The organism is Paenibacillus sp. JT31N11 (genome assembly GCF_056269285.1).
This window is the reverse complement of sequence record NZ_JBWDNQ010000001.1, coordinates 1-57671: the sequence shown is the minus strand read 5'-3', so window position 1 is coordinate 57671 and position 57671 is coordinate 1. Positions and strand designations below refer to the sequence as shown.

At 49.9% G+C, this 57671-nt stretch carries 53 protein-coding genes and 5 pseudogenes; 18 read left to right on the top strand and 40 right to left on the bottom strand.

The window, feature by feature from the left end:
* Positions 1 to 14 precede the first annotated feature (14 nt).
* A complete protein-coding gene (locus AC0YNV_RS00290) occupies positions 15 to 437 on the top strand; it encodes a VOC family protein (RefSeq protein ID WP_475764901.1) in 423 nt (140 codons plus the stop codon).
* 452 nt (positions 438 to 889) lie between these two features.
* Here AC0YNV_RS00290 and AC0YNV_RS00285 read toward each other — a convergent pair whose 3' ends face one another.
* The 4 genes from AC0YNV_RS00285 to AC0YNV_RS00270 all read right to left on the bottom strand — a co-directional run bounded on the left by AC0YNV_RS00285 (position 890) and on the right by AC0YNV_RS00270 (position 4649).
* Positions 890 to 1306: a VOC family protein gene (locus AC0YNV_RS00285; protein WP_475764899.1), complete on the bottom strand. Its 417-nt coding sequence runs from the start codon at positions 1304 to 1306 to the stop codon at positions 890 to 892.
* 167 nt (positions 1307 to 1473) lie between these two features.
* A complete protein-coding gene (locus AC0YNV_RS00280; RefSeq protein ID WP_475764898.1) occupies positions 1474 to 2640 on the bottom strand; it encodes an MFS transporter in 1167 nt (388 codons plus the stop codon).
* A 233-nt stretch (positions 2641 to 2873) separates the two neighbouring features.
* On the bottom strand, positions 2874 to 3317 hold the full coding sequence (locus tag AC0YNV_RS00275) for an Rrf2 family transcriptional regulator (RefSeq protein ID WP_475764896.1): 444 nt from the start codon (positions 3315 to 3317) through the stop codon (positions 2874 to 2876).
* Positions 3318 to 3779: 462 nt separating this feature from the next.
* On the bottom strand, positions 3780 to 4649 hold the full coding sequence (locus tag AC0YNV_RS00270) for an alpha/beta fold hydrolase (RefSeq protein ID WP_475764895.1): 870 nt from the start codon (positions 4647 to 4649) through the stop codon (positions 3780 to 3782).
* A 598-nt stretch (positions 4650 to 5247) separates the two neighbouring features.
* Here AC0YNV_RS00270 and AC0YNV_RS00265 point away from each other — a divergent pair.
* From AC0YNV_RS00265 to AC0YNV_RS00255, 3 genes and pseudogenes are all read left to right on the top strand, one after another.
* A pseudogene (locus AC0YNV_RS00265) lies at positions 5248 to 5493 on the top strand (peptide-methionine (R)-S-oxide reductase); the annotation flags it as partial.
* A gap of 1 nt (position 5494) precedes the next feature.
* Positions 5495 to 6022 carry a peptide-methionine (S)-S-oxide reductase MsrA gene (msrA, locus tag AC0YNV_RS00260; protein ID WP_475764893.1) on the top strand — a complete coding sequence of 176 codons (528 nt, stop codon included), beginning with the start codon at positions 5495 to 5497 and terminating at the stop codon, positions 6020 to 6022.
* Between the two features lie 1058 nt (positions 6023 to 7080).
* A complete protein-coding gene (locus AC0YNV_RS00255; RefSeq protein ID WP_475764891.1) occupies positions 7081 to 10365 on the top strand; it encodes an endo-1,4-beta-xylanase in 3285 nt (1094 codons plus the stop codon).
* Between the two features lie 116 nt (positions 10366 to 10481).
* Here AC0YNV_RS00255 and AC0YNV_RS00250 read toward each other — a convergent pair whose 3' ends face one another.
* The 11 genes from AC0YNV_RS00250 to AC0YNV_RS00200 form a co-directional block, all read right to left on the bottom strand.
* Entirely contained in the window at positions 10482 to 10985 is a 504-nt protein-coding gene (locus tag AC0YNV_RS00250; protein WP_475764890.1) for a transposase, read from the bottom strand.
* 51 nt (positions 10986 to 11036) lie between these two features.
* Positions 11037 to 11432 (bottom strand): SDR family oxidoreductase, encoded by a 396-nt coding sequence (locus AC0YNV_RS00245; protein WP_475764889.1) that lies wholly within the window; start codon positions 11430 to 11432, stop codon positions 11037 to 11039.
* Entirely contained in the window at positions 11363 to 11662 is a 300-nt protein-coding gene (locus tag AC0YNV_RS00240; RefSeq protein WP_475764887.1) for an NAD-dependent epimerase/dehydratase family protein, read from the bottom strand. The genes AC0YNV_RS00245 and AC0YNV_RS00240 overlap by 70 nt, the downstream gene beginning before the upstream one ends.
* 13 nt (positions 11663 to 11675) lie before the next feature.
* The gene (locus tag AC0YNV_RS00235; protein WP_475764885.1) at positions 11676 to 12305 is read right to left on the bottom strand and encodes an NAD(P)-dependent oxidoreductase; all 630 of its coding nucleotides are present in this window, start codon (positions 12303 to 12305) and stop codon (positions 11676 to 11678) included.
* 101 nt (positions 12306 to 12406) lie between these two features.
* Entirely contained in the window at positions 12407 to 13000 is a 594-nt protein-coding gene (locus AC0YNV_RS00230) for a TetR/AcrR family transcriptional regulator (RefSeq protein ID WP_475764883.1), read from the bottom strand.
* A gap of 74 nt (positions 13001 to 13074) precedes the next feature.
* Complete coding sequence (locus AC0YNV_RS00225; RefSeq protein ID WP_475764881.1) at positions 13075 to 13524, bottom strand: VOC family protein; 450 nt, start codon at positions 13522 to 13524, stop codon at positions 13075 to 13077.
* Between the two features lie 273 nt (positions 13525 to 13797).
* Positions 13798 to 14796, bottom strand: a complete 999-nt coding sequence (locus tag AC0YNV_RS00220; protein WP_475764879.1) for an oxidoreductase — start codon at positions 14794 to 14796, stop codon at positions 13798 to 13800.
* Positions 14797 to 14930: 134 nt separating this feature from the next.
* Complete coding sequence (locus AC0YNV_RS00215; protein ID WP_475764877.1) at positions 14931 to 15401, bottom strand: CcdC protein domain-containing protein; 471 nt, start codon at positions 15399 to 15401, stop codon at positions 14931 to 14933.
* A gap of 149 nt (positions 15402 to 15550) precedes the next feature.
* On the bottom strand, positions 15551 to 16291 hold the full coding sequence (locus AC0YNV_RS00210; RefSeq protein WP_475764876.1) for an SDR family oxidoreductase: 741 nt from the start codon (positions 16289 to 16291) through the stop codon (positions 15551 to 15553).
* Positions 16284 to 16544, bottom strand: a complete 261-nt coding sequence (locus AC0YNV_RS00205) for an Atu4866 domain-containing protein (protein ID WP_475764874.1) — start codon at positions 16542 to 16544, stop codon at positions 16284 to 16286. The genes AC0YNV_RS00210 and AC0YNV_RS00205 overlap by 8 nt, the downstream gene beginning before the upstream one ends.
* Positions 16545 to 16776: 232 nt before the next feature.
* Positions 16777 to 17115: a hypothetical protein gene (locus AC0YNV_RS00200; protein WP_475764872.1), complete on the bottom strand. Its 339-nt coding sequence runs from the start codon at positions 17113 to 17115 to the stop codon at positions 16777 to 16779.
* Between the two features lie 217 nt (positions 17116 to 17332).
* Between AC0YNV_RS00200 and AC0YNV_RS00195 the strand changes: the two genes are divergently transcribed.
* Both AC0YNV_RS00195 and AC0YNV_RS00190 read left to right on the top strand, forming a co-directional pair.
* Positions 17333 to 18010: a response regulator transcription factor gene (locus AC0YNV_RS00195; RefSeq protein ID WP_475764870.1), complete on the top strand. Its 678-nt coding sequence runs from the start codon at positions 17333 to 17335 to the stop codon at positions 18008 to 18010.
* Positions 17991 to 19490, top strand: coding sequence for a HAMP domain-containing sensor histidine kinase (locus AC0YNV_RS00190; protein WP_475764868.1), 1500 nt, complete (start codon positions 17991 to 17993; stop codon positions 19488 to 19490). The genes AC0YNV_RS00195 and AC0YNV_RS00190 overlap by 20 nt, the downstream gene beginning before the upstream one ends.
* Before the next feature lie 103 nt (positions 19491 to 19593).
* Here the strand turns inward: AC0YNV_RS00190 and AC0YNV_RS00185 are convergent, their stop codons facing one another.
* From AC0YNV_RS00185 to AC0YNV_RS00150, 8 genes are all read right to left on the bottom strand, one after another.
* Complete coding sequence (locus tag AC0YNV_RS00185) at positions 19594 to 19965, bottom strand: MerR family transcriptional regulator (RefSeq protein ID WP_475764866.1); 372 nt, start codon at positions 19963 to 19965, stop codon at positions 19594 to 19596.
* Between the two features lie 45 nt (positions 19966 to 20010).
* Positions 20011 to 20343 (bottom strand): hypothetical protein, encoded by a 333-nt coding sequence (locus AC0YNV_RS00180; protein ID WP_475764864.1) that lies wholly within the window; start codon positions 20341 to 20343, stop codon positions 20011 to 20013.
* 36 nt (positions 20344 to 20379) lie between these two features.
* Positions 20380 to 20586: an SDR family NAD(P)-dependent oxidoreductase gene (locus tag AC0YNV_RS00175; RefSeq protein ID WP_475764862.1), complete on the bottom strand. Its 207-nt coding sequence runs from the start codon at positions 20584 to 20586 to the stop codon at positions 20380 to 20382.
* A gap of 185 nt (positions 20587 to 20771) precedes the next feature.
* Entirely contained in the window at positions 20772 to 21710 is a 939-nt protein-coding gene (locus AC0YNV_RS00170) for an SDR family oxidoreductase (protein ID WP_475764861.1), read from the bottom strand.
* Positions 21711 to 21833: 123 nt separating this feature from the next.
* Positions 21834 to 23723, bottom strand: a complete 1890-nt coding sequence (locus AC0YNV_RS00165) for a hypothetical protein (RefSeq protein ID WP_475764859.1) — start codon at positions 23721 to 23723, stop codon at positions 21834 to 21836.
* Entirely contained in the window at positions 23708 to 24493 is a 786-nt protein-coding gene (locus AC0YNV_RS00160) for an ABC transporter ATP-binding protein (protein WP_475764857.1), read from the bottom strand. The genes AC0YNV_RS00165 and AC0YNV_RS00160 overlap by 16 nt, the downstream gene beginning before the upstream one ends.
* Before the next feature lie 341 nt (positions 24494 to 24834).
* Complete coding sequence (locus tag AC0YNV_RS00155) at positions 24835 to 25689, bottom strand: NAD-dependent epimerase/dehydratase family protein (RefSeq protein WP_475764855.1); 855 nt, start codon at positions 25687 to 25689, stop codon at positions 24835 to 24837.
* 189 nt (positions 25690 to 25878) lie between these two features.
* Positions 25879 to 26607 (bottom strand): MerR family transcriptional regulator, encoded by a 729-nt coding sequence (locus tag AC0YNV_RS00150; RefSeq protein WP_475764853.1) that lies wholly within the window; start codon positions 26605 to 26607, stop codon positions 25879 to 25881.
* 128 nt (positions 26608 to 26735) lie between these two features.
* Between AC0YNV_RS00150 and AC0YNV_RS00145 the strand changes: the two genes are divergently transcribed.
* The 3 genes and pseudogenes from AC0YNV_RS00145 (at position 26736) to AC0YNV_RS00135 (ending at position 30725) form a co-directional block, all read left to right on the top strand.
* Positions 26736 to 27605 (top strand): Hsp33 family molecular chaperone HslO, encoded by an 870-nt coding sequence (locus AC0YNV_RS00145; RefSeq protein WP_475764851.1) that lies wholly within the window; start codon positions 26736 to 26738, stop codon positions 27603 to 27605.
* An 18-nt stretch (positions 27606 to 27623) separates the two neighbouring features.
* Positions 27624 to 29612, top strand: a pseudogene (locus AC0YNV_RS00140) (sensor histidine kinase); the annotation flags it as partial.
* A 15-nt stretch (positions 29613 to 29627) separates the two neighbouring features.
* The gene (locus AC0YNV_RS00135) at positions 29628 to 30725 is read left to right on the top strand and encodes a response regulator (protein WP_475767235.1); all 1098 of its coding nucleotides are present in this window, start codon (positions 29628 to 29630) and stop codon (positions 30723 to 30725) included.
* Between the two features lie 105 nt (positions 30726 to 30830).
* Here the strand turns inward: AC0YNV_RS00135 and AC0YNV_RS00130 are convergent, their stop codons facing one another.
* On the bottom strand, positions 30831 to 31253 hold the full coding sequence (locus tag AC0YNV_RS00130; protein WP_210037438.1) for a MarR family winged helix-turn-helix transcriptional regulator: 423 nt from the start codon (positions 31251 to 31253) through the stop codon (positions 30831 to 30833).
* Positions 31254 to 31546: 293 nt separating this feature from the next.
* Between AC0YNV_RS00130 and AC0YNV_RS00125 the strand changes: the two genes are divergently transcribed.
* A complete protein-coding gene (locus AC0YNV_RS00125; RefSeq protein ID WP_475764849.1) occupies positions 31547 to 35800 on the top strand; it encodes a sulfite reductase subunit alpha in 4254 nt (1417 codons plus the stop codon).
* A gap of 166 nt (positions 35801 to 35966) precedes the next feature.
* Here the strand turns inward: AC0YNV_RS00125 and AC0YNV_RS00120 are convergent, their stop codons facing one another.
* The 6 genes from AC0YNV_RS00120 to AC0YNV_RS00095 all read right to left on the bottom strand — a co-directional run bounded on the left by AC0YNV_RS00120 (position 35967) and on the right by AC0YNV_RS00095 (position 39553).
* Positions 35967 to 36557 carry a TetR/AcrR family transcriptional regulator gene (locus tag AC0YNV_RS00120; RefSeq protein WP_475764847.1) on the bottom strand — a complete coding sequence of 197 codons (591 nt, stop codon included), beginning with the start codon at positions 36555 to 36557 and terminating at the stop codon, positions 35967 to 35969.
* A complete protein-coding gene (locus tag AC0YNV_RS00115; protein ID WP_475764845.1) occupies positions 36554 to 36682 on the bottom strand; it encodes a hypothetical protein in 129 nt (42 codons plus the stop codon). The genes AC0YNV_RS00120 and AC0YNV_RS00115 overlap by 4 nt, the downstream gene beginning before the upstream one ends.
* A 267-nt stretch (positions 36683 to 36949) precedes the next feature.
* Positions 36950 to 37204 carry a VOC family protein gene (locus AC0YNV_RS00110; RefSeq protein ID WP_475764843.1) on the bottom strand — a complete coding sequence of 85 codons (255 nt, stop codon included), beginning with the start codon at positions 37202 to 37204 and terminating at the stop codon, positions 36950 to 36952.
* Positions 37201 to 37419: a hypothetical protein gene (locus AC0YNV_RS00105; RefSeq protein ID WP_475764841.1), complete on the bottom strand. Its 219-nt coding sequence runs from the start codon at positions 37417 to 37419 to the stop codon at positions 37201 to 37203. The genes AC0YNV_RS00110 and AC0YNV_RS00105 overlap by 4 nt, the downstream gene beginning before the upstream one ends.
* A gap of 290 nt (positions 37420 to 37709) precedes the next feature.
* Positions 37710 to 38525, bottom strand: a complete 816-nt coding sequence (locus AC0YNV_RS00100; RefSeq protein ID WP_475764839.1) for an ABC transporter permease — start codon at positions 38523 to 38525, stop codon at positions 37710 to 37712.
* Between the two features lie 2 nt (positions 38526 to 38527).
* Positions 38528 to 39553: an ATP-binding cassette domain-containing protein gene (locus tag AC0YNV_RS00095; RefSeq protein ID WP_475764837.1), complete on the bottom strand. Its 1026-nt coding sequence runs from the start codon at positions 39551 to 39553 to the stop codon at positions 38528 to 38530.
* A gap of 672 nt (positions 39554 to 40225) precedes the next feature.
* On the opposite strand from AC0YNV_RS00095, the gene AC0YNV_RS00090 reads away from it, so the two are divergent.
* On the top strand, positions 40226 to 41383 hold the full coding sequence (locus tag AC0YNV_RS00090; protein WP_475764835.1) for a beta-propeller fold lactonase family protein: 1158 nt from the start codon (positions 40226 to 40228) through the stop codon (positions 41381 to 41383).
* A 604-nt stretch (positions 41384 to 41987) separates the two neighbouring features.
* A pseudogene (locus tag AC0YNV_RS00085) lies at positions 41988 to 42383 on the top strand (transposase); the annotation flags it as partial.
* A gap of 483 nt (positions 42384 to 42866) precedes the next feature.
* On the opposite strand, the gene AC0YNV_RS00080 reads toward AC0YNV_RS00085, so the two are convergent.
* From AC0YNV_RS00080 to AC0YNV_RS00065, 4 genes are all read right to left on the bottom strand, one after another.
* Positions 42867 to 43406 (bottom strand): hypothetical protein, encoded by a 540-nt coding sequence (locus AC0YNV_RS00080; protein WP_475764833.1) that lies wholly within the window; start codon positions 43404 to 43406, stop codon positions 42867 to 42869.
* A gap of 949 nt (positions 43407 to 44355) precedes the next feature.
* Positions 44356 to 45678, bottom strand: a complete 1323-nt coding sequence (locus tag AC0YNV_RS00075; RefSeq protein WP_475764831.1) for a D-alanyl-D-alanine carboxypeptidase family protein — start codon at positions 45676 to 45678, stop codon at positions 44356 to 44358.
* A gap of 65 nt (positions 45679 to 45743) precedes the next feature.
* On the bottom strand, positions 45744 to 46769 hold the full coding sequence (locus AC0YNV_RS00070) for an acyltransferase family protein (protein ID WP_475764829.1): 1026 nt from the start codon (positions 46767 to 46769) through the stop codon (positions 45744 to 45746).
* A 7-nt stretch (positions 46770 to 46776) separates the two neighbouring features.
* Positions 46777 to 47616, bottom strand: a complete 840-nt coding sequence (locus AC0YNV_RS00065) for a D-alanyl-D-alanine carboxypeptidase family protein (RefSeq protein ID WP_475764827.1) — start codon at positions 47614 to 47616, stop codon at positions 46777 to 46779.
* A gap of 467 nt (positions 47617 to 48083) precedes the next feature.
* Here AC0YNV_RS00065 and AC0YNV_RS00060 point away from each other — a divergent pair.
* Positions 48084 to 48192, top strand: a pseudogene (locus tag AC0YNV_RS00060) (winged helix-turn-helix transcriptional regulator); the annotation flags it as partial.
* A 345-nt stretch (positions 48193 to 48537) separates the two neighbouring features.
* A complete protein-coding gene (locus AC0YNV_RS00055; RefSeq protein ID WP_475764825.1) occupies positions 48538 to 48774 on the top strand; it encodes a hypothetical protein in 237 nt (78 codons plus the stop codon).
* Here the strand turns inward: AC0YNV_RS00055 and AC0YNV_RS00050 are convergent.
* The 5 genes from AC0YNV_RS00050 to AC0YNV_RS00030 form a co-directional block, all read right to left on the bottom strand.
* On the bottom strand, positions 48771 to 49334 hold the full coding sequence (locus tag AC0YNV_RS00050; protein WP_475764824.1) for an NAD(P)H-dependent oxidoreductase: 564 nt from the start codon (positions 49332 to 49334) through the stop codon (positions 48771 to 48773). The genes AC0YNV_RS00055 and AC0YNV_RS00050 overlap by 4 nt on opposite strands.
* A gap of 42 nt (positions 49335 to 49376) precedes the next feature.
* Positions 49377 to 50882, bottom strand: a complete 1506-nt coding sequence (locus AC0YNV_RS00045) for a YhgE/Pip domain-containing protein (RefSeq protein ID WP_475764822.1) — start codon at positions 50880 to 50882, stop codon at positions 49377 to 49379.
* A 64-nt stretch (positions 50883 to 50946) separates the two neighbouring features.
* Positions 50947 to 51570: a TetR/AcrR family transcriptional regulator gene (locus AC0YNV_RS00040; protein ID WP_475764821.1), complete on the bottom strand. Its 624-nt coding sequence runs from the start codon at positions 51568 to 51570 to the stop codon at positions 50947 to 50949.
* Between the two features lie 93 nt (positions 51571 to 51663).
* Entirely contained in the window at positions 51664 to 51987 is a 324-nt protein-coding gene (locus AC0YNV_RS00035) for a hypothetical protein (protein ID WP_475764819.1), read from the bottom strand.
* A gap of 330 nt (positions 51988 to 52317) precedes the next feature.
* On the bottom strand, positions 52318 to 52785 hold the full coding sequence (locus tag AC0YNV_RS00030; RefSeq protein ID WP_475764817.1) for a hypothetical protein: 468 nt from the start codon (positions 52783 to 52785) through the stop codon (positions 52318 to 52320).
* Between the two features lie 405 nt (positions 52786 to 53190).
* On the opposite strand from AC0YNV_RS00030, the gene AC0YNV_RS00025 reads away from it, so the two are divergent.
* The 4 genes from AC0YNV_RS00025 (at position 53191) to AC0YNV_RS00010 (ending at position 57067) form a co-directional block, all read left to right on the top strand.
* Positions 53191 to 53784 (top strand): hypothetical protein, encoded by a 594-nt coding sequence (locus AC0YNV_RS00025; protein WP_475764815.1) that lies wholly within the window; start codon positions 53191 to 53193, stop codon positions 53782 to 53784.
* Positions 53785 to 54113: 329 nt separating this feature from the next.
* Positions 54114 to 55205, top strand: coding sequence for a DUF4097 family beta strand repeat-containing protein (locus tag AC0YNV_RS00020; RefSeq protein WP_475764813.1), 1092 nt, complete (start codon positions 54114 to 54116; stop codon positions 55203 to 55205).
* A gap of 36 nt (positions 55206 to 55241) precedes the next feature.
* Positions 55242 to 55460 (top strand): hypothetical protein, encoded by a 219-nt coding sequence (locus AC0YNV_RS00015; RefSeq protein ID WP_475764811.1) that lies wholly within the window; start codon positions 55242 to 55244, stop codon positions 55458 to 55460.
* Positions 55461 to 56182: 722 nt separating this feature from the next.
* Positions 56183 to 57067: a CPBP family intramembrane glutamic endopeptidase gene (locus AC0YNV_RS00010; RefSeq protein ID WP_475764809.1), complete on the top strand. Its 885-nt coding sequence runs from the start codon at positions 56183 to 56185 to the stop codon at positions 57065 to 57067.
* 93 nt (positions 57068 to 57160) lie between these two features.
* On the opposite strand, the pseudogene AC0YNV_RS00005 reads toward AC0YNV_RS00010, so the two are convergent.
* Positions 57161 to 57330: pseudogene (locus AC0YNV_RS00005) on the bottom strand (PEP-utilizing enzyme); the annotation flags it as partial.
* Positions 57331 to 57671 lie beyond the last annotated feature (341 nt).

Here is a 57671-nt window from a genome sequence, read left to right as displayed (position 1 = left end):
GAGGTGTTTTGAAAATGGCATTAACGTCCGCATTCACGAGCTTCAACCTGCCTGTAAAAAACGTAGAACAATCGAAAGCGTTCTTCACCGGACTCGGATTCGAGCTCAACCCGCAATTCCCCGAGAACGAGATTTCGGTAGCCATCGTGATCGGCGACAACCTGCAGGTCATGCTGATCAATCAAGCATTCTTTAATACGCTCACGGAGAAAGAATCCGTCGATACGAGCAAGTATGCGCAGATGACGATCGCATTGGCCTTCGAGAGCCGGGAAAAGGTCGATGAAATCGTGAATACCGCGGTCTCCTTGGGCGGGAAATTGCACGCTGAACCTGAATATCATGGGTTCATGTATCATTGGGGCTTCGTGGACTTGGACGGCCATCTGTGGGCGATCAACTTCATGAACAATACTGCGTCGGAAGGCCAGGGATAACGAAGAGCATCAACATTAAAATATAAATCCAAAGACGCTGAGCGCATATGCCCTGCGATTTCATCGTTCTCGCACAACAATGAGAAAAATGGTAAGTATTATGGCCACATCGTTAAGGAACGGACTGATATGGCACCGGCGCGGATTTTGTTTGAAACCGATAAGTACGATACTGTTGAAGCGTTGAAGGTAGACTATCCGGCTGTAGAATGACATAAATGCACGTCCGGAACTGATGTTAGAGGCATGGCCAGCGTAACTGCAGGTCAAGCAGTTGCTTATCTGACCCTTGCATGATCCTCGAGCAGCCGGTCAGGGGACACTGGCGTGTAATGTACCTTATGATCTCGAGAATTTCCGATACCATTGACAACTTTCCTCTAAGTGAAAAAGAGATGATGCCACAAAGACACCATCCCTACATATGATGAATCAAGCAATCCCAAAATTGCTTACTCCTGCGGGATCGCACTTTCATCCATAAAGCCGATTTCCCATTGATGACCGTCTAGGTCTAGGAAGCTTCTCTGATACATGAAGCCGAGATCTTGTGTGTCTTTTGCAATATTGCCACCTGCTGCAATCGCGCTGTTAACTAACTTGTCCACTTTTTCGCGGCTCTCGACCATTAATGCAATTAAGACTTCGGTCGTTTTGGATGCATCAGAAATCTCTTTCTTGGTGAAGGTCTTGAAATACTCTTCAACCAACAACATGGAGTAAATGTTTTCCCCGATGACCATACAAGTTGCATTGTCGTCAGTGAAGTTTGGGTTGAATTCAAAGCCTACTTCGGTGAAAAACTCCATAGATTTCTTCAGGTCTTTTACTGGTAGATTAACAAACATACTTTTGGCTGTTTCTGCCATTCCGATCACCTCAAGTATACAGTAGCATTATGATAAATTGGATGTCAAACCAAGAAAAACCGGCAGGTTGTTATGGATATATGCTCTTGTCCTCCGACAGAAAGCCTCCTCTGCTATGCCGGCTCAGGTTTGCAGAGGAGGCGACTGTCCGGTCGCGGACATTTTTCTTATTCGATCAGGGAGAGGTCCTTCTTCCGGCTTAACTCGTCATGCCGCCGGGTAAACTGAAAAACGACAAGACCGATGAGGTTGGCAATCCCTCCGACGATTCCAAGCCAGGTGACGGATCCATAATGGATAAAAAGGCCGCCGATGATGGAGCCGAGAGCCGATCCCACATAGAGTGTGGAACTATGCAAAGAAAGCACAACCCCCGAATTTTTTCCGGATAATCCAATCAGTCTGTGCATCTGCGCCGGATTGAATGTAAAACCGGCGAAACCCCATAAAGCCATTGCCGCTATGCCGAGAGCGACGGAATTGAAGAAGGATAAGGTAACGACCGCAATCATCAGCAGGACAAGCGCCAAAACGATGGTTCGGGCAGGACCGTACCGGTCTGCAGCGAAGCCTCCGAAGTTGACGCCAAGAAAGCTGGCGATTCCCATAATGAGCAGCATAACCGTAATCGTATTTTCTCCGGCACCGACTCTGCCGAATATATCGGCAACATAGGTGTATACGACATAAATGCCGAAAGCCCAGGCCAGCGTTATCGTTAATGCGGCCAGAATGGTCGGGTTTTTTAGAAAAGACAGCCTTTCCGACAGAGTGACGGATGCGGGTGCCGAAATGGCGAAAAAAAACAAACGAATGCTGACGGTGGCGACCAAGGCGATAATGCCGACAAACCAAAAGGTCGTTTTCCAATCAAAAACCGAGGCAATCCAATTGCCAAGCGGGACGCCTAAGATTAAAGCGACGGTATTCCCGCCAATGACGATGGACAGCGCCTGTCCCCGCTTTTCCGGAGCCGCAAGGGTAGAAGCGCTGTGAGTGGCTGCCGGTGCAAAGAGTCCGGCGCCCGCGGCAGCGACGATTCGTCCGACGAGAATGAGACCATAGCTGGAAGCCAGACCGCAGAGAATATTGCCCAGGGCAAAAATAAATAAGGCATACGTCAATACTTTGCGCCGTTCGGCAACTCCGGTAAGTGTCGTTAAAACAGGAGAACCAAGAGCATATGCAATAGAAAATGCGGTTACCAGCTGCCCGGCCGCAGATACGGAGGTATGCAAATCCCGGGCAAGAGCGGGCAGCAGGCCGGCAATCATAAAACCATCCGTTCCGATGACAAAGGTGCCGATTGCGAGGATAAAGATACGATAATTCATGAGGGATCTCCTTTCAAGTTCAAGAGTGGGGTTCAAAGCAATCGATACAGTTCCATTGGATTGCACAAGGAGGAGGCGACAAATCAAAAGCACTGATTCAGTTACATTGGTTGACAAAAAAAATGCCCGCAGAAATCAAGGATACCAACTCGTTTTCATTGATCGCCAAACACAAAGGTTAGCCGGGAGACCTTTCAAAAACCTTTTTTCTCCGGCTAACCTGCAGTTTCTCATCACGATCGTTGACTCTCAGCTAGCGTATCATGCAGCAGACTGGAGACGGTCACTTGTTCGAGCTCATGCTTCAAGGCCAATTCCGATCTCGTAAGGATCGGATTCAGGGCAGGTTGTATCCCTTTGCCAATCAGACATTTCGGATTCGGCGAACTGTGATGAAGCTCGAAGAGCGGCTTTTCCACAACGGCCTCATAGACATCCCGCAAAGTAATGGAATCCGGATGCCTGGCAAGCTTACATCCCGGGGTGTTCCCTCCGTGCTGAACGATGACTAAGTTGGCGTCATGAAGCGATTTTATAATGCGGCGAATAAAAACCGGACTGGTGTTCACGCTCTGTGCAATACGATCGGAGGTAACAAAGGTGTCGTTATCTTCGGTCATTTGCGCGATCCACGATAATATGTGCAGAGCGACTGCGTACCTGCTGACTACGGCCATCTTAACGTCCCCCTTTCAACAATACCAGTATAGTTACAATGAAGTTTCAGGTCAAGGAGAATCGTCGGTATACAGTTATAATCACAAAATTTAGCATTTTATACATATGTAAAGAAGCCGTATTTTTACGTACTATCTCATAAAAGATTCAATGTTGTACCTCTTCTATGAATCCTCATCTTAAGGGGAGAATCAAGACACAAAAAAGACTCCAGTTGCTTGCGCACAAGGAGTCCGTTTATAAGAGAACCTATTCGGTTCACGATACCGTATAAACAATTCCGCTAGGCTAGGAAACACGGGATGTGATCGATAAGTTACTCGTCAAAGAAGGCGATAAAGCTCGTAACGAAATTGAGTTGGAAAATGAGCAAATCAATCAGTTTGATAGACACCGATGACTTTCCTTCGGTGTCTATTCTTTTCAAAAAATTAGGGACAAATAAACACCATTATATTATGTTATTTATTTTTATTCAGAAATTCCCTGATATAGTCTATCAATTCTGGACCATGGGACTCCAACGCGAAATGCCCCGCATCTTCAAAGATGTGCATCTCTGCATTGGGCAAATCGTTTAGGTAAGGATGTGCACCGCTTTCCGGGAAAATTTCATCCCCTTTACCCCAAAGTATAAGGGTCGGCGGTTGAGACTCACGGAAGTATTGCTGCCAAGCAGGGTAAAGTGGAGGGTTTGTGCCATAATCCAAAAACATATCAAGCTGAATCTCCTGATTTTTAGGTCTGTCGAGGAGAGACTGATCCAATGTATAGGTGTCTGGGCTGATCAGCGTGCTATCTTTGACACCATTGGTATATTGCCATTTTGTTGCCTGGAAGCTGGTCAACCAGCGAAGGGCTTCACGTTTATCCGCATTGGATGGATCATGCCAGTAAGCTTTAATCGGATCCCAGAAATCTTTCAGCCCTTCATTATAAGCATTACCGTTCTGTATAATCAGGCCCTGGATACGCTCGGGATGACGGGCTGCGATTCTGAATCCAACCGGAGCGCCATAATCCATAAGGTAAACAAAGAAATTAGTGATGTTTAGCTTTTCCAAGAGCTTTTCAATAATCTGACTGAAACGTTCAAAGCTATATTCAAACTTGTCGTGATCCGGTGCGCTGCTGTAACCATACCCTGGATAATCCGGTGCGATGACGTGATACCGGTCGGCTAATGCGGGGATCAATTGGCGATACATGTGACTTGATGTGGGGAAACCGTGTAGCAGCAAAACGACAGGAGAACCATATTCCCCGGCTTCACGATAAAAAATGTCTAAACCTTCAACCGTTGCAGTTTGATACTGGATATTTTGTTTCATAAAAAAAACTCCTCTCCCAAATACAAAATTATTAGCGATCAACGCGTTTCCTTGTGACTAACCACGCTGACAACTTCATCTTTATTAACCGCCAAAAACGGTATGAGCGTATTATATATGTTTTTAATTAACCTGTAAACATGTATTTTGGGTATTAAAAAATTGATTCAAGTTTTTGATTTGTTCTCACATATAATGCACGAAGGAAATTATACGCAAATAAGCTACTTTAAATACGAGGCATCAGTGTCAGCGTCTTACTGTTTTCTCGGTGAGATCGGTTTCATCTATCCACAACCTCGTATCTAGGCCTTGCGCGTTTTTTTGCAGTACGTTGGCTCCCGCAAAATCCGGACAAGGTATCTAGTTGCTCTCTGATCTGGTAAGTCAGGACGCGGCAAATGTACTGCTTAGTTCAACAGTAAAAAACAACAGGTTTGAGTCACGCATACCGCGGGTATAATGGTTGAGGATCTCACGAAGCTCTAAGTTAGTTGGAAAAACATTGCCTTTCCAATACGGATATGGGACATCCTAGACATGGAGCTTCGAGAGATCACCGATATGCAGCTTGGATCTAGTCCTCCTTTGGGTGGCAAGTTTCACGAAGCCGATCGTTTCCGCAAACATCAACGAGTTGCGGGACACCTCCCATGGGATGATTAGGACCGAGGTTAGATCCACTCACGGCGACAGCCATCTCGGTCACGTCTTCCCGGATGGCCCGGCTAATCGCGGTGGCCTACGCAACTGCATCAATTCCGCGTAGCTCCGATTCATCCATCGCGACGACATGGAGAGCGAGGGCTACGGTAAATATCTCGATCAGATTGAGGAGGTTTAACATGCATCAGCGCGCTGTACTCGCTGGGGGATGCTTCTGGGGAATGCAGGACTTGATCCGCAAGCTTCCCGGCGTCGTCTCGACTCGCGTCGGCTATACTGGCGGTGACACTCCGAACGCGACCTATCGCAACCATGACACTCATGCTGAGGGGATCGAAATCGTCTTCGATTCAGCGGAGACGAGCTACCGGCGCATCCTGGAGTATTTCTTTCAAATCCACGATCCTACGACGCGGAACCGTCAGGGCAACGATATCGGCACAAGCTACCGTTCGGCGATCTACTATGAGAGCGACGAGCAGAGAAAGGTGGCGGAGGAGACGATCGCCGACGTGAACGCGTCGGATCTGTGGCCGGGCAAGGTCGTCACCGAAGTGACGCCTGTCGGCGACTTCTGGGAAGCAGAGCCGGAGCACCAGGACTATCTGGAGCGTAATCCGAGCGGCTACACCTGCCACTTCCCGCGCCCCAACTGGGTCCTTCCCAGGCGGGAGGCCGGTGGCGCCCCGTCAAGTAGACAACAATGAAATAAGAGCACTAAGCAGCCTTAGTTCGGTACTCCACCGGACTAAGGTTGTTTAATTTCTTCTAAAACCGCTTGTGGTTGTAAAAGTGAATGTACCGGTGGACCTCATCGATGAGCTGCTTCTGTCCCTTCTTCATTCTGACTACAGGGTGAAATCCTGCGAATTCATGAGTCTGAGTGAGGAAACGGAATCATTTCGAGGGAGTTTAACAAAGTCTGCTTGGAGCTGCTCCGTCGGTAATGACATCAAGTTCTTATCAAAATCGTGAATGACATCAGGTTCTTGTCATTGGCTCGTGACAAGAACTTGATGTCATAAAATAAAAAAAGCTGCGATTTACGCGAGCTTAGTCATGACCAACGAGAAACATATTCGCAAAAGCCGCCTTTTGTACAAAATGGCGCCGCACGGGTATTATTCCTGGCGCCGCCACTTGTAATGACTCCATTTTCCCAAGCGTGCTATCCTCGAAGCGAGTTATAACTTACGTATAAGTCAGCCATTCTGTTACCTCAGCCCATCGTAATACCGATCGTAGCATTTTCGTCAGGCGTTCCGAGCCTATAGCCGTAAGAAATAGCTACTTCTACGATAATTACCGCTAGTGTTCGAGTACAGCTTGGAGTTCGCCTTACCCCCTCCAAATGACTTAGCGCCTGGTTCTCCATCCCCTTGCGGTCAAGACCTATTTTTCTTCAATTAATAGTTGCTAATGCGAATATTGTGTCTGTAAGGAAATATGTTTGTAGACTCTTTTGCAAAGTTTTCACTACAATGATGGAGTTACGTCTTGGAAATGAGGCAGCTATGTTTCGAAATTAGGAGGTGAACCTATTCGGTAGATTTTTAGGGGGAATTTTGTAAGCGCTGACGCGGCTATAATTTCGATCGATCGGGGCTCTTCTAGTATTTGATGGTTAATTCATCAAAAAACCGCAAAATCTTCAACCAATACAACATTTTTATCGGTAAAGTTGTAAAAAATTCCGAAATCTAAAAATTGGGCGACTCTAAAACGAGATTTTTAGAGATTGCCTAAGAAAAGGAGCAAAACTAAGATGAATGGTGAAAAACTCTTAATCAACGGCTCCCGCATCCTCGTAGTCATCATGCTGCTCTCCTTATTCGCGTTTGCCCCCGTCCCGGCCGCTGCGGCCGAAGGCGAACTGACACTTGAACTGAACGAGCTCATTGCACAAGCCGAAGCTTTAAAAGCCGGCAACGAGGAATTCCCGCTCCAGATTAGCCACACTGACGACGGATTCGATGTGAACAAAGCTTTCCCCTGGGTGTACGCCGACGAACTCGAAGATCTTGATAAGGCGCTTGAGTTCGCGCACAATGCGCTCACTCCCGCCGGCGAAGCCATAGCCAGCCTTGAAGACGCAATAGTGAAATTCACTGGAAAGATCAAAGCGGACGGTTCAGATCCCTATTTCCGTCTTGATCCGGGTCCTGGTAAAATACCTGTAGAAATTACCGAGCCCACCAATGTCTGGACCTCAAGAACACCGCTTGACAACCGTGTCCCCGCCGACTTTGCTGGTGGCACTTACAAAATGATTCCGTATCCTTTTACAGATTCCGAAGGCAAAGCTGATGTGCTCCAGATCAATTACGTCCATAACGGAGAAAGCACGTTCGGCGGAATAAGCATTGTATCTCCGTTGTCCCCGGCTGTAAATGTCCCCGCTGGCGCAACTATTGAGTTTGATGTGTACTATCCCAAGAGCGCGCAGGGCAAATTAATGAGGTGGAGAATCAGAAATACCAACTCTGACCTCGATAGCTACCTCAGGGATTACGAGTACAACAACCTTAACCCCGACTGGGTTGGCAGCTACAACGGTGAATCCTGGTTGATGGCTCACCACAGCATTAACGCCTCAACAGGCAATTCCTCGGACTTCATTCTTGAGCTCCATGGCGAGACCGGCCGTCCCGCAGAAACCGGCATGCTTCTTGTCGCCAACATCAAAATAACCGCACCCGATCCCAACGGCATTGCGCTTCCCAATGTAGTCAACAAGGAAAACCAGAGTGCTGTAGCGCCTCTAAAGAGTGTTTACAGCAAGGAAAATGACCTGTTCATGGTCGGCGCGATCGGAACCGGATCAGTAACCGGAACCAGAGCCGGGCACTATGAAATCTTTGTCGACGGCAACAATCTCAAGGCCGATGCAACGCATCCCCGCGGCCCGAACTGGCTGAAAAGCGTTACTGGCGCACCCCTGAGCGGCGCAACCACCACCCCTGGCGCAGCTGAATACAGTTTCCCGACCAGCTCCTATCAAGCGATCAGGGATTCCGGAACTCCCGGACAGTACAAGTCTCACGGCCATGTTTTGGCATGGTACAACCAGGCCCCTGCATGGATGAGACAGATTACTCCCTCGAACCTTACCTCCGGATATAACGGCACAGCCAATTTCTACGGATTGGGCAACGGCGTTACAACCACGGTTCCGGTAGACAAAGGAATGGCCAGAAGAGTGCAGTTTAACCACACAATGTATGTGATGCGGCACTTCCTGACCACAGATACGAAGTATGGCTCAAGCGTATCCCGCGGAGTAATCCCCTTCAATTCATGGGACGTACTCAACGAAGAGGTCCACGAAAGCCGCCACAGCGAAATCATCCCCACGAATGCGAACAGTTGGAGAACGAGCCTTAAACACACCAACTGGCTTGTTGCAATGTCGGATGATCAAATTGACGGCGACATCAGAGAGCATTACATTTACCTGCTCTTCAAATACGCGCACATCGCGGCCCCCAACGCCAAGATGGCGGCGGCTTACAAAGCCAACTACGCTGACTTTCCCGAGTACATGAAGCTCGACGGACACGACGCCGACGGCAGCATTGACTCCTATATCGTTGACAATCCTCCGAAACTGACCTATAACGATTACGACCTTTCTGTTCGCACCAAAGCGAGGACTGTATACAACATGGTTCTCGAACTGAACACCGCATGGCTCTCCGATCCGCTGTATGACGGAAGACCCCTTATCGAAGACATCGGTATCCAGGGACACGATTCGGTAAAAAAGACCCTTGCAAGCGATAACCAATATGCCATGGCCCTCTATGCCTCTCTCGTTGACCGGGGTCTTCTTTCCGGTATTTCCTACTCAGAATTTGACCTTAAGATGCCGACCAGCGCCCCCGGCGGCGGCGCGATCGCTCCCGCAGTGCTCAATGTCAGACAGTCTGACGCCCTTGGTTATGAGTACGCGCTGATGTACAAACTGTTCACCAAGTTCGCCCCGTACATCGATCACATCATCAGTTGGGGCGTATCCGGTTCAGGATGGCAGGGAAGCTATGTGCTGTTTGACAGTCAGAGCAATGCCAATGCCGGCTACTATGGCGCCATGAATCCGAACAGATTCGTTCTTGGACATTCATACCTAGATGATTTCTTTGAAGGCGAATACGAGAAACTCCAGGACGGCTATGAAATTGACCTTGGCGATCTTGGAGTCTATTCTATCGGTGACTCTACAGTACCTGTAACGTTAAGCGGCACAGATCATGTACCGGCCGGCAGTTCCTTCGACCTTGTCTACGGTTTGAGCCATGTGCAGGGCAACGTGCTGGCTCAAGATGTGACGATCACGTACGATGCCGATAAGCTGGAACTGGCCGCACCGCCAGTCTCGACAGACGGAGCGAAATTCGTCGTCGTCGATTACAAGACAGAACCTGCCGGAACACTCCGTATTCTGGGCGTTCATCTTGGCGCCGGACAAACCAATCCGAATGCGGATCTGATCAAATTGTCGTTCCGGGCTAAAGAAAATGCACCAGCCGGCCTGACTAACGTTGAGGTCACCCGATTGGTGACGGCAGATAGCACAGGCACGGAAACGGTCCAAGCCGGCACGGTACACACCGTTCAAATCGACGTCATCGACAAGGCGGCGCTGAACATGCTGATTGCCGAGGCGCAAAGCGCGCATGATCAAGCAGTGGAAGGCAAACTGCTCGGACAATATCCAGCAGGCTCCAAAGCAACGCTGCAGACTGCCATCGATGCGGCGGCGGTCGTAGCGAATAACTCGGAAGCCACCCAGGTTCAGATCGATGCGGCTGCCACGCAGTTGAACGCCGCTTTACTGGCCTTCCAGTCTTCCGTGATCGTGAAGATTCCGAACGATCACAACGGCGACGGCCAGATCAGCATCGGCGACTTGGCGATTGTGGCTAAGGCATATGGCACCACTTCAACAGATGCAGGATGGGATCAAGTGAAAGACTTCGACGTGAACGGCGACAACCAAATTGATATTCTCGATCTGGCTATGCTGGCCCGCATGATCTTTGATTGGTAATGTCCTAACGAGTTACCCGTGAACAGCTTTACGAAAAAGGAGAGAGGCGGATAGTGGTCAAGACCCCATTTAGTAGACATTGAAAAAAGACCTAGGAAACAAGCTGGTTCCTGTACTCAATAGGAGTCAGCTTGTTTAGTTTTTCGTTGTTCTCTGTCTTCGTTGTAAAAACGTATATATTCCTGAATTCTTCTTTGTGCCTCATCGATACTTCGTATATCATAAGGATAGGGTGCTTCAACTTTAAGATGAGAGAAGAAGCTCTCGATTGAGGCGTTGTCATAACAGTTGCCTCGGCGTGACATGCTGGTTTGGGCTCCAACCTGTGGCAGCATGTCGTGGTATGCATGGGGCGTGTACTGGTATCCCTGATCGCTGTGAACGATCAGTCCGGTCACGTCTTTATGTGTTTCAAAGGCCTTCCTAAATGTTTCTAACACAAGCGGATTGTCATTACACAAGAGATTACTGTTGGTGGTAATGCTTATGGAAAGGTCGAAATTCCGCCAAGCAAGCCGAATGCAACAGTTCTCCACTACACATTTAACAATAAAAATGAAAAGAAAAACGTATATGTATGTGGTCAATATTACAACGAGAGACCTACTCTTGGCCGACATTTATTTTTGCACGTTCGCCGTCTGTTTTAGAGATGAGACCCGCCGGTTGCTTCAAGTAGTTGGCCGGTTACCCAAGCGGCTGTCCGGCGAAGCGATGAAGGCGACGACGTCGGCGATATCGGAGACCTCTCCGACGCGGCCGAGAGCCGACATGTTCTCCGCATGCTTGCGCCCTTCTGACGTGTGCAGCCACTGCGCATTCACATCGGTATCGACGATGCCCGGCATCACTGCATTCACCGTGATACCCCGTGGGCCAAGCAGCTGTGACAAATGCAGCGTAAATGTATTGAGTGCGCCCTTGGTCAGGTTATAAGCCATAATGTGAGGGTAAGCGATCCTCGTCACGCCGGAGGAGATCTGAGGAATTCCGTGCCTTAGGTAGCCCCGCCGATTCGATCGGTCTCCGTCTTCACCGCCTGCGGGCTTGCAACGTGGAATACCCACTTCACCCCATCCATCGCTTGATCCCAACCGTTTTCCTTCCTCAGATCGGCTTCGACAAATTCAATGCCGGGCAGCAGCTCGCTCATCTTCTCCAATTGCTCACGATTATTAAGGCTTCGAACGGTTCCTCTGACCCGGTAGCCCTCCTCAAACAGATAATGCCCAATCCAGGATGCCAGATATCCGCTGATTCCCGTTACCAAACAAAGATCGCCTTTTTGCATATTCATGATTCATTTCCTCCTAATAGATGACTGTAGATTTGTTGTTAAATTCATGACTGTCCAGCTGATCAAGCATAAAATCCGCCACATCCGTGCGGGAGACTCTGCCAAGCATCGGAGCACACGCCGTATCCACCCGGTAACGTCCCGTCCTTGGCCCATCGGTAAGCGTCGGCGGCTCCACGATCGTCCAGCTGAGCCCGCTTTGCCGGATACGGCTGTCCTGCTTCCGTTTATCCATGGACTCCCGGCGGAAAAGCAGGACAGACAGCCACACAACGAGTTTGGTCCCAAACCTCATCTGCAGCCGGCTGTCGCGGCTGATGCCGAACCCCGTCACCGCAATGATGCGCGGAACGCCAGCCTTTCGCATCGCGAGGAGGATATGCCCGGTTCCTTCAGAACAGATATCAGAAGGACTGCCGCCGCTTGCTCCTATTGCGCACAACACCGCGTCCTGCCCGACAACCGCTTGCTCCACCTCATCCGCGTTCAGCACATCGCCTTCCACAATGCGAAGATTATTATGCGCATGCGGGATTCGGCCCGCCTTTCGCACAAATACGGTAACCTCATGTCCCTGCTTCAGCGCCTGTTCGGTGAGCTGCCGGCCTGTAAGTCCGCTTGCTCCAAAAATGATTACTTTCATTCCGCGCATCCTCCGAAAATATATTTTATTCATAAATGAACGTCTATTTATATATATTTAAATAAAAAAATGTTCATTTATTAATATGAAAAAAATTTTGTCTACGTCTTTATTGCATCCCAGCTCATTTGAATGGCTATTTGGAGGCTTTTCTCATCGAATAGAAATTCACCTTTGATCTGAGCCTTGGCGAGCTGCGCGATGGGCATCACAGAATATATGATAAGCAAATTAACATCCTCTTGTTTGAATAGCTTCTGGCTCTTCCCTGTTTCAAACATTCTGAATACCGGCTCGTACAGCGAACTGGTTTCTTCCAGACACCAATTCTGCAGCAGCGGCGAGTTGGTTACCTGCTCCATAAACATAAAATTATCGCCATGGTTCAGAATGAACTTTACAAAGTTCCGGGCAAAAAAATCAAACTGTTCTCTTACAGGAGCCGCTTCATCCATCCCATGAAACAATTTTTCGCTCATCATCTTTTTGGCCTTCAAATAGGTTTTCCCCAGCATATCCTCCTTATTCTCAAAATAAATGTAAATGGTTGCGGCCGATACATTGGCCTTCTTGGCAATCTTGGAAATGGATGTTTCGGCAAAGCCGATTTCATTCACAAGCTGAATGGTAGCATCGTAAATCGCTTCTATTTTGTTGTCATCTCTTTGTCTCATGAAGCAATAATAAACGATCATTTATCTAAAGTCAACCATAAAATTATACCTTGTTCCCGGGTATAATTTTATGGCAAACTGGCTCTTCAACATACCTAGCCGTTGTAGGCTTGTTTTAGAAGAGCAATATCAATCTTATCCATTTGAAGCATCGCCTTCATGGCTCTTCCCGATTTTTCAGCGTCCTCGCTGTGCAGCATTTCACCCAAGGCAGAAGGTATGATCTGCCAGGACAGCCCGTATTTGTCCCTCAGCCAGCCGCATCTTTCTTTGGATCCGCCTTCGGACAGCTTCTCCCACAACTCGTCGACTTCCTGCTGCGTCTCACAATTCACGAATAACGAAATGGCAGGCGTGAAGGTGAAATGAGGACCGCCGTTCAATGCCATAAATTCTTGTCCTTCCAGCTGGAAGGTTCCTGACATGACCGCGCCCTGGTTGCGGTGAACACTCAAAATTTTTGAATTTTGAAAGATAGACGTATAGAAGTTGATTGCCTCCTCCGCCTGATCGTTGAACCACAGGAAAGTAGTGATTTTTTGCATAAACCTTCAGCTCCTTTTTCATCCTATTGGAATAGTCAGGATCATTCTCTCAAAACGAATAGTAGCATAAAATCGGAACTGTAGTTTCTTCTGGATTGCTGTTTTTGCAGGATTTCTTCATGTGCGCTGCATATCCGGAAATATTCATGCCCGCTCTGACATGCTCATTACGCGCTGCCCCTGCCGCCTGGGTTGTTCGGGAACCTCACAAAAGCAGGCCCGGGATTGCCCCAGGCCTGCTCCAACCTATCCTATAGCTCAACCTCTAACCGCTCAGATGCTGAATTTCACGCCTGCAAGGTCTTCGCTTAGCGACCAGAGCCGTTTCGCATCATCGGGATCGACTGCCCATGGCCGAACCCCTGTGCCCTTTACACTATCGGCCGGGACAGCTTCAGCGATATCGCTGTCCTCACAGTAGACACCGCCCATTCCATCCAGCTGACCGCTCGTTGCGCACCAGACGCTCGTCGCCGCTCCCTGCTGAACGTTCTTCATTTGATCGGCTTTCCCGTCGCCAACCGGCTTCCCATTCTCGTCCTTCACCATCTGGGGAGCATTTTCCTCCGCCGTCAGGCTGCGCCCTATATCAGTCGGAATTAGACCGGGATGAACGGAAAAGGCGCGGACTCCATGAGATCTTCCACGCTTGTCCAGCTCCAGTGCGAACAATATATTGGCCGATTTGGACTGGGCATAAGCCTTCCATTTGTCATATTCCCTGCGTTCAAAATTCGGATCGTCAAAGTCGATCCCGCCCAGCCGGTGCGCCCGCGAGGAAAGCGCAACGACTCTGGCTCCTTCAGACTTGCTCAAGGCAGGCCAAAGCCTTGCCGTCAGCTGGAAATGCCCAAGATGATTCGTCGCGAATTGGGATTCATATCCGCGGGCATCTCTTGTAAGCGGGTTTGCCATGATGCCTGCGCTGTTCACCAGGATGTCGAGCGCTCTTCCCGAAGCGAGGAACCGTTCCGCGAAGCTGTCGATCGAAGCCGGATCCATAAGATCCATCGTTTCCATTTCCAGCCTCGGGATGCCTGCAAGTGCTTGCTGCGCTTTCTCCGGTGTCCGCACGGGCACGATAACCGTCGCTCCGGCCTCCGCCAGAACTCGCGAGGTTTCAAGTCCGATACCGGAATAACCGCCTGTCACTATGGCAACTTTGCCTGTCAGATCGTGTCTGCCGATGACTTCCCTGGCTGTTGATTGAGGACCGAAGCCCGAGGGAATCGGCTGTTGTGCTGTATCTTGAATTCCTGTAAATGACGTCATCCTGCTCCACCGGCCTTTGATTGTATATTCATTCCGAAACCCATTTGAATTAGAATATCCATCATTGTCGGAATGTAAAACAATCTTACACCTTAAAGTTGACTTTAAGGCAAGGGCCTTTTTTTAAATAAGGGTCAGACATGTGCCCGGCTGTTCACGACACGCTGGAGTTTAGCGAAGATAGCGATTCTCCAAACCGCGATATAGCTTAGTGTGGCTACATTAAGAATAAATTCAAGCGTTGTTGAATCAATACCCGTTATCATTCCCATCAGTGCAAAGCGGAGCGCAAAAACCACTATCAGGATAACAAATACAGCACTGCTGCGCTGAAAATAAATTCCATCTGACCGGATTTCAAAATTTGTCGCGATAACAAGCGGTACGGCAATAACGAGCCCGGCCACCAGCGCAAGAATGATTTGATCCTCCCGCGCATTCAGGTCCGGATCGAGCAATTGAAACAAGCAGGTGGCGATATAAATAATCGGCAGCAGCAGAGTGATTCCGGATTGCCGGATCGGGTTCTTCATGCCCCGGGACAGACCGGAAACGATCAGAATAAAAATCAATACAGAAATCACCATAGATGCGGGCGCACTCATGCTTTCATACACTCCCTTTAATCGGCTTCTAAATCAAAGTATCCCCGATTCGAGAGTGATTCAATAGTGAAAATAATCATGAGCCCTGGATGACTTACGTTACGTTTTTTTTAACGCCTGCTGTCAATAATCCCGTCAATAACCCGCAGCTAATTGGAGCTTGCGGTCGGCCTTACAATGATCTCGTTCACATCCACGTCCGCCGGCTGCTCCATCGCAAACAGTATTGTCCGGGCGACAGCAGCCGCTGAAATTGAAATACGCCGATACTCCTTCATCTGCTCGCGCGCTTCCTCATCGGAGATATAATCCGCAAGCTCTGATTCCGTTACTCCCGGCGAAACAAGCGTCACCCGGATACCGCTTCCGGCTTCCTGTCGCAGCCCCTCGGTGATCGCCCGGACCGCGTATTTCGTGGCACTATAAACGGCAGCGGTCGGAACTACCCCGTACGCCCCTATGGAAGCGACATTGATAAATTGGCCGAATCCCTGTTTCTGCATAATGGGAAGGCCTGCCGCTATGCCGTGAAGCACGCCGCGGATATTCACATCGATCATGCGGTCCCATTCGTCAACTTTCAGCGCTTCAAGCTTCGATAGCGGCATAACCCCGGCATTGTTCACAATAACATCCACTTGGCCGAATTTATCTTTGGCAAAGCCGATAAAAGCCTCCATTTGCTCCCTGCTTGTAACGTCCAATACCTGGTACTCGGCTGAGCCGCCTTCAGCACGAATAGCTTTTACGGCAGCCTCCAACCGATCGATACGCCTTGCTCCCAATACGACATGTGCGTTATTCGCAGCCAGAAGCCGTGCGGCTGCTTCTCCAATTCCGCTGCTTGCTCCTGTAATAGCCACAACTTTTTTTGAAATGTTGTTATACATTTTTTTCCTCCCGGTAAAAAATCATTCCTCCGTGATAGAGAACATCATCCCGAAACTCGCCATCCGCAGTAAATCCGGTATCGTCCACATAATCAATGCGGTTGCCTTTAACGCTGTAGCTTCCCGTATAGGCGCTTTTCCGGTTGCCGCGGGCTTCATCGTAACGGCCGTCTGGCAGAAGCTCCTGCCGGATATGGCCATCCTTGGTGACCCACATGCCGACGTACGGATGAGTAGTTGAATGTTGATTCATTTCGTATTCTCCCTTCCTGACTTCAATTGCTTGGTCTCTTCCATTATGAAACGATTCCGATTGGAGGAGATAGTCCATTCATCGCAAATGATTGCCTGATCCTCCAGGGCGTTGTCTGAAATAAAAACAAAATAACCCTCCGAATATCGGAAGGTCGGGAATAGCCCAGAGGGTGAACGCCTGTCCTGTTATTGCTCAACCGTATGCCGCAGCAGAATTTTATTATCCAGCTTCAAATTGCCTGTCCAGATAAATTTGCCTTTACTGAATTCCTCCTGAAATTGGTGTAGGGATTTTTATTGTCCACCCCTGCCTCTTTCTCGGAATAAGTCGACACCTGCGGCCAGCTTGTATTGTCGAAATCAACGGCATACCAATCAGCCGGAACGGCAAAATGAGCAGCAGAGCCCTGGGTAAAGCTGGAAGCCGGAACGGATCCATCAACAGACTTGTCCGGCTGCAAGGCGGCGGCCGGCTCCGTACCGGATGACTGATCCCCGGCACTCCTGTTTTCGGCGGAACAACCCGACATGAATAACCCAATTGCGATCAATAGAAACCTGATATTCATTTCGCATTCCTCCTCTTCCCGTCACGGTTCAATATAAGCCTGAAATACGTCAAGATGAAGTCAAGGCTCTGACATTCACCTGACATGTTCAACGCTTATAATGAAACACATGACAATCATCGAAGTATGGATATTCCGTGCACCGGATTGTATAATTCTTTCTGAAGCGGAATCATTTTGCGCTTCAGACATCGGGGGATATAGAGTAGGAACCATTATGATCGTTGAAGACGAGGATCCGATTTCCCGGGTGCTCGCGGCATATATTCGCAAGGCCGGTTTTGACTGTGCAATCTTCAAGGATGGCCTCCAGGCGATGGAGTCCTTCGATACCGTTCAGCCTGAGCTCGTGCTTCTCGACGTTATGCTGCCAGGCATGGACGGCTGGGAAGTGCTGAACGGCATCCGCCGCAAAAGCCCCTGTCCCGTCATCATGCTGACCGCAAGAGGAGAGGTAACAGACCGCATCCACGGCTTGAACGAAGGAGCCGATGATTATATGACCAAGCCTTTCGAGCCGGAAGAGGTTGTCGCCAGAATTCATGCTGTGCTGAGGCGTCCTCCGCGGTCGCTGGTCAGCTCGGAACAGGTTGTGATCGGGAGCCTGAGGATCGATTTTAAATCCCGCAGCGTTTATTTGAACGGCGCGAGCCTGTCGATTACGCCCCGCGACCTGTCTCTTCTATTATTTCTGGCGGAGCATCCCAACCAGATCTTTTACCGGGAGCAGCTGATTGAGAAAGTCTGGGGAATCGACTATGATGGCAGCGACCGGGCAGTGGATTTGGCGATCAAACGGCTGCGAAAAGCGCTGCTGCACTGGCCGGCGGAAGAAGGAGAACTTAGAACAATGCGAGGAACGGGGTATCAGCTTTATGCGAACGGGCTCAAATAAACGGAGCACACTGCTCAGTCACTGGACTTTCCGCTACGTGCTTACTTTATTCGTGGGCCTGGTTACGATCGGATTCGCATCCGTCCTGTGGATCCGGCATGATACCATGAAGGAGCGAATGAATTCTCTCAAAGCCTTCACTGAAGTAGCGGCTCAATATATTGCGGACGGGGAAGGAGAAATCGTCATTCCAGGCGACTTCTACGAATGGATCGATAAAACGCAGCGCCGTTATAAAATCCCCGGGCAATTTGGATTAACCGTATTCGATCGCAGCGGAGCCTCTTTATTTTACAAAGACGGACCTTCGCAGGATTCGGAATCCGGCAATCCCCCGCCTTCTGCCGATCCGCTTCCAGCCTCCGCAACTCCGTCAGAATCTGAGACCGGTCCATCGGCAGCCGACCCCGTATTTCCCTCCGCCCCCCCTCTTGCCGATGATATCCGCGTTGAGAAAACAGGAAATTTGTATGGCATTTCCGCTCCTGTCGCTTATGGGGATTCCATTATCGGAACCGTGGCCATTTCTTATTCCTACCGGGAACTCGCCAAGGTGAATCAAAACTACGGCCTGATTATTTCCCTGCTTTTATGTTCAGGCGTATTAGGCTGGATCATGATCTATTTGCTGTCGCGAAAATTAAGAAAACCGATCCTTCAGCTTGCCGCAGCGCTTAAAAAAATGGAAGGCGGAGACTACCAGCTGAGTGTTCCGGAACATATAAAAGAAAAGGAGATTCATGATTTCTTTGTCTCCTTCCAGGCGATGGCGGCACGTCTGGGAAAGCTGGAGGAGCTGCGGACGGAGCTGCTTGCCGGAGTGACTCATGAGCTGAAAACGCCAGTCGCCTCGATTCACGGTCTGATTCACGCTGTCCGGGACCATGTCGTAACCTATGACGAAGCGGAAGAATTTCTGGATATTTCACTGGAGCAAACCCAGCGGCTGCAGCATATGGTATCCGACCTGCTCGACTTCAACTCCTTTGCTTCCGGTAAAATCAGCGTTCAAACCGATTCGATCGATTTGGGGAAATTACTGGGAGAGATCGTCTATCAATGGAGTCTTCTCTATCAGGACAGCCGTCTCGAAGTTGCAGCCGATATACCTGAACGTACATTCATGGCAGTCGGAGATGCCAGCCGCATTCAACAAATTCTTGTGAATTTGATGAATAACAGCAGACAGGCAATGAAGGATGAAGGAAGGATTGCCGTGTCGCTTACCGAGCATTCGGATCAGGACTTTGAAATTCTCGTTCAAGATAATGGCCCCGGCATTCCAGAGGACGAACAGGCCAACATATTCGAAAGATACTTCAGGGGCGAACGCAAGAAGCATTCCGTCGGCGGCCTTGGTCTGGGTCTCACATACAGCCGAATGCTCGCTGTCGCCATGAACGGCCGGCTTGCTTTGAAGCGCAGCACACCGGAAGGCGCAACCTTCCAGCTCCTGCTGCCAAAACAGAACCCGGCTTAATCTGCAAATAATAGTGGTATATCTCTTGACCGTATAGGCTCCATAAAAAAAGCGGCCATCCGGAAAACTGCCGGATAACCGCTTTTTTGCCATCAGCCATTCCCTACATCCGGTATTCCCTGGCATAATCCACATACCAGTCCATCTTGTTTTCCACCATGGTTTTATAGGTCGTTAACTGCTCGATTTGGGACTGGATCCGTTCTTTTTGCCTATCCAGCATCTTCATTCGCTCGTCAATGGTTTCATTGCCCTGCAGCACCAGCTGCACAAAACCTTTGAGCTCGGCAATGGTCATGCCGGTTTCCCGCAGACAGCATACAAATTTAAGCCAATCGATATCTTTTTGTTCATAAATTCGTGTACCGCCGTCATTGCGATTAGTCATCGGAAGAATGCCTTCATTTTCATAGTATCTCAGCGTATGGATGGACAAGCCTGTCTGTTCGGCTGCATCGCCAATCGTAAAACCCATCAAATCACCTTCCTTCAACGCCTGTCCTTCCATTAAGCCGCTGCTTCAGGCAAACATCCGGGAAATTTGCTGGATGACTGCCTGATCGCCCGATTCTCTTTTCAGCTTGATCAGCGCCTTGGCGTCCTCGCCTGCAGCGTATCTCAATTGATTGGTTTGGTCGGTTGCCGCTTCATAAATGACCTCGGCCACTAAATCTGGGGAAGACTGCCGCGCAGGATTCTCCCCCATTTGTGCCCGTACTGCCCGGTAAGTATCCGCAAATTCCAGATAATCGGTCAGCGAATCATCAAAAAAGAAATCCATCGATCTGCCGCCAAAATCCGTTTTGATGGAGCCGGGTTCGATTAGTTTGACACGGATGTTCTGTGATGCCAATTCATAGTACAGCGATACATCGATTTTACCGAAACGTTAAATTCCTCTGGCTGCTGCTTCTGCCATCGTGCTCCGCTGCTCGACATCAATTCTTGTCACCATTATATGATCAGCGCGGGTTAATTCGGTTTCCTTCTCAGGTACTCTCATGGCCGCAATAACGTTCCATCCCTTGTCCGCAAAATGCCTGGCTGCTGCTTTACCTATCCCTGATGATGCTCCTGTGATTAATATAGTGTTCACTTTAAATTCCTCCTTGTATGCATGTTTGTCTGTCATATTGTGATCTTACCGCTTAGAGCGCGCTCTAGATCAAGCATAAAAAAATGGTTGGACAGATTATTGTCTCTGTCCCAACCATTTTGATCGAGCCCATCCGACCCGGCAGCTATTGTTAACCATATTCATCCTGATTCCAGCCCCATGCTTCAGGTAACGACCGAGCCGCCATTCACAAAATATATCTGTCCCGATATGTAGGAGGAATCATCTGAAGCCAGCAAAACATATACCGGCGCCAATTCAAACGGCTGCCCCGGTCTTCTCAGCGGAACATCCGTTCCAAAGGTTTTTACCTCTTCTGCCGTGAATGCGGACGGGATCAGCGGTGTCCAAGTTGGTCCGGGCGCGATCGCGTTGACCCGAATCCCTTTACCCGCAAGCGAAAGAGCTAACGAACGCGTAAAGGATACGATGGCTCCTTTGGTAGCTGTGTAATCAATCATATGGCCCGAGCCTGAGAAGGCGGTATCCGAGGTCGTATTGATGATTGTGCTTCCTGCATGGAGATGAGGCAGCGCCGCTTTGGTCATTTCGAAAAAAGAAATAATATTGGTTTGGAACACATTCATCAGCTGCTCTCTCGTAATATCCAAGATGCTTGCCTGATGAATCTGCACGCCGTGATTGTTCACAAGAATGTCCAGCCGTCCGTAAGCCTGGATCGCGGCCTCCACCGCGTAGCGGCTGGATTCTTCCTTTCTTAGATCTGCGGCAATGAGCAGACATTGGCGGCCAAGCTTGTTGATCATTTGTTTCGTTTCAGCCGCATCCTGGTGCTCATCGAGGTAGACAATCGCCAGATCCGCCCCTTCCTTGGCGAAAGCTATGGCGGCGGACCGTCCGATTCCGCTGTCCCCGCCAGTAATAATCGCAATCTTATTATTCAGCCTGCCGCTGCCTGTATAGGAAGGATTCTCGGAAATCGGCCGCGGAGTCATCAGGTACTCAAAACCCGGCCGCCTGTTTTGATGCTGCGGCGGAAAAACGACAGGAACATCGGTGCACTGCTGTTCCCAGCCTATATATGGATATACGGGATAAGTAATCGTAATTCTCCTCTCTTGTACTGCAATTTTATAACTCACTATATTCAGCTGGAATTATAAAATGCCAAAGCCGCAACTATGCTGCCAAGTATATCTGCGGTCACTCGGACCGGAAGCAGGTTGCGCAACCGGTCCTCAAGTTTGGTGTTTTATGATTTACCTTCAACCATTTTCCATCGTCCGGGAATCAACTGCAGACAACTTCCTTCTCTGTGAGAAATAGATATACACGGCATTGCCAAAAGCGATTAGCCCCACACCAATCATGAGCGCAATGACCGGCCATTGCCACAATCCGGGAAGATAGAGGGCGAGGAACCAGAGGGGATCGCCGCCGCCGGAAAGCTTGATGCCAAGCGGAACAAGACCTTGCGGGAACAAAGCGAGCAGACCGAAGAACACGCAGAAATAAAAGACGGTTTTGACGCCCGCGGACATGCATCTTGTGACGGCGTAAAAATCAGGTTTGACGGAATCCGCCGCCGCCGCTTGGACAGGCTCATGCCCTCTGAGCATCAGATTAAGGAGCTCCGGTCCGCGGGCTTCCAGCCTTTTGCTGGCCAGACGGCCAAACCACCAGTAGTAGAAGCTTCCGGTCAGAAGCGCAGCCGGAACCCCCGACCATTGAACCCAATCCATATCCAGATAGGTTCCCCATACCGCCAGTCCAAAAGCGGGAGCGATCAGGACCAGGGTTATAAGCATCAGCGACATGAATTGCCACCAGCCTATAGGATGGTCGAACATATCGTCGCCGCGCTTGTGTGCGTCTGTCATCGGTTCGAGGCGGTGGACCGAATTCAGCACAACAAGTCCGGCTCCGGCACCCAAAGCTGCAATAATAAGCGGAAGCGCAAGCGGCACAGCCCAGTAATAGCCGCTGATAAAAACCATGGCGCAGGTGATAATCAGAGCCGGAGGCGCAATAATCAACAGCCACGCCAGCTGGCGTCCCCGAATATCATACCGCTCGGACTGTGAGGTAACGAGCGTCATCCACAGAGCGCTCCCGTCCGCCCCGTACAAATTGGCAGTGGTGCCTGCCGCCGTGACGACGAAGATTGCCCCGGTCCATGGCAGTAAAAATAAATTGCCGGCAGATACAGGATATAGACATAAGAAAATGCTATAGAATAAGGCGAAGTATACAAATCCGGATCGTGTATAATCCCTTCCCCACGCTATGAGTTCTTTGCGGGCTACCGTTCCCGTCCGGTTGGCGAAAAAGCCGTATGGGGAATCAGGCTTGCTGGATAAGCGATTCCGCTGAGGCTTGGTCGTTAACCGTTTCACCAACAAGATCGCCCATAAGGAACGAAGCAGCAGAATGACAAGAACCATTCCTGCCAGATAGGCTATGGAGAATGCCCATTGTCCGCTCCGCGCGGCCTCAACTGCTGCTGTTCCCCAGCTTGAAGGGAGGACATTCAGGAGAGTTGAAAGCCGCGCAGGGAGTTCAAGCGTCATTATATTATAATCCGCGTCCAGCAGCATCCATCCCGAGATGAAGAAGGCCATGATAGCTCCGGTTACCATCGCTCCCAATGCAGAGCTGAGCTGGGACCTGGTGAGCTTCCGCATGACGCTTGTCACAACACGGGACAAGGCAACGGCGAGAATCAGCTGCAGTATGACCGCCGGTATGGCAACAACCGCCGGCATCACGCCAAGGCCGGCAGCATAAATAACCAGAGGAATGAAAGCAAGCAAACTGATGACCGCCGGAACTCCGATGAATGACGCGCCGAGAAGTCCCGTTGCAAGCTGATTCGGAGTAACCGGCAAAAACCTGAAGTTCTCCGGTATGAGCGTCTTGTCTTCCCCGCTGAATAACATCGGTCCGAGTGCCCAGCCCAGTGTCCATATACCGAAAATGATCATGAGCCTGTCACTGGCAAGGCGCGGCGAGACTTGATCAGCCAGTCCCAGAGCAAATGTAAGGATGACGCCGGTCAAGCCGAACAAGGCGCCCCAGCCCAGCCGGACCAGGCTCTGGCCGCTGAGGCTGCCCCGCAGAACAGCCAGCTTCATCCGCATCATGACAATAACCACGACAACCCCTCCTTGCCACCGGCTTGCCCTTCGACGAGCTCGACGAATCGATCCTCCAGATTTTGGCCGGCTTGCACGTCCTTCATCGGACCCGCAGCCTTCACATTGCCTTTGCTGATGACAGCCAACGAGTCGCACATCTGTTCCACGGTAGCCATCACATGGCTGGAAAATACGACAGAACCGCCATGTTCCACGAAGCGGCGGAGAATGTTCTTGATCGTCGCCGCCGAGACGGGATCCACGGCCTCGAACGGCTCATCGAGCACCAGCAGCTTGGGGCCGTGAAGCAGAGCGGTCGCGAGGGCAATCTTCTTGCGCATGCCGGTTGAATAGTCGCCTACGAATGTTTCCCGCGCATCCAGAAGGTCCAGTACGGTTAGAAGCTCCAGGGAGCGAAAGTCTACGGTCTTTTCATCCAGCTTGCGCAGCAGGCCCATATACTTCAGAAGCTCCAGGCCGGTCAGCCGCTCCGGCATCGACATGCCGTCAGGGAGTACGCCGATCAGCTCCTTGGCAAGTGCCGGGGTACGCCATATATCCACCCCGAATATTCGCGCAGTACCGGCATCCGGGCGAAGCAATCCGGTCGCCATCGATAACGTGGTTGTCTTGCCGGCCCCGTTTGGTCCAACCAGTCCGAAAAACGATCCTGCCGGTATCGTCAAGTCGATATGGTCGACTGCCACCTTCGAGCCAAAAGCTTTATAAATGCCCTGCAGCTCAAGCGCCGGCGTTCCATCCTTTGGTGTATTGCGTACCGTTGTCATTTAACTCTCCCCTTTATGGGCTATTTTTTATCAACAGCTACATTGGTTAGTTACTTATGTAACTAACTATATATCCTAAAAAAATAGCTGTCAATACTTTCTATGACAAATCGGGCTGCCTTTTTATCTGTTTTATGAATTGCATTATGTGCTCAGGACCGGATTATTTCCGAACCTTATTATGGTTACCGCGGGTATTGAATATGGGTTTGTAAACACACAAAAAAACGGCATTTCTGCCGTTTGTGTTCAGGGGAAATTTATGGCTTCCGCCAAAATTGCAACGCCGCCTGGCGCATTAATGGAGTGGATAGCGAAGCCTATTTAATTGCGTTGCCCGTTCATCCCAAGGCATAGCGAAAACCGTCCCGCCACGAAGCATACCGCGGCTTCCAGCCATGCTGAAGCGCCTTGCCGTTCAACGCTCCTCTTTCCCATGCGGCCGCGCTTGCCGGATCAACGCCTGGTGCCGGAGCGCCCAGAGCATCCGCATAGACCGGCAGCCATTCAGTACCGGCAGCCGGTTCATTATCGGTAATGTTGAAGGCGCCGGAAGGCCATTGCAGCGCGAGAAGTGCAGCCTGCGCGGCGTCATCCGCATGGACGAAGGAGCTGACGCCTGCCGTCGCAGCCACTTCCTGTTGACGAACATACTGCGAAATAAAGCCATCCGGGGCATACCAGGTTCCGGCTCCATATAACAGTCCATAACGAAGAATGACGTGCTCCGGCATTTCTGCAGCCGCGCTTTCCAATGCGTGGATGCCATCGATCGTTGATTTCCTCGGCAAAGGGGCTTCCAGATCCAGCGGCGTGTCTTCGCCAGCAGGTCCATTGCCAGGCGAATATGCCCAGGAGATACTCTGCACAATCATTTTGCGCGCTCCCGCTTCTAACGAAGCGTCCACAAGATTACGCGTGCCCTCCCTGCGGATCCGGGCATTTTCAGCGAAATTTCTGCCGCTCAGCGCCGTAAGCTGATGAATCACCGTATCCGGCCTGGCTTTGCGGAGAGCGGCGAATACGCCATCCCGGTCATAGATGTCCAGAATTACGGGCTGCACCCCTTTATCCTTCAGCTCTGCCGCATATTCCGTATTGCGCGTTAACCCAACCACCTCATGTCCCGCTTTGAGGAGCAGAGGGATAAGCGCTCGTCCGATGACGCCGCTCGCGCCTGCAACAATAATTTTCATCCGGCATCGACCTCCATCCTGTTTATATTGTAAGCTATGAATTCAAGATTATGGTACAAACAATCTTATTTCAATCTGAAATCAGTTAAACTGTACCGGTACAATAAGTCGTTTGAACCCAGCCGGGCATGGTATCGATCTACCGTCAGGAAACAGCCGAGTCATTATTTCTTAAATGTCCTGCTTATTTCAAATTAAAGATAAAGCCTGCTTTATATACTCATAAAGCTTACCATCCATTCCGTACTGCATGGCCTCTTCGGGATTCTCTGTATAATACCGTTCAGCCGATTGTATAAATTTATCGTCTGCAGGAGTAAATGAGTCCATTTTTTGCTTCCAGCGTTTAGCTAATTCAACTGCTAATGGATCATTCGCCAGCTTGCCCATTTCGATTAATTTCCGGAATTCGGCAACAAGCTGTCGCCCTTCCGCAATATTTTTATCCAGCTCGTTCGCCTTCGCCGATTTGAACCGGTTTCTCATATCTGCTGCTTGCCCCGGCATAAAATGCGGACTTTGCAAGATCCTCATCATTTGCATAACCATCATAAACCTCTCGCTCGATACCGGCTGCCCTGAATGAAGCAGGTCAGAAATCTCCTGTACGCGGTCACGCAGCCTTACCACTGTGTTTATCTCCTCGTCTAATCGGGAAAGCTGCAAATTCAATATTACGATTGGATCATAATCATGGTTATTGATCAAGATTTTGATTTCCTCAAGCGAGAGTCCCAGCTGCTTCAGCGAGATGATCTGATGCAGCTTGGCAACATCAATATCTGTATATAAGCGGTGCCCCGCTTCAGTAACCCGGGAAGGCGAGAACAAGCCGATCTGATCATAGTGATGCAGCGTCCGAACGGTTACCCCCGTTCGTTTAGACAATTCCCCTATCTTCCAGCTCCGATGCTCCATTGCAATCCCTCCAATACATCCAACTCATTAACATTGTTTATAAAAGGCCCTTGAATCTGACGTAACGTTAGGAATTATACTAAGCAGTGACAAAATAAATCAGCCTGCAGGGGAAGGAGAGAATTTCGATGAAAATGGACAATTATTTAATAAAAACATTGGCCTTTAATAAACAGGCTTTGATTCTGTTTGTTGAGAATACCGGTTTGATCCAAGTGGCTTGCAATCAATCAAATCGCAATAAACTCCTGAAAACCGCGCTTGGCAGAACTATATCCGCAACAAGCCTGCTATCCGGAATCTTAAAGGACGGCCAAAGGATTAGTCTAAAAGTGAAAACCAGCAATCGCCATTATAATATTTTTGCAGATGCAGATTCTTCTGGAAATGTACGTGGATATTTGAGTGATGAATTATTAAATGCTCCTGCGGAATATTTTAATCAATTATCAATCGAGCAATTAATCGGCAGCAACGGTTGTATTCAAATCACAAAGGATATAGGAATGAATCATATATTTACAGGGATTACAGACATGCCTTATGCCAATATTGTGGATGATATTTCTCATTATTTCAAACAAAGCGAGCAAACTCCTTCTTTCTTCTCGTTAACGGTCATGTTTAATGATAAGAATGAGATCGTACTAAGCAGAGGGGTTATGGCCCAATTGCTTCCAGGTGCGCCTGCTCATCTTCTTCACCAGATCAGAGATGTCATTTCCGATCATCAATGCCGGTTTACAGCTTCAGAAAACAGTATAGCTTTTACCGGTTTTCCACATATGCTGTTTGATGATCTTGAAATTATAAGCATTGAACCCCTACAGTTGCTGTGTGAATGCTCCAAAGAACTTTTTTATCCCATGCTGTATGCCTTGGGCCAGGAAGAATTGAAAAATACCTGTGAAAACAACCAATCCATCGAGCTGGTATGCAATATGTGCGGAAAAAAGCACAGCTTCCAACCCGTTGAGATAGCAAAGCTTATCAGTTAGGCGAAGTGCAATTAACATATGCAGGAAAACCGCAATTTTTGTCGAACTATAGGCTTTACGATGATGAATACTAAAAAAGTTCTGCTCATAACCGGTTTGTTTCTGCTGATTCTTATCAGCATACGTCTGGTCTGGTCCGCCGTATATACCCCGCCGCCGCATCCCGGGGCTGTCGAGGGCCGTCTGGATTTGCGGGGATGGGATATTGCAGCGAATCGCCCCCTGACACTGGACGGACAATGGGAATTTTACCCCAATGAATGGATTTATAACGAGGCTTCCGGCATGAATAGAAGTCTTCCGGACAGCTCCTATATCTCCGTACCCGGCAGCTGGGGAACACTCGCATCACCGAATAACGAATCAACCTTCGGCTTTGGCTCCTACCGTCTGCGCATCCTGATTGATCCGGACAAGGATGAGATCTACAGCCTGAGAATGAATGACATTTCATCGGCATCCGAGCTGTTCGTGAACGGACGATCACTGGCCAAGTCCGGACAACCGGCAGATCAAGCCCAGCAGTACATCGCACAGAATGTCCCCTATAATGCGTCTTTTATGACAAGCTCGGATGAGATCGAAATCGTCATCCAGGCTGCCAATTTTCACAATCCGTTCTCTGGGGGGATTAATACCTCTATTAAGTTCGGAACTCAAGCTGCGGTAAGCAAAGAAACGGATTTCTCCATCGGCACGCAATTGTCTGTTTGTCTGATTTTTCTGCTTCATGCCGTTTATACCTGCATTCTGTATTTTTTTGGTGTTCGCCAAAAAGCATTGTTTTATTTCAACTTGATGCTTCTGTGCGGCATTATAAGCATCTTGATCGTAGACGACAAAATCATGCTCACCTGGCTGCCGATCAACTTCGAATGGGCAACGAAGCTCAATAATTGGTCCTATCTCGGCGTTGCGGTGTTTCTGCTTCAATATGCCAGGGAGCTTGTCGCTCCGCAGGCGAAAATAAAGTTTTTCCAATGGTACGCCTGGTTCTCCGCGGCTTTCTCGGTTTTCATTCTGTTTGCTCCAGCGGCTCTATTGCTTCAATTGGATATGCTCAACGTCGGAACTGTGATCATTCCATTCCTGAGCGTTCCGTTCCTTGCCTGGCGTGCGCTCCAGAGAGGTGAACCTGACGCTATTTATTTATTTCTCGGGATGGTCGGCTATATGAACAATATTCTATGGAGCTTTGCCAAAGTTGTGGGATGGATGAGTTTCGGCTATTATCCGGTGGACATGGTTGTCTCTATCATCGTCTTCTGTGCATATTGGTTCAGAAGCTATTTGCGAAGCTCTGCCCAGACTGCCCGGCTCGCCGTCGAGCTGCAGAAAGCCGACAAGCAGAAGGATGACTTTCTGGTCAATACCTCGCATGAACTGCGGAATCCGCTTCACGGCATCCTGACCATCGCCCAGACCATCGTAGACAATGAAGACCAGGACCGCACGGGCAGCAAAGAGAATATGAAGCTGCTGATATCGGTCGGCAAACGCATGTCATTTCTGCTGAATGACCTGCTTGATTTTACACGTCTGAAAGAGAACAGTATCCGGCTGCAGCCGGCCGCTCTTCCCGTTCAGACCATCGCTTCCGGCGTTATGGACATGATCCGTTTTATGGTTGAGGGCAAGCGTCTTCGTTTGATCAATGACATTCCCGATGCACTCCCTCTGGTCGCCGCCGATGAGAACCGTCTGATTCAAATTTTATTTAATTTATTGCATAACGCGGTGAAGTTCACGGATGAAGGAAGCATTACAATCTCTTCCCACGAGAAGGACGGGTTCGCCTATATCCATATCACCGATACCGGCAGTGGAATGGATCATGACACGAGCTTGAGAATATTCCAGCCCTACGAGCAAGGACCATTCTGAAGCGCCGGCCCGACAAGCGGAATCGGGCTTGGCCTCAGCATCTGCAAGCAGCTCGTGGAGCTGCATGGGGGAGTTCTAAGCGTCGTTTCCGCGCCGGAGCAAGGCTCGACTTTCACCTTCTCCCTGCCCTTATATGAGATGGCTGCATACGGACCAAGCGAGACTGTGTTGCCCGCATATACAGAAACAGCCGCTGCGCTGCCTGCCGTTGGGGACGGCAAGCCAAAACCGGCATTCAGCGCTGATCGGCCTTCCATACTGGCCGTTGACGACGATCCGACCAATTTGAACATTCTCGTCGGCGCCCTTTCCCTGTATGAATACGATATCCTAACCGCTACAAGCGGCCAGGAAGCGTTGACGCTTCTGAATTCAAGAGAATGGGATTTAGTTATCGCGGATGTCATGATGCCGCGGATGTCCGGTTACGAGCTGTGCGCTGCGATCCGCAAACGCTTCTCCTCAGCCGAGCTTCCCGTTCTGCTTCTAACGGCGCGTGCGCGCGTGGAGGATATCGAAGCAGGCTTTCAATCCGGCGCTAACGATTATGTGACGAAACCGGTAGATACCATGGAGTTAAGATCGCGCGTGAAGGCTTTAACCACACTCAGGAAATCCGTCAGCGACAAAATGCGGATGGAAGCTGCATGGCTGCAAGCGCAAATTCAGCCTCATTTTCTGTTTAATACGCTTAATTCGGTTGCCTCTCTCAGCGAATTCGATACGCCGCGGATGCGCAAGCTGCTTGAAGCATTCAGCCATTTTTTGCGGACCAGCTTCGCATACAGAAATGTCGAGAAGGTTGTTCCTCTGGAGTATGAGCTTGAGCTCGTCCGCTCCTATCTCTATATCGAGAAGGAGCGCTTCGGGGAGAGGCTCCAGGTTGCCTGGGAGCTGGATGAGGCTCAGGATTTGATGATTCCTCCTTTATCTCTCCAGCCGCTTGTCGAAAATGCCGTCCGGCATGGACTCATGCGCCGCAAATCGGGTGGTGAAATTCGAATTTGCGTCAAGCTGGACGGGCAGTTCGCAGAAATCTCGATCGTGGACAACGGAGTGGGGATGGATGAAGAAACCCGTCAGCGAATAATTGCGCAAACGAATGTTCCAAGCGGCGGAATCGGCCTGCCGAATACCCACCGCCGATTAAAACAGATCTATGGAAAGGGCTTGCGTATCGCAAGCGAACCCGATCGCGGTACGACCATCAGCTTTATCATACCGGTTAATCAATAGCTTGGCGGATTACCGGAAATCGCGAAGAGGAGCGGCAATGTGAGCCGCTCCTCCTTTCATTTTTTGTGCGCTTATTCATCCTGTACCCGTTACCAGCCAGGCGATTCAATCCGATGATTCCGGACGGGCCTCGTCATTTTGAAACTCAAGCAGCCCCGCTCTCTTCAACTCATCTCTATGGATTTCCGACAATTCCTCCAGGAGTCCCATTCCATGTTCCGTCAAACGGATAAATATGCTGCGTTTATCCTGCTGGTTCGGGAAACGCTGCACATATCCTAATTCCTCGCAGCGCTGGATGAGCTCCAGACAAGCGTGTGGAGTGATTTGCAGGCGCTCCGCCAGCTCCCTCGGAGTGGCATATTCTCTCTCGGGAAACCCCATTATGGACAGCATAAGCTGATGATATTGAGGGGTGAGTCCCTTGCTTCGCGCCGCTTCCTCGCTGAACCGAATGAATTTGCGGATTCGATACCGGAATAATGCCAGCTGCTCATATACATGTTTAGGCAATCGCTTCTTGTTCATGGCCGGCCCCTATCTGACAGAATACCTATAGTTTATAGCATTCCTTGATCCTGGACAATCAACCGGCTTCGGAATTTCCAGACTCCGGATATTCCAATGTCATATAAGTTTACTTTAAATAAATATAACGGACACAATTCAAACAATACCAGCTTATCATGTTATGTATTATGACATTAAATCCTTGACTTAGATCGTAGTGCGATATATATTTAAGCTTATTCAGATATCATCCGTTTCGAACGATACCAATCCAATATGCGTGCCAAGCACGCCAACGCTGGTGAACCTTAATGACAACAAAACAAGTGAAAAGCGTCTGCCCCTACTGCGGTGTCGGCTGCGGCATTGTGCTCGAGGTAGCTGATAACCGTGTCGTCAAAGTCAAAGGCGACAAGGATCATCCGGCTAATTTCGGCCGGCTTTGCACGAAAGGCAGTACCTGCGCCCAGGCTATCACGGAATCGGGACGTATGGAATATGCCTATCGGCGTCCGGGCCGGGTGGCCGAACCTGACCAAATCGGTATTGACGATGCCATTAGAGAGACGGCATCCAGGCTGCGGACCATCCTCGATGAACACGGCCCCGATGCACTGTCCTTTTATGTTTCGGGCCAAATGTCCCTGGAATCGCAGTATCTCATCAATAAGCTGGCCAAGGGCTTCGTGCGCACGAATAACATCGAGTCGAATTCACGCTTATGTATGGCAAGTGCGGGCAGCGGCTATAAGCTGTCACTCGGAGCGGATGGTCCGCCCGGCTCTTATCAGGATATGGATCATGCCGATCTGTTCTTCGTCATTGGCGCCAATATGGCCGACTGCCACCCCATTTTGTTCCTGCGGATGATGGACCGGGTCAAGGCCGGAGCCAGGCTGATCGTCGTCGATCCGCGCCGCAATGCGACTGCGGACAAAGCATCCCTATATATGCCGGTCAAACCGGGGACCGATCTGGCCCTGCTTAATGGCTTGCTGCATTTAATTGTCAAGAAAGGACATACGGACCCTGCCTTCATTGCTGAATTCACCTCCGGCTGGGACAGCATGCCCGGCTTTCTGGAGGATTACCCTCCTGAGAAGGTATCAGCAATAACAGGGATTCCCGAAGCCGATATCCGCCAGGCCGCCCGCTGGATCGGCGAATCGCCCGAATGGATAAGCTGCTGGACGATGGGTCTGAATCAAAGCACGCATGGCACGTGGCATACGAATGCCATATGCAATCTGCACCTGGCGACCGGAGCCATCTGCCGCACCGGCAGCGGGCCCTTCTCGCTCACCGGTCAGCCGAATGCGATGGGCGGCAGGGAAATGGGCTATATGGGGCCAGGCTTGCCCGGGCAGCGTTCCGTGCTTGTCGAAGCCGAGCGGCATTTTATGGAGGATATGTGGGGCGTACCGCGCGGAACGATCCGAACGGAAGTTGGGACCGGGACCGTATCCATGTTCCAAAGCATGCAGGCCGGGGATATCAAAGCGTGCTGGATTATTTGCACGAACCCGGTTGCCACCGTTCCCAACCGGAAGAACGTCATCGCGGCTTTGCAGACTGCCGAGCTTGTCATTACGCAGGATGCTTTTCTGGATACTGAGACCAATCGATACGCGGATATTATGCTTCCCGGCGCTTTATGGTCGGAGGGTGAAGGCGTTATGATCAACTCGGAGCGCAATTTGACCTTGATGCAGAAAGCGGTGAATCCGCCTGGAGAAGCGCTGCCGGACTGGCAGATCATCGCCCGGGTCGCTTGTGAGATGGGGTACACCTCCGCCTTCTCCTACGCTTCCGCGGAGGAGGTCTACGCGGAAATTCAGCAGATGTGGAATCCCAAGACCGGCTATGACATTCGCGGCGCTTCCGTCGAACGGCTGCGCCAAGCTCCCCTACAGTGGCCAATCGCTCCGGCTGGCACCGATGGCCGCAATCCCATCCGTTACTTGAATAATGGAATCAGCCAGACGTTGAAAGAGAATAAAGACAACAGCCGCCCGCGGATCGTTTTCCCGACAGAGCATGGAAAAGGCATTTTCTTGGCAAGACCCTATTTGCCTCCGGCAGAGATGCCTGACAGTGAATATCCCTTTGTGCTCAATACGGGACGGCTGCAGCATCAATGGCATACCATGACCAAGACCGGGAAGATCTCAACGCTCAATAAGCTGAACCCGGGTCCTTTTATCGAAATTCATCCGGAAGATGCGGAGCTCATGGGCATAAACAGCGGGGACCGTGTTGAGATTCAATCACGACGGGGGTTGGCCATTCTGCCGGCAGCCGTTACCGACAGGGTACGTCCGGGAAATTGTTTTGCCCCTTTTCATTGGAATGATCTTTTTGGCGGCCATCTTGCCATCAACGACGTCACTAATGATGCCATTGATCCGATTTCCTATCAGCCTGAATTTAAATATTGCGCAGTATCGCTTGTCCGCGCTGCCGTCCAACCACCTGGTGAACCCTCCGTTTCTCCCGGTCGTGAAGCCCCAAACCGCGCAGCTGCAAACGAAGCGAATATTCAACCGGATATTCAGAAGGAGGAAGTTTATATGGCCAAAGTCGATACGCTCGCCAGTATCCTCGGCATTGATTCATCTGCTTCTGTCATACTCGACAACCATGAAAAAATGTATCTCGCCGGATTCATGACGAGTCTGCGGACTGACGAATCGAGAACGGCTTCGGGTATCCCTGTCCTGCCTCCGACAGCTCCGCTTGACCAAAGCAAACGTTTCTGGCTGGACGGCATGCTGGCAGGCATGTTCTCCCGCACTTATCTTCCGGAAACGCAAATCACTCCTTCCGCTTCGATGGTGGCAACTTTAGAACGGCCCGCAGCACCTGCTGCAGAGAAGGCAACGCCGCTTATCACCCTGGTCTGGGCATCGCAAACAGGCAATGCGGAGGAGGCGGCCAATGATGCAGCCAAGAAGCTGAAGGCCGCCGGTCATGATATTCGTCTTGTTAATATGAATGCTTACTCAATTGCAAACTTATCAGCAGAGCGCATTGTTCTGTTCGTTGCGAGCACATTCGGGGCAGGCGATCCGCCGGATAACGGCGAGAGCTTCTGGAAGGCGCTCCAGGCGGACAACGCGCCACGGTTGTCCCAATTGCGCTATGCGGTACTTGCGCTCGGCGATTCCAATTATGATTCGTTTTGCGGATTCGGACGCAATCTAGATTCCCGTGTCGAGCAGCTCGGAGCCCAGCGGATGACGAGTCTCGTCGAATGCGACACCGATTATCAGGAACGGGCGGAATTATGGATCTATGCGGTAGCCGGCACGCTGAACCAATATGCTTCCCGAGAAATCGAATCCGGTTTCTCAGCCAATCGGGAACTGTCTCCGGCCAGCGTCAATCTGCCGCAGCAGCAAACCATTGAAACGGCGGCGGCGGTAGAGCCCGTCATTCCAGGAAGCTATGACCGCAGCCATCCTCTTCATACGCGTTTGATTGCCAATCGTCTGCTGAATCAAGAGGCCTCCGAGAAAGAGACACGCCATTATATTTTCGATCTGGCCAATACCGGGCTTCATTATGAAGCCGGCGATGCTCTGGGCGTCTGGCCAACCAACTGTCCGGATACAGTCGATGAGATTTTGCATGCGGTAGAGCTTCAGCCTACCGATATCGTCACGCTAAAAGACCATGGTGAAATTACGGTAGCTGAAGCGCTGCTCCGGCATTTCGAGATTGCCCGTATAACCCCAACCATTCTTCAATTCGTCCAGGAGCAGTCACATAGTGATCAGCTCGAAACTCTTCTGAAGCACGAGAATAAATCCCGGCTGAAGGAATGGCTGCGGGGCCGTCATCTGGTCGATCTATTACAGGAATTTCCGGTGCCTGTTGGCGCGGACGAACTCGTCCGAATACTCAAGCCGCTGCAGCCCCGGTTTTATTCCATTTCCTCCAGCTCAATTGCAAATCCTGACGAGGTTCATATCACCGTTTCAACCGTACGTTATCCATTCAACGGAAAAACCCGAAAGGGTGTCTGCTCTTCCTTCCTCGCAGACCGTGCGGAGCTTGCTGCCGAAGTTCCTATTTTCATTCAAAAAACCGCTCATTTCCGTCTGCCGGTCAATCCGGATACGCCAATCATTATGGTCGGTCCGGGCACTGGAGTCGGACCGTTTCGCGGATTCCTTCAGGAGCGTCAGGCCACCCGGGCCAAAGGAAAGAACTGGCTCCTGTTCGGCGAGCAGCGGGCAGACCAGGACTTTTACTTCCAAGAGGAATTGGAAGCCATGCAAAGGGAAGGCATTCTGACCCGTCTGGACACCGCATTCTCCCGCGATCAACCAGAGAAAATCTATGTCCAGCATCGCCTGATCGAGCATGGAAGTGAAGTATGGGCATGGCTCCGGGAAGGCGCCCACTTCTATATCTGCGGCGACGCCAGCAGCATGGCCAAAGAGGTCGATTCCGCGCTAAAGCAGATTATCCGGCAGCATGGAGGAATGAACGACGCCGAAGCGGAAGCCTACGTGAAGGAAATGCTGCATTCCAAAAGATACGTCAGGGATGTTTACTAGAAGGATCGAAATCAGACAAGAGGGAATCCGGCATAAAACGCCTGATTCCCTTTTTCTTCGTTCATATAACCAGGATTCCAGACTGCCGTCGGAATCTGACAGCAAGAGAAATCCTCAAACTATTCCGAACCATGTTCACAATGAAAATTCATGGTCTTTACCGGGATTATCGGATACCTTCGAGCAGCAAGCGCAGCGTCTGCAGACAGTCCTCCATCGCTTTGGCAGCATCCTCGGCATCCGGTATTTGCGCCAGCCAGAGCGCCGCTTCGTTCAGTGCGCCTGACAGCAAATGCGTGGCTGCATCCAGCCGGTTATGCTTCAGATATCCTTGCTGCCGCATCAGCTCGAGTTGCCCGTACAGCAGCCGCATAGACTGCTGCTCATCCAGCAGCCGCCATTCCTCCCAACCCAGCACCGCCGGACCATCTATGAGCATGATCCGCCTGTTTTCCGGTTCAATCGCCACAGTCACAAATGCCCGGCAGCCCAGATACAGCTGCTCCCACAAATCATCGCTAAGCGAGGCCTCCTCCTCCAGCCGCTGCGCCACTTCGCGCTGAACAAGCTCCAGCACCACCCGGAACAAGCCTTTTTTACTGCCAAAATGATGATATACGGCGCCACGGGTGACCTCGGCGTCTTTGGCAATTTCCTCCAAAGAACTCTCAGCGTAGCCATGCCTGGTAAAGTGATGGCGTGCAACTTCCTGCAGCTTATGGATCGTCTCATCCGTATCTTTTTTATTTCTCCTCATACGCTTTCTCCCGTCTCCTGCACAAGCTCCTGCGCCCTGCGATCACCATGCTCAAGCCGTGTACGCAGCCCTTTGCGAATAATCCATTTTCTGTGCTTGCCGCCCTCCGATGCCCGCTGCTTCAACTACAACAAAACAGCCTCCTGCTTGACCAAACACAGATCGGTATGAGCGGTTAAGTATGGACGAATGGTGTATTCAGAGGTATGACGCTTCTTTATTTCATATAGCGATCCAGTGAAAGCTCTGTATCCTGCAAGCCATACTTTTCCACATAGAAGGCAACCAGCATCAGAAAGTAGCCGTTTATGAACATTCCTTCCTCCGTTTCGTTCTCAGCCCGGCAATCAAATCCACCAGTCTTCTTGCCAGCCTTTCGTCAAAATAATGCTTCAAAGCATCGGCTCATTCATTCTCGCCCCTTGCCCCTCCTGCTTCCACACGGATTCGTAATAGTTGGCGCTCTCTTCCACGGAAGGTGGAATCACTGCAATCACATCGATCAAAACACCGCCCGGATCAGACAATATAAAATGCCGCTGCCCGAATTCCTCATCCCGGATATCCTGCTCCAATGTCAGCTTCGCGCCAATGACCAACCGCTCGTACTCTCCATCCACATCGTCAACTTCCATGTTCAGGATCACACCCTCAGCTCTCTTGCGGTATTGGGCGGGAATCGTCGGATGTCCGGCATCGAGCAGCGCCAGCTCATACGATCCCTGCTTGCCTCCCCAGTCCGCAAGCTCACATACCAGTCAGACTCATAAACAACCTCATAACCAAAATACTGTCGATAAAATTCCGTGCTGTCCGCTACCTTCTTCGTCATGATGACCGGATAGAAACTGTTGATTTTCAAATCGGCTCCCCCTTGTATTAAGGTTAGATTGGTATAGCAGGATATTAACATACATACAGCATGTATGTAAACAAAAAAGAGTTATAACTTCTCCGTAAAATGGAAATGATCCCTGTTCTTAGGGGTTCAGCAAAAGGAAGTTTATTCCTTTCTCCCCAGGCAATCCGTAAAATAAAAAACGCAGCCCTTAGCAGGCTGCCTTGAATGTCATAAATGGGTGAAGTCCAGTGGGATCGAGCCCCTGACTCCATCGCTGCCAGCAATGCGCTCTCCAATCGAGTCTGGTCCTGCTATGTCCGGCGCATATACGCACGAACTGTAATGGGTGCAAAGATCGCCACAATGACAGCAGCGCCGATGAGGGAGATACCAAGATCCCAACCTATAGTTCCCGTGTTAGCAAGATCCCGGACGGCTGTGACCAGATGCGAGATCGGATTGATGTTAACAAACCACTGAAGCCAATCGGGCATGGTCTTGACGGGAACGAACGCGTTGGAAAGGAAGGTGAGCGGAAACAGCACAATCATCGATATCCCCTGTACGCTCGAGGCAGTACGGGCAATCACGCCAAAGAAGGCGAAGATCCAGCTGATTGCCCAGGAGCAGATAATGACAAGAACCGCAGCGAGGGCGACGTGTTCCAGGCCTCCTTCGGGCCGATAACCCATAATATATCCCATGGTAAAGGTGAGTACAGTCGCAATGGTATATCGGACGGTGTCTGCGAGCAGAGCTCCCGCAAGCGGAGCAATACGCGCGATAGGAAGGGATTTGAATCGGTCAAACACGCCTTTATCCATATCCTCGCGCAGCTGGACGCCGGTAACGATAGATGTAGTGATTACGGTCTGCACCAGGATACCGGGAATGATGACTGGCAAATAGCTCTGTACATCACCGGAGATCGCTCCGCCAAAAATGTAGGTAAACATCAGGGTAAAAATGATTGGCTGAAGCGTAACGTCGAACAACTGCTCGGGGGTTCGGCGGATCTTCAGCAGACCTCTATAGGCCATTGTCAACGAGTTGCGTACCGTCTGGTTGAAGCTTGTGTGGTTTTTCAGTTGTGGATTAGCACCTGGCTTGATTGATGCGCTTCTCATGCTCATGCCTCCTTCACTTCATTCAATTTATTGGACACTGACGACGTGTCCTCCTTCACCCCGTGGCCGGTAATGGTCAGAAACACCTCATCGAGTGTCGGTTTCTGCACACTCATCTCGTCCAAGCGAATCCCAGCCGCGCGAAGAGCAATAAGCAGGTCGGTGACCCGGTCGGCGTCCGCCATCGGTGCAGTAATTCTTGCAGCTTCCGACGACACAATAGACTTGACCTTGAGCACCTGTTCTACGGTCTGGCGGGCTTTCTCGATGTCCTGTGGATTTTGGACTCTCAATTGCAGCGACGAGGTACCGATTGACGCTTTCAGCTCATCCACAGTGCCTTCGGCGACGACACGGCCGCGGTCGATAACCGCTACCCGGTCTGCCAATTGATCTGCCTCATCCAGGTATTGTGTTGTCAGCAGTACAGTTGATCCCGTCCTCACCAGCCGGCGGATCGTATCCCACATCTGTGCACGTGTCCGCGGGTCCAGCCCGGTAGTCGGTTCGTCCAGGAAGATGAGCGGCGGCTGTGCAATAAGGCTCGCCGCCAAATCCAGCCGACGGCGCATGCCCCCGGAGAAATTTTTCAGCGGACGGCTCGCGGCCTCTGTCAAACCAAATTCCTCAAGCAGCTCCGCTGCTTTTTGCCGTGCCTCTGCACGCCCTAGCCCGAGCAGTCGGGAGAAGATGATCAGGTTCTCGGTAGCGCTAAGCGACTCATCGACCGATGCGTATTGACCGGTCACTCCGATCAATTGACGGACAATCTGCGACTCCTTCACCACATCGTACCCGAAGATTCTGGCTGCACCGGCATCCGGTCGAAGCAAGGTCGCCAGCATACTGATTGTGGTGGTCTTGCCTGCCCCATTCGGGCCGAGTACGCCATAGATCGTACCGGCGCGCACGTTCAAATCCACGCCATCCACCGCTCGATTGCTTCCAAAAGTTTTAACGAGCCCACCCGCTTCCACAGCCCAATCACCATTGTTTGGCGCTAATTCCTTTCTGTATACATGCTTCAAAGCAATTCCTCCCATATAACTGATTATTATCATTGGAATCGTAACTCAGATTTATGAACTGAATATGTCGTGGTTGCCCAATGAAACCTAAATATAGACGAAAACCAGAAGCCAAGCGGGTTAACAGGTTTTTCGTTAGACAAAGAAGGAATGCGAAACCAATCGTTCCCATCATTATTGTGGGGAGCCTATGGGGAAAAAAATTCCGAAAAAGAACCGAATCAGCGACATTCTGTCTGTTGGCTCTTTTTCAGATTCAATAAAGAACAATAATAGCGCTACTCCCGCAGCCAGGCCCCCTGCCACTTTTTGGGCAATAAATATCTTCCCGACAATTACCAATTCACTTTAAGGGCGTATCTGATAAAGAAGAAAACCAGCTGCAAATTCTGCAAGCTGGTCTATTTAGTCGGATCCTGAAAAAAGAATGACCTCTTGAACACCATTTACGGAAGATAGACTTTGTCATCCTTGAGTGACAGAAGTCCAACCGCGGTAATGGCCGTTATCATAACATAATGCATATCTATTTGGGAGGTGTGCCTGTTAGTGTTCTCTAACAAATGCAAAGTGAAACCTCTACACATTCGAAGGGATGTTAAAATCTTACGAAGAAAAGTACACAAACTCGAAGAATCAATAAAGAGTGACAGGCCCCGTGGCTTTCGGGGATTGAGAGGACCTCAGGGAGCTGCCGGGCCGCAAGGACTGCCCGGAGCTGCTGGGGCTGCAGGACCGCAAGGGCTACCCGGAGCAGATGGAGCTGCCGGGCCGCAAGGGCTGCCTGGAGCAGATGGGGTTGCCGGGCCGCAAGGGCCGCCTGGAGCAGCTGGGGTTGCCGGGCCGCAAGGGCTGCCCGGAGCAGATGGGGCTGCCGGGCCGCAAGGGCTGCCCGGAGCAGATGGAGCTGCCGGGCCGCAGGGGCCGCCTGGAGCTGCGCTTCCTTCTTCAGTTAATCTTATTTACGCAGGGAATTTCAATGATAATACTGTCTCTGTTATTGATGGTAATAACGACAGTGTTATTGCCACGATTCCGGTAGGTATTGGTCCGTCAAGCCTAGGAGTAAATCCGGCCACTGATCGGATTTATGTATCAAATGGCGGAGATATTACAGTCTCGGTAATCGACGGAAATACGAACACTGTGATTGCCACCGTTCCTGTAGCTGGTAATCCGGCTGGTCTTGGAGTGAACACAGCCACGAATCGGATTTATGTGACCAACGTTGCCGAAAACTCAGTCTCCGTCATCGATGGGGATACCAATACCGTTATAGCCACAGTTCCCGTAAGCGGTGTGGGACCGGTCAGTGTTGGGGTGAATCCGATCACGAATCGAATTTTCGTGGCAAATCAAGCCAGCGCCAACGTTACTGTCATAAGCGGAATTTCCAATACTGTCATAGCAACAATTCCAGTAGGTTTTGTACCCCTAGGTGTTGGGGTAAACCTCACTACAAACCGGATATACGTGACAAATCTTGGCGATAGTACTGTCTCGGTCATAAGCGGACTTTCCAATGCCGTCATAACCACCGTCACCGTAGGGAGCACACCGAGCGGCATAGACGTAAATTCCATCACCAACCGAATTTATGTAGTGAATGCTGATACCGTCTCGGTTATCGATGGAATCAGCGACACCGTCATAGCCACAATAGCAGGTTTTAGCCTTCCTAACGATATAAAAGCGAATCCATTAACAAACGGCATCTACGTCGCAAATGTCACTGGAAATACCGTCTCTGTCATTGATGGAAACTCCAATACCGTCATAGCCGCCGTTCCTGTAGGAAGTGGGCCAAATAGCATTGGTGTAAATTCTTAACGGCAATTTGATCATGGCTGTGAATTTATTCTTCGCAGGAACCCGCAGCCAGTTTACATCATTTTTTTCATGGACTAACAGTTTATTTTATAATATAAGAAAACAGTCTGCACAAAAAGAAGACCAGCTGCAATTAGCTAGAGACACAAAAGCCTATATAAAAAATAACCCCGCCAGCCACAGGCCAGCGGGGTCATCATTTTATTATCCCCCTACAGGGTTGTCATATTCATCTACGTTATAAGTCAGGATCTTGTCAAAGATCACATTCTCTGTTCGGATGCTAAACGGACCCATATTCCAAGTTTTATTGAACGAATATCGGGACAAGCCGATCCCCGCATCCTTCGCATCGTACCAGACAAAGAACGCGAAGCTTATTCCTCGGGGACTTCTAGCGGTAGATTCAGTCGCCGTACTCCTCCCGCTTTCGCTCTGTCCGTGCGGGCGAACCATTAGGGGTTCATTTCCCCCTAGGCAATCCATACAAAAAACGCCACCACGTTACGTGGTGACGTTCTTTTTGTATGGAGCCTAGGGGGATGCAATGTGCCTCTGCATCCCAATCAAGGGATGTTCAAATGACGGATTGTAATATGAACTGCGTTTTCCATCTGCCGCTCATCTCTGCTCATGGGCTGGCCTCGTTCCAGGGCAGAATGAAAGTGCCGGAAAACGTAAATCCTCGAAAACTCGCAAAGGCAACAAATATCTCCGAGCGGCACGGATCGAAGTCGCCCACTCCGTATGCAGATCCGACAACTACCTGGGAGCCCAGTACCGGCGCATCGCCGCCCGAAAAGGGAGACACCGGGCAGCCGTAGCTGTTGCGCACTCGATCATGATCATTGCTTACCATCTCCTTGCGCGCAAAGAGGATTACAAAGATTTAGGCAGTCATTACTTTGAACAGCGACAGCAAGATGCGATTGTTAGACAAGCCGTACGAAAGCTCGAGAATCTTGGTTTTCAAGTCGCTCTTTCTAATTCGGCCTCTTAACTTCCTAATGTTTCATACATTCCTAAGAAGTACAGCTTTTAAAAACCATCAAAGCTGGGCTTAGCTTCGTGCTGCCATTTTTGGGTTTGTGCTAAGAGTAATTTTCGGGGTAGCGTAACGATGACTCTATCTCAGCACTTCACTAAAAATCATTTTATTGTAAAACCGGTAGTGCCAAACAACGTTGTGATCTGATAAATTTGTAACACAAGGGAAGCAATAAATAATTCATATACCGTTCGCGATCTTCTGGAGTTTGGGAAAAGGTATCTCTCAAGATCCCAGCGATTGCTCTGCTTTGGAACCTGATTTGTGTCGGCCAATGAGTTTATCGGACCCTGTTACAGCAACTTCTTCCAAGAACGAGCTGATAAGAAAGCTAACATCCCAGACATAAAGAAACCACATGGAGTGTTACACTCGCATGTGGAATTATATTTTAATAGTTCAATAATCGTTCCTCAATACCAATATACCAAAGCTTTAATGAATGTTGTGAATAATAAGGTTTCCCCCAAAATCTAGATACTGCGAATAAGGACCAACTTTAATATTTTTCCCTCTAATTTCAACAATGCAAGGGAGCTGATCATCTCCATACGCAGACCAATGCCCACCAAAGTTAGTCTGTACGTACTCACCTAATTCAACCGCAACATCCATAATAGATTCCCAATCAGCTTCAAGTTCACCCTGATTAGATCTCACTTTAACTTTATTTTCAAGCTCTTCAATAAGTCTATGGTCGATTCGATTAAATTGAAGTGTTCCTGCATTAAGCAGCCTCAATAGCCTATCCTCTAAACTTTTTAGAAATAAACTATTTATTTCCTTACTAGGCCTTACATCAGGCTTACTCATTACATTTAGCCAAGCTATGCCGTGTTCAATAATAACATCTGTCAATTTATCAAGCACTACACGGAAGGATTCATCATCTTGATATTCCAATCCTAAGGGATTTAATTCCCTTGAGAAGTTATGAGGGAATGTGGTTTCTAAACTAACAGATGTTCTCAACATAAATCTAATCCCATCCGGATGAGATCCGATTTTTTCAAAAAAAACGTTTTGTGTAACTCCCTTAAACATGCGAGAAAAATACCAACTAGTTGAACTGTGCTTCCCTGAATACTTAAATCCGTGTTCCTGTAACCTGGGATCAACTATTTTTTTTAGTCCCCATAGAGTAGACAGTCTTAACACCACCTAAATATTATATTAATAAATGAATCAATGTAGTAAGGCTTAGAAACCAGCTGAATGTAGCTGCCGTGCAGCAGCCCTTCAGCATTGTGCTATCGTACCCGTCGTATTATGAGGTCAGCCAGTTTTTACTGGTTGACCACTTTGCTTTACGCGGTGTATGTATCGGTAGCCGGGGCAGAACGATCGTATCCGTGGGAGGAAATCCCGTCGCTAAAACTGTTCGCCTCCTAGGAGAACCATACCGAGTCGCCGTTGTTGCCTGTATAAACAAGCTCCTACACTGGATCTTTGCCATTTTGACCAAGAAAGAGCCCTTCCTTGATTTAGCTTAAGAACCACACTTTCCATAAAGACCAGAAACCTTCCAACGCTCTTAAGGAGGGCTCTTAACCATTGCCCATTTTTCAGCATAGTGCTTTTTCTTCTAAAACTTAAGAGAAAAATCTTGACAAGCTATTAGCTGGTTTTAGTTCAACAACTCTGTTTGCCATTGAATGCGTTGAAATCATTTAAATTGCTCATAATATTCTTTTGGATTATTTTGAATAAAAAACTCTGACAGACGTTTTATCAATACTAAAATGTCTTGTTGTTAACACCATACGTCTCTCGATGTGATACTTCCTCACCCCCATACCTTTTGTATAGAATCTGCTTGCAAATCAACGGTATCAGTCATAATTATCTGTCCTTCATACTTTACAATTGCTTTAACTATTTCCTCTTTTAAATCAACATGAGTATATTCGATCTTCAAACTAATTTAGAAAAGATCTATGATCCCTCGGAACATTCCGGAGAAGAAGCTGCCGATCGTACGGAATAACAGCCTCCACCAGCCGGCTTTGTTGACGTCTTCCGAAGCGACCAAGTCGATCGTAACCGTCTTTTCTTCTTGGGTGGACGGGTCTTTGTATTTGTAAGTAACCGTACCTACATTAGCGCCGAGCTTAACCGGAGCGACCAACGAGTCCTGCGCGCTCTTCACTTCTTGCACCGTCGTTTCCACGGCATGGCCTTTAGGAATTAATATGGTCAGATCGGACGCCGTGACGACCGCTACGCTTTTCGCTTTCCCTTTTTTGACCTTTAACGTTTCGTATTCCGGTACGACGGCTTTCGCATCGACGATCGTTTTCTTCTCGAAGCCGTAGAAACCGTAATCGAACAATTTGGCGGTCTCCAAGAAACGCTGTCCGTCGTTCGTATCGCCGGGAACTCCCATGACGACGGCGATCAGTCGAGTTCCGTCGCGCAAAGCGGTTCCCGTAAAGCAGTTGCCGGCTCTACTGGTATGTCCCGTTTTCAAGCCATCTACGCCTTCGTAGGCGAATTTGCGGAAGTTGGGAACGTCCTTGTTGCTTGCGAGCATCCAGTTCACGTTCGTGATCGGCGATTTGTCCCGTTCCCGGAACCTGTAGGACTGGATTTTAGAAGTATTCAAGAATTCTGGTACTTCATTTAGAATGTGATAGGCTAAAGTCGCGGAATCGCGGGCGGACATTACCGTTTCCCCATCGATGGAAGAAGGACGGAATTCCTCGGGCATATCCGCTCGGTCTAGTCCCGTGGAATTAATGAAGTGCGCCGTAGTCATGCCGAGCTTGACCGCGGTTTCGTTCATCAGCTTCGCGAAATTTTCCTCGGAGCCGGCAACCAACTCTGCTAATTGCGCTGTCGCGTCGTTTGCGGAGCCGACGGCCATCGCCGTATACAATTCCTTAACCGTATGCTGATCGCCTTCCGCCAGAAAAATCCGGCTTCCAATCTGCGCCGCCGCGTTCTTGCCTACCGTTACGGTTTGGTCCCAAGAAAGCTTTCCTTCCTGTACGGCTTTGGAGACGAGATATTCGGTCATCATTTTAGACATGCTGGCAGGTGGCTTCGGTTCATCCGCGTTTGATTGATATAGGATTTGTCCGTTTTCCGCATTCATGAGGATAGCTGATTTCGCTTCCAGCTGAGGGGCTCCAGCGGGGACATCCGCCGCAGATGCCAATGAGGAAACGCCGAACGTGAACAATAGACTAATGAGAACGAAAACGGCAACGAACCGCTTCGTGATGAATACTTTCGGAAATAACATATGATGATGGCGATTTAACGCCTTCTCCCCTTTTCGATAAAATACTTACGCCCTATTGTAAGGGCTTAGCGTCCAAAGTTGAATTTCATAGCGGATAATCGTACGGCTGCTGCTGCCATCATAATCGACAACAGACAGACAGCGACAAAATGAAGCAGACTGTTCGTTATGAATAAAGATTCGAGTTTCGCAGCCTTTGCCAACCCGCGAACGAATACGATAGCAAGGGGATGCAGAATATAAATCCATACGCGCCCCTCTCTGAGCGCTTTCCTTGTCCTTCCCCTCCACTGGAGCGCCCACTGAAACGAGAAATAAGCAGCAGGCAATGCGAAGATAAACATACTGTCATGTCTGGGAATTCCCGCTGCATGCAGAAGGATTCCCTCCGCGAGCAGCATGGCGAGCGATACGGCAAACAAGCATGCATTCGTGATTGGTCTTCTTACCGGCTCCTTCCGTTTGGCTGCCCAAGCCCCCAATGCCAGATAGACCGGAGCATAGAATAATCCGTTGCGGGTGTAATCAAATATAGTGAACAACCCCTCATATACTCGCGAAATCCCCTCCGTGTTCTCTATCATTCCATAGTAGCTATCACCCAGCAGTCCTATGATATACAAGAACCCTGCTGCAGCCAGCATCGCTTTCATTGACATCAACTTATGCATGAAGGAAGTCATCCCTATCCCGATCAGCAGAGCCGGCAAATACCATAAATGATAAAAGGTCCCGTCGAATACGATATCCTTGATAAAGGAATGGGCAGTGAAACGATTAGAAAAATACCCCGTGTACACGTTAAGCGGTAGATACAGCACGATGGCAATCGCATAGAGCTTCCCGATTTTTTTCGAATACCCAAGCAGAGCCTTCTTGTCCGCTCGGGGTTCGCCGCTCATCTTACGGAAATAAAAAAAGCCGGAGGTCAGGAAAAAAATTGGAACGGCAATTCGGCTAACGAGACCGCTTAGCAGAAAATCAGCATACGGATTGAAGGACAGCAACGGGCTGGTATGATTAGCAATGACGAGCAGGGCGGCCAGAAATTTTAATAGGTCCAGCCCGCTTTCATTCCGTTTAGACAGCATGGATATGTTATCCTATACCGGCGAATGCCGTCACGATGAAACCATCCCTGTTATTTCCCGACAAGGAGTAATAATCGCACCGTTCAATAGGAACGTTTGTTGAAGGTCCCTCTTCTGCCTGCAAGTAGTAAATCTCAACCGATAGAGCCTCATTTTCAAAGGACAAATGACTACCAGCATATGGGCAACCTTGGATGAAATCGATATACTCCTCTAAGCATAGATTGTTTTGCTCCATGATTTGGGCATGGGGATAGCCGACATAGCGAAAATGCCAAGGCTCGCAAGAAATATGAGTAATCGATTCTTTCCCTTCCTTATACCGCTGAATAAATCCATATTGGGCAGCAAGCTGCTTGAATGTCATATAGATGCCGCTATCGGGGAATGACGGTGCAATGAAATCCACGTTCCCGTTCATCCATCCAACATCGACGGCGAGTCCTATTTGATGTTCACTTCGATCGGGCAATGCCACGTAACGAGCCGTATATGCCGCACCATTCTCGTTGAGTGAGGATTCATAGATACGCTCCTGCTCCTCCTTGGTACGATATCCGCTCACAGCGACAATAGCATCCATCCCTTGACAAGCCTCAAGCAGATTATTGAAATGCCGTAAACATGTATGTTCCAAAAGCATGCCTTCATGCAGTTCGTGTATGGCCGGGTTTGAGCTTAACGACGTTAGCTTACCTGGCGGAAGCGTTTGTCTAACGGGATTTGCGAGATTCACCAGCACCAAATGACCTTCGTGGACCTCAGCTCTGCTTGCCTGGTAGGAAGTACGTCTTGCACCTGAATAACTGCTTTTTTGAATCTGAGGTGCGTGGTTTGTTTGTCTCATCGTATATGAGCCTCCCGAATGATTGTGATAGGTTATGAGAATCGAATGCTTCTACTTCAAGATAACCCTGATTCATTAAGAGGCTTTTAAAAAAAGCTTAACAAAAGATAAGATTTGTTGCTTATTTATAAATGAACGAGGCTAGAGCTGGCTATGACAAATGAAAAATAGACCGCCCTTTAGCAAAGGTACCCGGTCTATAAGGAATTTCTTCGTTCGCTGCTCATAACTGATCGAAAAATTATTTTACCTCTGCAATCCGAATTTTATAATCCGCGAACCATACACCCGTCTCAGCATTATATTCCAGACATTTGGCATCATAGGTGTTTATTGTGCTATCGTACCCGTTAACGTAATCGCGTATGTTATCGGGTTCAGGACGCTCTCACCATTCCGCTTCATGCCGCGAGAGGTCCATTTGATTTATGCTATAATACAACATATAAACCGCGTGAGGTGACATTGTGGCTCGTAATCCAAAATCCTATAACATCCCTGTGGAAGCGACGCTGGATCTGATCGGCGGGAAATGGAAAACGCTTATTCTCTGTCATTTAACCTTTGGACATAAAAACAGTCGCTCGTTAGCCTTTGTGCAAATTTTATCTTTTTTCCCCAACGACAAAAGAGTAATCCCCCAAGTCACTACCGTATCGGTCGATAATATCTTGGACCCGTTCGTTTTCAATATCAGTTTTTAGTCTAGTACAGCCTGTATCGATCTCTTCTTGAAACTTGCAAAGGTAGAAATGCCTGCACGAACTTTCGGGTTTAAATATATGCCAACTGCAGCATGTCCAACGTTATTGATAACCACATCCAGAGCTCCGCAGATTTACACCGATCGGGACTCGCTCGTGACGCTGTATAAGCGGCTTCGGACGATGATGGTCGTCATGTGCTGCTCAATCTGCTCTCATGTGCTTGAACGGCATCAATCTTCTGCCGCGGGCGGACGGCCATTTATGGGGAATCGTTGTACCCGTGCTGACGATCTACGTGCTCCTCTTCCTGCTGCTCGGGATCGGGATCCTTAGGATGAACCGCAAAAATCAAAGCGAGTTCCTCGTAGAACTGCCGCTTGCAGGAGAAATTCCAATTCGTGTTGTACGCCGAGAGTGGGTGCCGTCTCTAGCGGGGCGGGCGATCGCCTAAATCGTCTCCTGGGTTTTCTTGCCCGCCGCATAGATGGCAGCCGCATTGGCCACTCGCGTCCCCAGGGCTTCTCCCAGCGTGAGACCCTTAGCAAAAAGCGATTGACTCAGCGCGTCATGGGTATCTTCGACGGGAGACGTAACCCCTACGCCGTAATAACTGCCGTACAGCGCATTCGCCGGAATATTGGCCGGCAAACCGACGATCATCATCCCTTGGTGCAGCATCGGCGTAATCAGGTTCAGCAAGGTGGCTTCGATCCCGCCGTGAATGGTTGCCGTCGTGCAGAATACGGCGCCGATTTTATCGACCAACTTCCCGTTCGCCCATAAATAACCGAGTTTGTCGATCCATTCTTTCAAGCCGGAGCTGATGGTGCCGAAGTGTCCCGGACATCCCCAGATAATTGCATCCATCTGTTCGAGATCTTTGATGCTCGCCTGTTTGACGTGATTAATGAAAACCTCTGCCCCTTCTACGCGTTCGACGCCTTTGGCAATGGATCGGGCAAGTTGTTCCGTATGACCCGCTTCGCTATCGTAAACAATACAAATTTTCATCGTTTAATCTCCTCTCTTTGTTGGGAAATCAAGAGCGATTCCTCACTCGTTTTCTTTTAAGGGTCGGTTCTTTTTCTTAAGCGTCTCCCGGTATGCTTTATCGTTCATTTCTTCCTGAGGGTGCTCATCCTTGGGATCGCCCCTTAACAGCAGAAGCGCCTTCCGATATTCATTATCGTTAAAATGCTCGTTGTCCTTCGCCGGTTGAGGCGGCTTGAGAAACCCTCGGATGGCGTTGCGATATTCACCGTCCGCGCTTTGCCGATCCGAGCGATCCTGGTTTTCGGCTAGTTCCTGCGCGGGCGCTGCCTCCCTCTCTGCAGACGCCCTCTCTGCCGATGCGTTGACCGGCTCCAGCACCGCATCCTCTTGCGACGGCGCGGCCGCATGTTTCTTCACCACCGAGAGCAGCGTCAGCAAGGCGCCGACGGCGCCAATCGCGGCCAGCGTCCAGGAAGGTCCGCTCAAATTGCGGTGGCCGTCGAAATAAAACAAGTCGCGCAAGCCTTCCACGGCGAATCGAAGCGGCAGCCAGGCATACAGGAAATGATGGCTGAACTGCGGCAGCAGCTGCGGTGGAAGCGTCAGGATGGGCGCCCCGAAGAAGAACACGAGCACGAAGAGCGGAACACCGGCGAAGCCGAGCCAACTGACGACCGTCGTCTGGAGCAGGAAGAAACTGAATCCCGCTAAGAACAGGTACAGGCCGATCGACGAATAATCCGGAATATCGAGCCCGAACCATTGCCCCGCGATCCATAGGATGCTCAGCGAAGCCGCGCAGGTGACCGCGGCGCCCATGACGATCTGCGAGAAGCGAATGCCGAGGCGGTGACGGCGGGAGCCGTTCTGGGTCGCTTTGTTGGCCGCTACGAACAGCATCATCGTCGTGACCATGGCTCCGAACCAGACGAGCTGCGTCAGAACGACGGGCGCATTGCCGTTCGAGCTGTTCGTGCCGACGGCGTTGACCGTGCGGGTCGTCACCTCGATCGGAACGGCCATCGCTGCCGTCTGCGCCGTCGTCAGCATGCCGCCTTGCTTGCCCGCTGTCTCCAGCATTTGCGCCCGGATTTGCGCGCTGGCACCGTTCACCATCTGCGTCAGGATCGTGTACGTCATCGTTGCTCCGCTATAGTTCATGCCTTGGTTGATATACAGCGTGACCGCGGCGGATTGCGGATTCGGCGACAGCAGGCTCGCCAGCTTACCGGAGAAGTCGGCCGGAATCACCAATGCCGCGTAAGCCTCTTGACGGTTCATCGCGTCCACGGCCGCTTCTTCCGATGCCGCAGTCTGCCATTCGAGCGGCATTTGGCTTCCGTCCGGTGACGTCGATGCCGTTATTTTATCCGTGATCAGCTTGCCGAATGCAACGTCCCCGGCTGGCGTCTTCGCGCCGGTATCCTGCTGCACGAGCAGGACGGGCAAGTCTTTCGGAAGCGGATTGACCGTGGAGCCGAGCTGCGCCAGCCCCAAAACAAGAACAACCACGAATACGAGGACGACCGTGAGATAAGGATGCTTTTGCCGGAAAAAATGAAACATGATTACACAACGCCCCCAACATAATTTAATTCAACGTTCAGTGAATGAAATGGCAAAATAGAAATCACTTCCGCCATTGCGACACGGAGAAAGTGACCATGCTGCGAATATACGTCTCGACGTCGACGCCGATGACATTGATGAACGACACCTCGCGCAGCGCACAGACGACGCCGACCGAGAGCAATTGATGCGCCGCCAATGAAAAGTCCATCTCGCGGATTTCCCCCGCTTCGGCCCGTTTATTCAACACTTCCGTCAACGCGCGATGCCGCTGCTTGATCATTTCGGAGATAAAATTCCGCTGCTCCGACTGGATCGATTCCGCGTCGCGGAACATGATTCGGAGGAATGCCCGGTCTCCCGTCAGCGCCATGAACATGCCGATCAGGAAGTCCGACAACGCATCTTCCAGCCCCTGGTTCGGCTCAATGGACGCCAGCAGCATATCCATGCTCACCATCCGCGCCTCCTGCGCCTCGTGGAAGATGGTCTCCAGGATCTCCTGCTTCCCTCCGGAAAAATAATGATACAGCAGGCCGTCCGTAATGCCGACATGCTTGTTGATCATGCGCATCGAAGTGCCGTGAAAGCCATGTTCAGCGAACATTTCCTTGGCGCCTTGCAGAATTTGCTCCCTGCGTTCCACCGCCTGTATATCTCTGCTCGTCCGTGGAATCCGTTTCAACCTAACTCGCCTCTCTTCGCCGTCATTTCATTCATTGATTGTGTAACGAAATCATACGCCATCTCCGGCCGGATGTCAATTTCAATAAACCGGTTATCGCCTTAAATTGCAAAAATCGTGAAAACTCCGCTCCGATTGGTTGGCAGCCGATGCCGATTTCACATCTGCCCGTACAGCGCCTTCAGCCTGCGGGCTTCCTCGCAGATCCGCCCCAGCAGCCCAGCCGGCGCTTCGACCTGCACCGTGCCCGCGAGCGCCAACATCGCGGATAAGGCGGCTTCTTCGTTCTCGAAGCCGAGCGTCGCCCGCCTGCGAATCCAGAAGGATGCCGCCTAGTTTGGCTGCGCGGATCAGCGCTTCCTCCTCCGTCCGCAGCGTTACCCGGTAAGGAAACTGCCTGAGCTCGTACTCCGCCATCTACCCGGCCCAGAACGTCTCCAGTTCAAAATCGTCCGGCCGTTCGAAGACGTCGTCCGCGAGCCGGATCGCCTGGATTTTGGCCAGCCGGAGCAACATCCAGAATACTTGAATTGCCAAAAACCTGAAGGTGATTCATTAATCGTCGTGTAATATCCGAATCTGCTTTACGTGATGTATTATATTCTATTTGAAGTATCCTGCCCGATGCCTGCATTTTCGTTCTCTAATGATATAACCGTTTTTACTTATATTACCACGCTTTATGCCCGTTACTTCAACGAAAAAGGAACAGTTGCCATCCGTGGCGATCTTTTCCTGGTCGTTGCACTATCGTGCCCGTTCGTTTAATCCCATGAGTATTTGTTTTGCATAAGAATCGCAGTCTGCTTCGTCTGTGTTTATCTCTAAGGTGGGAATTAACGATTGTTTCACACACTCGCGAAGTATTTCCTGATCCTCGAAGAACTTCTGACATGCCTCCATTACTGTGAGGTGGTTTTCCATCACATATGATTTCCAAGCTTCGCCACGACTTTCAATAAATCTGGGCTCAACAGCATCTTGGGACAAGGTTAAGAGTACACGATGTGCATTCAACCTTGATAGACGTGTTTCCACCTTCTCAATTTCTGCAGAATTTATAAATGCCGCTCGATGATTTACATGGAACCTCTCTAAAAGATAAAATACACCATTTGATGGTTTTGTATGACCAAGTGAATCAATCCAATTATATTGTTGCTCAACATAATCAACATGACGAGTTAAAAGCTGAATATGTTCATCCTTGTCCATCAATCTTAAGACGCCTTGGTATGAATGCAAAACTTGTGAATAGTGTTCACTTATTGCAATTATCGTTTTTTCACAATTGTGTTTGACTATGTAATTTCTTTATTGCAGAAAATACTGATGACTTTCCTGCGGTAGACAACCCTTCAATAATTACTCCCCGAATCACATTTCACCACTTCAGCTTGTTTCCGTATACTGCCCGTTCGTATTATGAGGTCAGCCAGTTTTTACTGGTTGACCTCTTTTGTCTTTAAGAGGCTTAGTTACGGTAGCCGGGGTCGAACGTAACTGCCCGTGGGACTCGGTTTCTGAGAGCTATAGGCGGTTGGTGGTTTACTGCTAGACGCGTCTTGATTTGAGACGGACTTTTACCCTATCTAAAATCGAAAGGATGATTGGAATAAAATGATTAAAAATGTTCCGAATGAAGTAAGAAAGTCATATCTCTTTTGGATGACCGCAATCGTCGCCGGAGTTTTTGAAATGATCATTGCCGTTATCTCCTCCTTATCCGGCGAGACGTCGTCCGTTGGCGGCCTTGTGATTCAAGCGCTCATAAGAACATTAATCTTTGGTGCACTAACCTTCATTATTATGAAGATGTATCGTGGGAAGAATTGGGCACGAATCGCTTTAACCATCCTGCTTGGCGGAATCGGGACACTGTCTTTGGTCATCGATCCCATCAAGTGGTTTCTGGAAGGCAACTCTTTAAGCACGATGTTTGACGGGGTCGAACTTACTTCGCTCCTGTTCGCCGCAAGCCGAGTGATGCATTTGGCAGCCGTAATTACAGCCTTGATCTACATGTTCCGCCCCGCGGCAAACCGCTACTTTCGGTCGGCAAGTCCAAGCCTTCGAGTCTCCTGGAGTTCGCAGCCGAGAAACGAGCAGCACCTGGTGTTCGTCTCCCGTAGTTGGGTAAAAAAACGGCCTTGGAGTCGATTCGTTCATCCGCAAGCTTCACTCCCAGCCGATTGCCGGATGAACAAAACCTAACAACAGATTAGCTGAATTCTGCTCCCGCCGCTAGGTGGGGGCTATTTGACGCTCACCCTCCGTTTATTTTGTATTTTCTAATTGAAGCATAAGGTTGTCCGAACCGCTTCTCCCGGATTGCTGGAGGGTCTATCCGGCTGAAGGTTGAGAAAGAATCGTCCCGCAGAGTGATTTCATCCTCCATGATTCGTGGCACTATATAAAGAGGCAAGAAATACCGAAGAGAGGAAGCGCACATTCACCGCCTGTTTGTATCGAATTACGCATGTCCGGGCTGGTTTTTACGCTAAGAACAGGCATGCAGACACCGTCAAAAAGGAGCGACTTGTATGAGCAAGAGAAAAACGGGAGTTTTTACGATATCCCTGGGATTGATCGTAAGCGGTATTTTTATGATCCTGTTTCAAATTGATCTGGTATCCGCAGAAGTGTTTAAGTATATCGGGCCGTTATTCCTTATTCTATTTGGTCTGGAAATTATTTGGGGGCGGCTTCGCCAGTCTGATCAACCGGCAAGAGTGAGCGGCTGGAGCGTAGCTTTCATCATACTGATCCTAATCGTTAGTCTGTCTCAAACGACGACGACGTCGTCGACGAACGTTCTCTGGCAGAACAGATATTTCAGTCCGGTGAACGGAGAAGTGCCGCTGGTCACCGCCGTCAAGCAGGTGGATATTCGGATTCCGGACGGGAAGATAATCGTGACCGGAACGGACAAAGCGGTTCTCTCCTACGATGGAGAATTAACGGCATACGGTTCTTCTCAATCTCAAGCGAACGAGAAGATCAATGCAAACTGGACGGTTAGAACTTCAGGAGATACCGTCGAGCTTATTTTGGAACAAACGGGAATCAATTTCAGCTTATCACAGTTATTTCAATGGAATTTTCAGCCCCCCGTGCTTCATGTCGAAGTGCCGCAAGCATTACTGACTAAAGTTCAAACCAATAACGGCAAGATCGATATACAGAATATGAATGCCAACGTTGAGTTGAAAACCTCCAATGGCGCGATTGCAGCCCGGAACATCAACGGCAATTTGAACGCGGAAACATCCAACGGATCTCAAACTATAGGGGATATCGAAGGCTCCGTCGACCTCAAAACCCAGAACGGAGCAGTGGCCTTTTCTAATATTTCAGGCGCATTATCCGCAAAAACCTCCAATGGCCCGATTAAAGGCGGGTCTGCCGTAGACGGGAAGTGGGATTTAAAAACCTCCAATGGGAAGATCGATTTGACGCTTCCGGCAAATACGAATGCGACGGTTCAAGGAAAGACCACCAATGGCAGTATTGGCGGCAATATCCAATGGCATGACGACGGAAAGAACAACCGCTCCGCCGTTCTGGGAACCGGCGAGAATATAGTGATGCTGTCCACGTCAAACGGCAGTATATCTGTAGATGCCGGGCCATAACGGGATGGAGCCTTTCGACAACGCCAGGGCCGGGGCTTGGAACGGCATGGCTGCGAAGAGTCAGGGCACCGGACGGACGGCAGCCGCGGTCAATCCTTTGTGGTCCTTGCCGATCGCATGGACTTCAGCAGCAAGTACACCGCCGTTTCGTCGAGCGGATTGCGGTTTTGCAGCTTGATCAGCAGTTTCATCGCAGCAGCGGGCTCGGAAGCGTCGATAAGCGCTTCGGCCAGCCGTTTGGCGAACGAAGCGTAAGTTTCTGCGAGCCGTTCCGTTTCGCTGATCGCTCACACGTAAGCTTTATCGCAGAACAGATCGCCGGAATACAGCAGCTCGGTCTGTCTCGCATATTCCAAATTGCTGGCTTCGATCGCCGGCAGCCCCCCTTCGCTTTATCGCTACGAAGGATATCGGTTTCTCAATCGTTGTTCCGTTTTACCCTGGCGATCATGATGGGTAGGGGTAACGTACGACGATGATTCGGGATAGTTTTACTTTACGATAGACACCTTGTAGCCACCGAGGTTGTTCCAATCGTTGATCGTCCCGCCCATCTCCAGCCATCTTTATGCAAGCCCCGTACAGAGGGGATGGGCGGCGAGCCCTCCCCACGAATCTGCATGACGGTAGATGCAAGTAAGGCAAAGAAATCTGGCCTACTAGTATTCATCGGCAAAACATCACTTCCCCCCCTCCCCGATAGCAAAATGCCGTACAATGAAAAAAGCACCCGTGAAGGTGCTCAGTAAAAGGTTATCACAGCGTGGCACGGATGACCAGAAATCTTTATATCAATTTCTTCCAATCTTTGATTTGGTTCTTCCATTGCGTGTGAAGCGCTTGTTTGTCCATGCCGGCCACCTCCGTGTTCGAATGGTTCTATTCTGGCATGGGCAGCTACGCTTGAACAGGTGTATTCGGTTTGACGCTTACAGATTAACAGGAAACAAAAACACAAGGAGGATTGTATAGATACAATGCAAGCAAACCTAAAAGATCAGGACAAAAATGAGAGGAAAAATCGGTTTCGGGTATGGAAATCCCATCCACTCGTCGCTTACTTTGTATTGGCCTACGCTATCACATGGCTATTCCTGGGTCTGGTAGCCCTTCATTCGCATGGGCTGTTCCCCCTCCCATCCAGTCTCATTTCTCCCCTCACGTTTGTGGGGAGTATCGGCCCGTTACTTGCCGCCTTGCTTCTCATTGCAACAACCACCAGCAAGGGCGGCATGCGTGTTTTTCTTCGTCAATTGTTCATCTGGCGTGTAAGCCCTTGGTGGTACTTGGTTGTGATCTTTGAACCGGCTATTGTCACACTGATTGTCATGGCCTGCAAATCTCTTCTGGGAGGAGCCTCCTTCGATTTGGCCCATCCGTCAGTGGTCGAGGAGCTCTCTCTTCCCTCGGGCATCAATCCCTGGTTTCTGATTATCCCCGTGTTTCTCCTGGGAAGTCTGCTTGGTGGACCGTTCGGAGAGGAACCAGGATGGCGTGGATATGCGCTGCCAAAGCTACAGGAAAGGTACCGTGCCCTGGGGGCGAGTCTCGTCCTTGGCGTCTTGTGGACTATGTGGCATCTCCCGTTCTTTTTCATACAGGGGACTTCTCAATCCACCACTCCTTTCTTCATTTTTGCGCTTGGAACGATTGCGAACAGCATTCTGATTACCTGGGTCTATAATCACACGCGAGGGAGTGTCTTGCTGGCAATCTTGTTCCACAATGCCCTAAACATCACTGACCTCTATTTCCCTCTTTCTCTCTGGCTCAACTGGCAAGGCGTGGTGGCGCAATGCCTTGTGGCATTGGTTGTGGTCATCACTGCTGGTCCCGAACGCCTCTCTCGGCGATCAGATTAAAGGACGAACAGGGTAACCGCCCTTTTAGCCATGACAGGTTGCATTTAATGCCGTCCATTATGACAGAGGCTCTTACTTGACGTATTCATCCATTTACAATATTTCGGTATACCCTTCTTTTCCATGCACGCGTATTCGTTGCCCATCTTTTATCAGTTTGGTAACATTCTCCACACCGACTACTACTGGCAAACCATATTCACGTGCGATAACAGCTCCATAGTCATCAGTTCGCCAACTTCGGTGACTAGGCCTTGTAGGGAGCCGACATACATGTAAAAACAGGTCACGTTACCATACATTGACCTGTTTTTATTTTTAGCTTTATTTAACTCCCTCGGTACGATTAAGTTTTCTCACGAATGCTCGCTTATTTGGAGGATTTCACCCTTGATAGACATGTATGAAGGACGCTCGGGTGACCACTTCATAGACCTGGACAACATGGAGGCGTGAGGAAATAGAGGGGGAGACTATTCCCCCCATGTTCTTCCATATCCTGCACGTATTCTCCACGCCGTTCCTGGAGGTTCTCACTCCCATGCCTCAACGGGTCGATGCCCTTTCATTCCTTCGTTACGCCTGTCCAAGGGGTGGAGGCCGG

Excerpts from the sequence above, each read along its gene's own strand:
- AC0YNV_RS00290 (WP_475764901.1), top strand. The coding sequence starts at position 15 with ATGGCATTAACGTCCGCATTCACGAGCTTCAACCTGCCTGTAAAAAAC.
- AC0YNV_RS00285 (WP_475764899.1), bottom strand. The coding sequence starts at position 1,306 with ATGGCAGAAACAGCCAAAAGTATGTTTGTTAATCTACCAGTAAAAGAC.
- AC0YNV_RS00280 (WP_475764898.1), bottom strand. The coding sequence starts at position 2,640 with ATGAATTATCGTATCTTTATCCTCGCAATCGGCACCTTTGTCATCGGA.
- AC0YNV_RS00275 (WP_475764896.1), bottom strand. The coding sequence starts at position 3,317 with ATGGCCGTAGTCAGCAGGTACGCAGTCGCTCTGCACATATTATCGTGG.
- AC0YNV_RS00270 (WP_475764895.1), bottom strand. The coding sequence starts at position 4,649 with ATGAAACAAAATATCCAGTATCAAACTGCAACGGTTGAAGGTTTAGAC.
- msrA (WP_475764893.1), top strand. The coding sequence starts at position 5,495 with ATGCATCAGCGCGCTGTACTCGCTGGGGGATGCTTCTGGGGAATGCAG.
- AC0YNV_RS00255 (WP_475764891.1), top strand. The coding sequence starts at position 7,081 with ATGAATGGTGAAAAACTCTTAATCAACGGCTCCCGCATCCTCGTAGTC.
- AC0YNV_RS00250 (WP_475764890.1), bottom strand. The coding sequence starts at position 10,985 with ATGTCGGCCAAGAGTAGGTCTCTCGTTGTAATATTGACCACATACATA.
- AC0YNV_RS00240 (WP_475764887.1), bottom strand. The coding sequence starts at position 11,662 with ATGAATATGCAAAAAGGCGATCTTTGTTTGGTAACGGGAATCAGCGGA.
- AC0YNV_RS00235 (WP_475764885.1), bottom strand. The coding sequence starts at position 12,305 with ATGAAAGTAATCATTTTTGGAGCAAGCGGACTTACAGGCCGGCAGCTC.
- AC0YNV_RS00230 (WP_475764883.1), bottom strand. The coding sequence starts at position 13,000 with ATGATCGTTTATTATTGCTTCATGAGACAAAGAGATGACAACAAAATA.
- AC0YNV_RS00225 (WP_475764881.1), bottom strand. The coding sequence starts at position 13,524 with ATGCAAAAAATCACTACTTTCCTGTGGTTCAACGATCAGGCGGAGGAG.
- AC0YNV_RS00220 (WP_475764879.1), bottom strand. The coding sequence starts at position 14,796 with ATGACGTCATTTACAGGAATTCAAGATACAGCACAACAGCCGATTCCC.
- AC0YNV_RS00215 (WP_475764877.1), bottom strand. The coding sequence starts at position 15,401 with ATGAGTGCGCCCGCATCTATGGTGATTTCTGTATTGATTTTTATTCTG.
- AC0YNV_RS00210 (WP_475764876.1), bottom strand. The coding sequence starts at position 16,291 with ATGTATAACAACATTTCAAAAAAAGTTGTGGCTATTACAGGAGCAAGC.
- AC0YNV_RS00205 (WP_475764874.1), bottom strand. The coding sequence starts at position 16,544 with ATGAATCAACATTCAACTACTCATCCGTACGTCGGCATGTGGGTCACC.
- AC0YNV_RS00200 (WP_475764872.1), bottom strand. The coding sequence starts at position 17,115 with ATGAATATCAGGTTTCTATTGATCGCAATTGGGTTATTCATGTCGGGT.
- AC0YNV_RS00195 (WP_475764870.1), top strand. The coding sequence starts at position 17,333 with ATGATCGTTGAAGACGAGGATCCGATTTCCCGGGTGCTCGCGGCATAT.
- AC0YNV_RS00190 (WP_475764868.1), top strand. The coding sequence starts at position 17,991 with ATGCGAACGGGCTCAAATAAACGGAGCACACTGCTCAGTCACTGGACT.
- AC0YNV_RS00185 (WP_475764866.1), bottom strand. The coding sequence starts at position 19,965 with ATGGGTTTTACGATTGGCGATGCAGCCGAACAGACAGGCTTGTCCATC.
- AC0YNV_RS00160 (WP_475764857.1), bottom strand. The coding sequence starts at position 24,493 with ATGACAACGGTACGCAATACACCAAAGGATGGAACGCCGGCGCTTGAG.
- AC0YNV_RS00155 (WP_475764855.1), bottom strand. The coding sequence starts at position 25,689 with ATGAAAATTATTGTTGCAGGCGCGAGCGGCGTCATCGGACGAGCGCTT.
- AC0YNV_RS00150 (WP_475764853.1), bottom strand. The coding sequence starts at position 26,607 with ATGGAGCATCGGAGCTGGAAGATAGGGGAATTGTCTAAACGAACGGGG.
- AC0YNV_RS00145 (WP_475764851.1), top strand. The coding sequence starts at position 26,736 with ATGAAAATGGACAATTATTTAATAAAAACATTGGCCTTTAATAAACAG.
- AC0YNV_RS00135 (WP_475767235.1), top strand. The coding sequence starts at position 29,628 with ATGGCTGCATACGGACCAAGCGAGACTGTGTTGCCCGCATATACAGAA.
- AC0YNV_RS00130 (WP_210037438.1), bottom strand. The coding sequence starts at position 31,253 with ATGAACAAGAAGCGATTGCCTAAACATGTATATGAGCAGCTGGCATTA.
- AC0YNV_RS00125 (WP_475764849.1), top strand. The coding sequence starts at position 31,547 with ATGACAACAAAACAAGTGAAAAGCGTCTGCCCCTACTGCGGTGTCGGC.
- AC0YNV_RS00120 (WP_475764847.1), bottom strand. The coding sequence starts at position 36,557 with ATGAGGAGAAATAAAAAAGATACGGATGAGACGATCCATAAGCTGCAG.
- AC0YNV_RS00100 (WP_475764839.1), bottom strand. The coding sequence starts at position 38,525 with ATGAGAAGCGCATCAATCAAGCCAGGTGCTAATCCACAACTGAAAAAC.
- AC0YNV_RS00080 (WP_475764833.1), bottom strand. The coding sequence starts at position 43,406 with ATGTTGAGAACATCTGTTAGTTTAGAAACCACATTCCCTCATAACTTC.
- AC0YNV_RS00075 (WP_475764831.1), bottom strand. The coding sequence starts at position 45,678 with ATGTTATTTCCGAAAGTATTCATCACGAAGCGGTTCGTTGCCGTTTTC.
- AC0YNV_RS00070 (WP_475764829.1), bottom strand. The coding sequence starts at position 46,769 with ATGCTGTCTAAACGGAATGAAAGCGGGCTGGACCTATTAAAATTTCTG.
- AC0YNV_RS00065 (WP_475764827.1), bottom strand. The coding sequence starts at position 47,616 with ATGAGACAAACAAACCACGCACCTCAGATTCAAAAAAGCAGTTATTCA.
- AC0YNV_RS00055 (WP_475764825.1), top strand. The coding sequence starts at position 48,538 with ATGTGCTTGAACGGCATCAATCTTCTGCCGCGGGCGGACGGCCATTTA.
- AC0YNV_RS00050 (WP_475764824.1), bottom strand. The coding sequence starts at position 49,334 with ATGAAAATTTGTATTGTTTACGATAGCGAAGCGGGTCATACGGAACAA.
- AC0YNV_RS00045 (WP_475764822.1), bottom strand. The coding sequence starts at position 50,882 with ATGTTTCATTTTTTCCGGCAAAAGCATCCTTATCTCACGGTCGTCCTC.
- AC0YNV_RS00035 (WP_475764819.1), bottom strand. The coding sequence starts at position 51,987 with ATGGCGGAGTACGAGCTCAGGCAGTTTCCTTACCGGGTAACGCTGCGG.
- AC0YNV_RS00030 (WP_475764817.1), bottom strand. The coding sequence starts at position 52,785 with ATGGACAAGGATGAACATATTCAGCTTTTAACTCGTCATGTTGATTAT.
- AC0YNV_RS00025 (WP_475764815.1), top strand. The coding sequence starts at position 53,191 with ATGATTAAAAATGTTCCGAATGAAGTAAGAAAGTCATATCTCTTTTGG.
- AC0YNV_RS00020 (WP_475764813.1), top strand. The coding sequence starts at position 54,114 with ATGAGCAAGAGAAAAACGGGAGTTTTTACGATATCCCTGGGATTGATC.
- AC0YNV_RS00010 (WP_475764809.1), top strand. The coding sequence starts at position 56,183 with ATGCAAGCAAACCTAAAAGATCAGGACAAAAATGAGAGGAAAAATCGG.